This is a genomic window from Paractinoplanes toevensis (assembly GCF_018332695.1).
Taxonomy (GTDB): domain Bacteria; phylum Actinomycetota; class Actinomycetes; order Mycobacteriales; family Micromonosporaceae; genus Actinoplanes; species Actinoplanes toevensis.
On the sequence record NZ_BOQN01000038.1, the window covers coordinates 221,275 to 275,735 of the forward strand.

Sequence of the window (54,461 nt, forward strand, 5' to 3'; positions counted from 1 at the left end):
GGACAGCATCTACGTCGTCGACGGGCCGATCGCGACCAGCGCCGGTTCCTCCGCCGCCATCGACCTGTGCCTGCACCTGCTGCGCCGCGAGCACGGCGCCGATGTGGCCAACCGGGTCGCCCGGGAGATGGTCGTCCCGGCGCACCGCAGCGGCGGCCAGGCCCAGTTCTCCCGCACCCCGGTCCCGCCGCCGTACGGTGCCGGCCTCGCCGAGCTGCTCGACTGGATCGCCGACCACCTGACCGAGGACCTGTCGGTCTTCGCGCTGGCCGGCCGGGCCGCCATGTCGCCGCGCACGTTCATCCGGCACTTCACCGCGGCGACCGGCGATACCCCGGCGGCCTGGGTGCGCGGCCAGCGCGTACGCCACGCCGAACAACTGCTGGAACGCGCCGACGTGCCGATCACCGCGGTGGCCCGGCGCTGCGGTTTCGGCAGCGCCGACACCCTGCGGCGGCACTTCCGCCGGGTGCGTGGGGTAACGCCCGAAACGTACCGGGCGGCCTTTCGCCGCCTGGAATAACCGCCAACCCGCCGGGGTACGGGCGATCTCATGTCCACCGGAACGATCCGCACTGATGTCCCGGCCCGGCTCGATCGGCTGCCGTGGGCGCGCTGGCACTGGATGATCGTGATCGGCCTCGGCACGGTGTGGGTGCTCGACGGCCTCGAGGTCACGATCGTCGGCAACCTCTCCGGGCGACTGTCCGAACCGGGCAGCGGCCTGGACATCACGCAGAGTCAGGTCACCGGTCTCGGTGCCGCCATCTACGTGCTCGGCGCCTGCTGCGGCGCCCTGTTCTTCGGCTGGCTGACCGACCGGTTCGGCCGCAAGAAGCTGTTCATGGTGACCCTCGCGGTCTACCTGTTCGGCACCGCGATGACCGCGTTCTCGTTCGACGTGTGGTGGTTCTTCCTGTTCCGCTTCGTCACCGGCGCCGGCATCGGCGGCGAGTACGCGGCCATCAACTCGGCGATCGACGAACTCATCCCGGCCCGGCACCGCGGCCGGATCGACCTGGTCATCAACGGCACCTACTGGGCGGGCGCGGCGTTCGGCGCGCTGCTCACCGTGCCGATCCTCACCCAGCTGCCGGTCGGCTGGGGCTGGCGGGTGGCGTTCGGGCTGGGTGTCGTGCTCGGCCTGGTGATCCTGCTGGTGCGGCGGCACGTGCCGGAAAGTCCGCGCTGGCTGTTCATCCACGGCCGCGGCGACGAGGCGGAAGCCCTGGTCCGCGGCGTCGAGGAGGAGGTCGCCCGCGAGGACCGGGTCACGCTGGAACCGGTCGACAAGACCATCGAGATCCACCAGCGCAGAACGGTCGGCTTCGGCGTCATCGCGAAGACCCTGATCAAGCAGTACCCCAAGCGGGCCGGGCTGGGCTTCGCGCTGTTCATCGGTCAGGCGTTCCTCTACAACGCGATCACCTTCGGGTACGCGCAGATCCTGCAGACCTTCTTCCAGGTGCCGTCCGGCAGCACCGGCTACTACTTCGCGGTGATCGCGGTCGGCAACCTGCTCGGCCCGCTGCTGCTGGCGTCGCTGTTCGACTCGGTCGGCCGGAAAATCATGATCACCGGGACGTACGTACTCTCCGGGGTCCTGCTGTTGGGAACCGCCTGGCTGTTCTCGGCCGGGGTGCTCAACGCGGTGACCATGACCGCCTGCTGGTGTGTCGTGCTGTTCTTCGCGTCGGCCGGCGCGTCCTCGGCATACCTGACGGTCAGCGAGATCTTCCCGATGGAGACCCGGGCCATGGCGATCGCGTTCTTCTACGCGATCGGGACGGCGGCCGGCGGCATCGCCGGCCCACTGATCTTCGCCGAGCTGGTCGGCACCGGCAAGGTCGGCGACACCGTGCTGGCCTTCACCATCGGCGCCGCCGTGATGATCGCCGGCGGCCTGGTGGAGGCCGTGCTGGGCGTGAAAGCCGAGCGCAAGAGCCTGGAAGACATAGCCAAGCCGCTGACCGCCACCTGACCCATGCCACGCAGCTTCGGCCTGCGGCTTCGGCTTGCCGCCGATCTGGTGGAGTTCCCGTTGGGAGCGAGCCGGAACTCCACAAGATCTGGCCTCGGCTCGCTGGCGTATCCGGCAAAGGATATTTGTCGAGCGGGTGAGTCCACGAAGTGGACAGAAGAGCTGCGTTTTGGGAGAGCGCCCCACTATTCGCGAGGAGAGGCCGGGTGTGGGTGCCGTGAACCGACAGCTGGAACGACCGGGGGCCGGAGAGGATCCACCTAATGGGTGGGCGCGGTTCCCTGAGCTGTAGCCGTTTCCTGGATGGTGACGCCGTCTTGCGTGGTGGCTCCGTTTTGGGGCGTCGCGCCGTTCTGGGGCGTGGCGGGGGTCTGGGGCCTGGTGGAGGTCTGGGTGCGGCGTGGCTGCAAGACTCCGGCCAGGAGGATCACGAGGACGCCGGCGAAGGGGACCACGAGTAGGCCGGCGCGCAGGCTGGTGGCGTCGGCTACCGCGCCGACCACCGGTGGGGAGAGCAGGAAACCCAGGCGCATCAGCCAGGAGACCACTGTCAGGCCGGTGCCGGGGCGCAGGCCGGGCAGTTCGTCGGCCTCGTGCATCGCGGCCGGGACCAGGGTGGCGACGCCGAAGCCGGCCGCGGCGAAACCGAGGATCGTGCCGGGGACGGTGGGCACGGCCAGGGCCAGGCCCATGCCCGCCGCGACGATCACGCCGCCGGCCCGGGCGACCGTGCGCTGGCCGAAACGGTCTACCAGGCGGTCGCCGATGAGCCGGCCCGCGAACTGGGCGCCCACCAGGGCGATGTAACCCCACGCGGCGACCGCGGCGGCCGCGTTCAACGACCCGGACAGGTAGACCGCCGCCCAGGAGTTGCCGGCGTCCTCGACGAGGGTGCCGCCCATGGCGATCAGCACGAGCGCGCCGACGATCAGCCAGATCCGCGGGCCGGCCGCCGCGCGAACACCCGCCGCGAACCCCGGGCCAGCCGCTCCCGCGCTGGCGGCCTCGGGCCTGGCGGCTTCCGAGGCGACGGCTCCTGGGCTGACGGTTCCCGGGTTGGGGGCTTCTGGGCTGGCGGCTAGCGGGTTGGCGGCTCCTGGGCTGGTGGTTTCCGGGCCGGGTAGGCAGAAGCGGTGGGCGGCGAAGGCGATCAGCACGAACAGCGCGCCGGAGATCGACAGGTGCAGGCTGCGCGGCACGTCCAGGGCGATCGCCGCCGCGGCCATCGCTCCGCCGGTCACCGCGCCGATCGACCAGATCGCGTGGAACGAGTTGATGATCGAGCGGCGGTATTCGCGCTGGACCCGCAGGCCGTGTGCGTTCTGGGCCACGTCGGTGATCGCGTCCATCGCGCCGGCCAGGAACAGCACCGCGGCGAACAGTACGACCGACGGGGCCACGCCGGCCAGGAGCACGCCGGCCGCGGTCAGCAGCGTGCCGGCGGTGGCCACCGTGGCCGAGCCGAACCGGCGGACCAGCACCCCGGCGGCCAGCCCGGCGGCGATCGCGCCGGTCGGGAAGGCCGCCACGGACAGGCCGTATATCGCGTTGCTGAGCCCCAGGTCGGCCTTGATCTGCGGGTATCGCGGGATCAGGTTGGCGAACAGCGCCCCGTTCGTGAAGAACAGCGCGGCGACCGCGAATCGCGCCCGCCGGAGGCGGGCGGAGGCAGGGAGACTCATGCGTACGATCGTACACATGATGTGTACGATCGTACGCATCACTGAAGGATCTCGATGTACCCGTCGGTGCCGTGCACCCGGATCCGCCGGCCGTCCGGGATCAGCCGGGTGGCGTCGACCACGCCGACCACGGCCGGCAGGCCGTACTCCCGGGCGATCACCGCCCCGTGCGTCATCTGGCCGCCGACCTCGGTGACCAGGCCGGCGACGGTGACGAACACCGGTGTCCAGCTCGGGTCGGTGTGCGGCGTGACCAGGATGTCGCCCGGTTCGAGGTCGGCCTCGGCCATGTCCAGCACGACCCGGGCCCGGCCCTCGACGGTGCCGGCCGACACCGGCAGGCCGACCAGGGCACCGGCCGGCACCCCGTCGTGCGGGTACGACCCGGTGACGACCTCACCGTCCGAGGTGTAGACCCGGGGCGGGGTGAGTGCCTCGTACGCCCGGAATTCGTCCTTTCGCCGGTCGATCAGCTCGTGATCGGCGCGGCCGGTGCGGGTGACGTCGCCGAGCTCGGGCAGCGTGAGGTAGTAGATGTCGGTCCGCTCGCGGAGTACGCCGGCGTCCACCAGCCGGTCGGCCTCGTCCAGCAGGGCCAGCTTCCAGACGAAGTAGCGGCACATCATGAAGTACTTCGGGTATTCGCGATAGCCGGCGAAGGTGCGGAGCCGGTCGATCATCGCCGCCACCTCGGTGGCCTTCGCCTCGCCGTCCGGCAGTTCCCGCAGGCGGGCCAAAAAGTCCTCCTCCGCCGCCCGGGCCGCCGCGCGGCCTTCCTCGAAGAGCCGCCGGTGGGCGCCGGGCTCGAAATTGCGGATGTTGGCGAGGATCAGCGGCAGAAGGGTGTCCGGCTCTTCGCTCCAGCGCGGCCGGGTGATGTCGATCTCGCCGACGCAGCGCATGCCGTGCCGGTCGAGCCAGGAGCGCAGGGCCGGGTCATCGAGGGACGGGTTGTCCGACCGGCGGAAGGCATCGGCGACATCGAGCAGTTCGAGGCCCATCTCCGAGGTGATGTTGTGCGGGACCGACCGGGTGAGGACGTCGGCCGCGTTCTTCTCGCCCAGCCACTGTTCGAGGTGGTCGTTGAGCCACCAGGTGGCCTCCATGCTCGCCATGATCGCCTGGTGGTTCCGCGGATCGAACAGCAGCCGCTTCAGCTCCTGCATGTCGGCGAGGACGAAGTCCACCAGGTCCGCCCCGGACCGGCCCCGGATCGCGACCTTCAGCGCGGCGACCGAGGCCTCGCTGCTCGCGATCAGCTCGGCCGGGATGGCCGGATCGGTCGGCATCGGGGGCGGGGGAGAGGGCGGCCCGCCGGCCGACCCGTCGTCGGCCACCTCCGGGACGAAATTGCGGTCGGCGAGGGCCTGCAGCGCGCCCCCGACCAGCGGATCGGACTGCCACAGGCCGAGGAGGCCGGCGCGCCGCGCGGGCGAGGCGAGAATCGGGGCGACGTCGACGAACAGCCGCCCGCCCGCCTCGTAGGTCGACGGGGGCATGTTCAGCCGCCGCACCGACAGCCCGAGGGGCTTCATCGGCTCCGTCCACATCTGCTGGTGGCCGACCGAGACGTACACGTGCTTCCCCTGATCGCGAACCTCGGGGATCGGGAACAGGGTGGTGATCGGCCGGCTCTGCACGATCGCGAAGTCGTCGCCGGCCAGGCACCACTCGATGTCCTGCGGACGGCCGAAGTGCGCCTCGATCCGCCGGCCGAGCTCCACCAGCCGTACCGCCTGGGTGTCGGTCAGGGTGGGCCGCTCCCCGGCGATCGTCTTCGCGATGACCTCGCCGTCGCGCAGCGTGAAGAGGTCCGGGTTCACCCGGCCGGAGACGAGGTCCTCGCCGAGGCCGTGCACGGCCTCCACCGCGGCGACCTTGCGGTCGGCGGTGACCGGGTCGGCGGTGAACAGCACCCCGGCGGCTTCCGCCGGGACCATCCGCTGCACGATCACGGCCATCCGGACCGTACGGTCGTCGATGCCGTTACGCCGCCGGTAGGCCACGGCCCGATCGGTGAACAGCGAGGCCCAGCACCGGCTGATGTGCGAGAGGACCGCCGCCGCCCCCTCGATGTTCAGGTAGGAGTCCTGCTGCCCGGCGAACGAGGCCCCCGGCAGATCCTCGGCCGTCGCGCTGGACCGCACGGCGTACGCGCCCGGGCCGAGAGCGTCGCCGATCTCCGCCGCGAGATCGTCCGGGATCGCGATCTCCTCGATGGTCCGGCGCAGAGCCGCCAGGCCGTACGGGTCGAGCCGATCCCCGAGGTCCCCGAGCACCGGAACGACGACCCGGCGGTACGCGTCGGTGGTCACGCAGAAGCCGGGCGGGACGCTGACCCCGTCGATCCGGGTCAGTGCCCCCAGGTTGGCGCCCTTGCCGCCGACGAGCTCGAGCCGATCCTCGCCCAACGTCCTTACATACCGCACGCGTGCCCCGTTTCCGCAGGTAGTGGCCAACGGTCGACGATTCTGCGCCACCACCCGGGTCTTGCCGCAAGCCCCCCGCTCCGCTATACGTTAAAGATGGAGGGGCGGTCAGCGCTCCCGATCCAGCGCCGCGGGCTTGTGCACCGCATCCCGGCCGGTCTTGTCGCTCCGCACCCGGAACTGCGGATCGTCGGCCGAAGCGTCGACCGTGCGACCGGCCTCCTCGGTCCGCGTGGTGATCTTCTTCTCCACCTCGCCGTGCACGGTCTGCCCGTGGCTGCGCCAGGTGACTTTGTCACCCTTTTTCAAATTCCCGGCCATGCCGTACGGGTACCCAGCGGCCCCGCCGATACACCGTCGGTATCACTAAAGCTGACACGTACCGTGGAGGGATGCTCGCGGTGGCCCATCGGGCCGGTAACAGCGTCGCCGGTCTCCGGGCCGCCCTCGCGGCCGGCGTCGATCTCGTCGAGGCCGATGTCCATCTGCGCCGGGGGCTTCTGGAGGTACGCCATGGCCGGCGGCCGTGGTGGCGCCGGGTGGTGGTGCCCGAGTTGGACGAGATCCTCGCGGTCGCGGCCGGTGACCCGCGCCTGATGCTCGATCTCAAGGGCCGGTCGCTCGACGTGGCGTCGGCGGTCGCCGCGACGTTGCGGGAGCGGGCGACAGACGTACCCGTCGCGGTCTGCACCAAGGAGTGGGCCATGCTCGATGCGTTCGCGGGCGATCCCGGCGTGCGCCGCGTCTTCTCGGCGGCGAATGCCGCGCAGCTGGCCCGCCTGCGGGCGAGGATGCGGCGGGAGCGGGTGGACGGCGTCTCGATCCGGCTGCGGCTGCTCACCCCGGCCGTGGTGGCCGAGTTGCGGCGGGCCACCGACCTGGTGCTGGCCTGGTCGGTCGACACCGAGGCGGAGCTGGCCCGGGCCGTTCAAATCGGTGTCACCGGCGTGATCAGCAAGAACCTGCCGCTGTTGCGAGGTCTGCGAGATCAGCCGACGCCGTAGTAGCCGTAGAGGCTCTCGCAGAACTCGCCCATCCGGCTCCGGTCGACGTGCGGCGCGTCCGCGACCTGGGCGCTGCTGCGGCCGATCCGGATCCGGCCGCCGGCCACGCCGTGCACGGCCTCGACCGGGATGAGCGACGGCGTCGCGCCGAAACCGGCCACCCCGCCGTGCTCCACGCTGATCAGCCGGAACCGGCGCCCGTCCGCGTCGACCAGCAGGTCCTCGACCGTGCCGAGCACGTTGCCGTCCCGGTCGGTGACCGGGCACCCGAGGAGGCGGGCCGGCGGCGCGCTTCGGTGGGCGGACTGGGTGAGCCTGATCATCGTGACGGGCCGGCTGTCCATCGGGTCCTCCTCGTCGTTCCACATCGAGAACTACCCATCGGCCCGCCACGAAAACTCAGTGCTGGGCGCACGCGATGATCACCAGCAGGGGCACTACGCGTTCGGCCGGGACCGTGTAGCGCGCGCGGGCCTCGGTGCGCAGCCAGCCGGCGGCGACCAGCTGCCGCACGTGGTGGTAGAGCTGGCCGGTGCTCTCGATGCCGTCGAGCGCCTGCAGGTCGGCGGCCGACCGGGTGCCCAGCAGCACCTCGCGGAGGATCCGGACCCGCGCCGGATGGGCGAGCGCGGCCAGCGCCGGCGCCTGCATGGTCCAGTCCGATTCGAGAATGCCCTCGGCCGGCACCGTCTGCTGCCACTCGTAGTGCTCGCCGCCCGGCAGTCCGACCGCACCGGTGAACAGCACCGCGTCGTGCATCCGCCGCAGCGCCCAGAACGGATCGGAGTCGTCGACCTCGGCCGTTTCCCCGCCGCCCTCCAGTGCATCCAGGCGTTGCTCGATGCGGGCCAGCCGGTCGGCGAGATCGTCCGGTTGGGTCACGAGCTTTCCTCCGTTACTTTGGAAATACGTAATTACGAAATACTAGCGGAGGGATGTCGACATGGCCCGCCTGATCGCCCGTATCCGGGTGCCGCTGCTGGTGCTGGTCGCGCTGGTGCTGATCGGTCAACCGCTGCTCGACTACGACGTGCCGTTCTGGGTGACGGTCCCGGCGCTGATCGGGGCGTTCGCGCTCTACGCCTGGGTCGGCCGCGTGTGTTCCGAGCCGATCGCGGTGGAGTCGCCGGTCGAGGGGCCGTGGCGGGCGGTCAACAGCCCGGCCAGCCGGGTGCCCAGTCACGGGCTGCATGCGTACGGTCAGACGTACGCCATCGATCTGGTCTTCGATCCGCCTGGCCGTTCCCGGCCGGTGTCGCTCGCCCACCGGCCGGCCGATTTTCCGGGCTTCGGCCGGCCCGTTCGGGCCGCGGCGGCGGGCCGCGTCGTCCGGGTGCGGCAGGGCCAGCGTGACCACTGGAGCCGCACGTCGGTGCCGGGTCTTCTCTATCTGCTGGCCGAGGGCGCGATCCGGGAACTGCTGGGCGCCGGCCGGGTGATCGGCAATCACGTCGTGGTCGACCTGGGCGAGAACCGGTACGCGTTGTACGCGCACCTGCAGCGACACTCGGTCACGGTGCGGGCCGGCGATCACGTGGCGGCCGGGCAGCCGATCGCCAACTGCGGCAACTCCGGCAATTCCGCCGAGCCGCATCTGCACTTCCAGCTCATGGACCGGCCGTCGCCGACCTTCGCCGCCGGGCTGCCGTTCCGCTTCACCACCGGGACGCCCCGCAACGGCGAGCTTCTACGCTCGTGGCAGAACCAGGGCTCGCCGGGTATCGGGGACGGGGCCGCCTGATTACCGTGAGCCCATGGCGGACATCGCGCGACACCCCCGGCCACTGCTCCGCATCCTGGTCGGCGAGGTGCTGCGCCGCCATCGTCAGGAGCAGCGGCGCACCCTGGCCGAGGTGGCCCGGCAGGCCAACGTCTCGGTGCAATACCTCTCCGAGGTCGAGCGCGGCCGCAAGGAGCCGAGCTCCGAGATCCTGGCCTCGGTCTGCGACTCGCTGCGCATCGACCTGGCCGACCTGCTGGCCGAGGTGCGGCACGATCTCGAGCTCGACCGTGCCGCCACCCTGGCCCCCGTTCTCCGGCTGGCCACCACCCAGCTGCACCGCGCCGCGCCCCCGTCGGCGTCGTACGGCGGCAGCGGCGGCGGCAGCGTCATGCTCCTGGCCGCCTAGGACCGGCCCTATGCCGCGCTGTCCAGGCGATAGGCCCGCACCTCGGACCGGCGCGTGATCACCCGGTCGGCCAGGCCGTAAGCGACCGCCTCGGCCGCGGTCAGGGCCATGCTGCGGTCGGTGTCCGCCCGGATCTTCGCGACCGGATGCCCGGTGTGCTCGGCGAGGATCTCGTCCATCTCGGCCCGCACCTTGGCCACCTCCTTGGCCTCCACCGCGAGGTCGGGCAGCGTGCCCCGGGCCTGGCTGGACGGCTGGTGCAGGGTGACCTTCGCGTGCCGCAGCACCGAGCGCCGGCCGGGGGTGCCGGCCGCCAGCAGCGCCGCCGCCGCGGATGACGCCTGCCCCACGCAGATGGTGGCGATGTTGCAGCGGATGAAGTTCATCGTGTCGTAGATGGCGGTGAGCGCGCTGAACGAGCCGCCGGGCGAGTTGATGTAGAGACCGATCTCCTGCTCGCCGGCCGACTCCAGGTGCAGGAGCTGGGCGATCACCACGTTGGCGACGCCGTCGTCGATCTCCGTGCCGAGGAAGATGATGCGGTCGGACAGCAGCCGCGAGTAGATGTCGAAGGCCCGTTCGCCGTTCGGGGTCTTCTCGATGACGGTGGGGATCGTGTACTGGCCGGCCATCAGACACCCAATCCCATCGGCTGGCGGGTCATCGACGGGCGTACGTCGTCGACACTGTCCAGGACGTGGTCGATGAGGCCGTAGTCGAGCGCCTCGGTGGCGGTGAACCAGCGATCGCGCCGGCTGTCCACCTCGACCTTCTCCAGGGGCTGGCCGGTGTGCTCGGCGGTCAGCCGCAGCAGCAGCGTACCGATGCGTTCCAGCTGGTCGGCGTAGATCTCGACGTCGGCGGCGGTGCCGCCGAACCCGGCCGAGCCCTGGTGCATCAGGACCTGGGCGTGCGGCAGCGCGAACCGCTTGCCCGGCGTCCCCGCGGTGAGCAGGAACTGGCCCATGCTGCCGGCCAGTCCCAGCGCGAGCGTGCTCACGTCGTTGGGGATCAGCCGCATCGTGTCGTAGATGGCCAGGCCGGCGCTGACCGACCCGCCCGGCGAGTTGATGTAGAGGCTGATGTCGCCGCGCGGGTCTTCGGCCGACAGCAGGAGCAGCTGCCCGCACAGCCGGTTCGCGATCGGGTCGTCGACCTCGGACCCGAGAACGATGATGCGCTGATGGAGCAGCCGGGCGGCTACCTGATCGTCGATGGAGCTGAGTCCGGTCCCTGGTTGCATGGTGTCTCCCTCTGGCTGATGGAATCCACGATGGGTTCGGCGAGGGCCCGGGACCAAGCGGATCTGCCGTTAGCAGACGAGCAGGTCCCGGCGTACGTCCTCGGAGGTGACCGTCAGTTCGCAGCCGGCCTTTGTCCCGGTTTTGACGGCCCGCACGATGGTCGTCCCGCGGCCCGGCAGCGGGCAGGGCTGGCCGGCCGCCGGTGCCACCGAGGTGCCGGAGATGCCGGAACTGGCGCCGGTGATCCGCCAGCCGGTCACCGTGCCGTACCCGCCGGTGGCCTTGACGGTCAGCCAGTAACGCCCGAAGTCGCGGTGGTGCGTCACCGGGAAGGATCCGTTGCCGCAGCTGACCGTGTAGCTGTCGTCGGTCCAGAACTCCTGGTTGAAGACCAGGCCGGGGGCCCGGGTGGCCAGCGTCGCCGCGGTCCAGCCGAAGGCGTGCCGCACGTCGCGCTGACCGACGTAACCGGTCATGGTGTGGGGGTCGTAGGTCACCGGTGCGGCGAGAACCGCACCGGCGACGGCGAGCTGCAGGATCATGCCCTGCTAACGATCAAGTCGGTGCCCTCGACGTCCACCGCCGGCACCATCCGGTCGAGCCGCTTCGGCAGCCACCACGCGGCCCGTCCGAACAGCGAGATCACCGCCGGGACGAGCACCAGCCGCACCACGAAGGCATCGACGATGATGCCGGCCGCGAGGGCGAACGCGATCGGCCGGGTCACCGGGTCGCCGCCGGCCACCCCACCGCCGAACACCCCGATCATGATGAGCGCGGCGGCCACCACGACCTTGGCGCCGCGGGCGAAACCGCTGACGACCGGTTCGGCGGCGCCCCGCCGGTGCTCCTCGTGCATGCCGGAGACCAGGAACATCTCGTAGTCCATGGACAGACCGAAGAGGACACCGATCACGATGGTCGGCAGGAACGCCAGCAGCGGCCCGAACACCAGAACCGTGCAGCCGAGCGCCGCGCCGAGGCTGAGCAGGAAGCTGAGCACCGCCTTCGCGGCGATCAGCACCGACCGGAACACCACCAGGAGCAGCACGAACGCGAACCCGGCCACGAGCGCGAGGTAGAGCGGCAGGGCGGCGGCCAGGTGGTCGGAGATGTCGATGGCCACGGCGGTCTGCCCGGTCACGCTCACGTCGAGCTTCCGCAGCCGGGCGACCAGGGTCGCCGTCGCCGCATCATCCGGCCCGCTGGACGGTACGACCGTCAGCAGCGTGTCGTCGCCCTTGACGGCCGGTGGCAGCACCGTGGCGACGCCCGGCAACGCGGCGATCTGCTCGCTCGTCACCGCACCGTCGCGAACCAGCACCAGCAGGGGCCCGTTCACGCCCGGCCCGAAACCCGCGGCGATCAGGTCGTAGGCCCGCCGGTCGGTGGTGCTCGACGGATCGCTGCCGTCGTCGGGCAGCCCGAGCCGCATGCCGAGCACCGGCACGGCGAGGGCACCGAGCAGCAGCACCGACAGCACCGTGGCGACCCCGCGGTGCCGGACCACGAATCCGGCCCAGCGCGGTGCGGTCCGGGCGGCCCGCGGCTTCCGCCGGCCGACGACCCGGCGCCCGGCCAGGCTCAGCAGGGCCGGGGTGAGCGTCAGCGCCATCAGCATCGCCACGAGCACGGCTCCGGCCGCGGCCAGCCCCATCTGGGTGAGGAACCCGACCCGCGCCACCGCCAGCCCGGCCAGGGCCATGATCACGGTGAGGCCCGCGAAGAACACCGCCGATCCGGCGGTGCCGGTGGCCAGGGCGATCGATTCCCGTACGTCCGGGGCACCGTCGCGCAGCTGGCGGCGATGCCGGTCGATGAGGAACAGCGAGTAGTCGATGCCGACGGCCAGTCCGAGCAGGATGGCCAGGGTCGGCGCGATCGAGGTGACCGGCACCAGCGCGGTGAGCGCGTAGAGGCCGGCGAGCGACACCCCGAGCCCGAGCACCGCGGTCAACAGCGGCATGCCGGCCGCGCTGAGCGACCCGAACGTGATCAGCAGGATGACGAGCGCGATGAGCAGCCCGATGGCGGGCGAACTGCCCCCCTCCGGCGGCGGCGCCAGCTCGGACGACTCCTCGACCTGCAGCCCGGCACCGCGGGCCTGGTCGAGGGCGGCGGCCGGTGCCGACGCCACCGAGAAGTAGCCGATGCGGCCGCCGGGGGACAGAGTCGGCTGGGCGCCGAGCGCCGCGCCGAGGGCGGCCAGAGCCGGCCGGTACGCGGCGAGCGTATGCCCGGCCGGTGCGGCGAAGACCACCCGCCCCTCGTCGCCGCCGCTCCCGAACTCCGCGTTCACCTGGTCGAGCGTCCGCGTCGACGACAGCCCCGAGACGGTCAGCTCGGTGCCGAGCGGCTCGGCGAAACGGGCCGCCAGGCCCACCGCGAGCACCAGCACCATCAGCCAGGCGCCCAGCACCGGCCAGCGCCGCCGAGCACAGAACGCACCGACCCGAGCAAGCATCGCGGCCACGGCAAACCCCACTTCCCCGGCCGCGGCCCATCCGCGGCGTCACCGCCGATGCTCGGCGCGTCCGAGGAGAAGCAGCACCACCCACGGGTGGAACGGAGGATGGTCTTTCCGTCCACCCGCCGCCGTAGCCGGTCGGCGGGTGGACGATCTTTCCTGAACCGGTTCAGGCCGCCTCGTCGGCCTGCCAGTAGGTCTTGGCCGACGAGTGCCGGCCGGGGTGTCCGTCGAACAGTGCGCAATCGGTGTCGGCGCGGCTCTGCGCGGTGGGTGTCTGGCGGGCCGGGCACCAGGTGTACGGGTTGATCTCGGAGGCGCTCAGTGTCCACTGCAGCCACCACATCGTGGCATCCACCTGCTGGCCGAGCGCGGCGTGCGAGCCTTCGTGGCCCTGTTCGAGTTCGCAGCCCAGCTCGGACTGCAGGCTCGGTGCCGCGGTCGGGAGGCCGTCGAAAAAGGCCAGCTGTGCCGCGTCGAGCGTGATACGGGCGGGGCAGGTCGTCAGTTCTTCGGCATCAATCGACATGCGTCCATGCATTCCCCCATTGTGGCCACCACACACGTACGACCTGAACCGGTTTTGTTCGAGGTTTTCGGCCGTTGACGACTGACCGTCAGGTCAGCTCGCCGGCCAGCAGGTCCATCAGCAGGCCGTCGTGCCAGGTGCCGTCCGGGCCGCGCTCGTAGCGGCGCATGATCCCCACCGGACGGAAGCCGGCCTTCGCGTAGCACCGGATCGCGGCGTGATTGTCGGCGGCCGGGTCGATCACCAGGCGATGGTGGCCGAGGTCGTCGATCAGATGCCGGGCCACGGTGCGCACGGTGTCGGTGCCGAGCCCCCGGCCGTGCACCGCCGGGTCGAGGTAGATGTCGATGCCGGCGTGCCGGTAGTCGGGGTCGTCCTCCTCGCTCCACTGAACGGCGCCGACGACCCGCTCCTGGTAGAGGATGACCAGCACCTGCGTGCCGGGATCGGCGAGGTCGGCGGCCACGGTGCCGGCCAGGTCGTCGTCCCCGCCCCACCGCTGGTGGACCGAGGGTGTCGCCCGGATCGCGGCGAGCGCCGGAACGTCGGCCGGAACCGCCGCTCGCAGGCGCACCAGTGTCCCGGACAGGATGCCTGGTTCCATTCCCGAAACGTACGCCCGAGGTCGCTCAGAAGGACAGCCGGGCCGCCGTGCGGACCAGGCCGGCGACGGCGTGCGACCGGCTGTGCGCCGGCCAGGCCAGCACGGTGGTGACGTGCGGTGCGTCGGTCACCGGCACGGCGACGTGCGCGCTCCACAGCCAGGACCGGGACGAGGCGCAGATGACCGCCACCGTGTGGCCGAGAGCGATCAGCTGGGCGAGCTGCGACAGATCGTGGATCTCCGGGCCGGGGCCGGGCTGGTAGCTGCCGTCCTGGCCCGGCCAGCGGGCGACCGGCAGATCGGGGACGGCGCCGAGGTCGGCCATGGTCAGCGACGTCCGGGCGGCGAGCGGATGCCCGGCCGGCAGCACGGCGACCTGCTGCTCGGTGAGCAGGTCCTCGGTGTCGAAGCCGGCCAGGGCGTCGAACGGCCGCTGCATCAGCGCCACGTCGGCGCGCCCGTCGCGCAGCATCCGGGCCTGGTCGCCCATCCCGCACAGCAGCACCTCGATCTCGGCCGCGTCCGGTTCGGCGGCGTGCGCGTCGAGGAGCTTCCGCAGCAGTTCGTGGTTGGCGCCCGCCTTGGTGGCGAGGACCAGCCGGTTCGTGCCGGCGGCCGCGCGGCGGGTGCGGCGGGCGGCCGCGGCGGCGCCGTCGAGGATGGCGCGCGCCTCGTCGAGCAGCACCTGACCCGCGCCGGTGAGGGCGACGCCGCGGCGGTCGCGGTCCAGCAGGGTGACGCCGAGCCGCCGCTCCAGCTGCTGGATCGCCCGGGACAGCGGCGGCTGGGCGATGCCGAGGCGCTCGGCGGCCCGGCTGAAGTGCAACTCCTCGGCGACGGCGACGAAATACCTGAGCTCGCGGGTCTCCAGCGTGTCCACGGTCCGACGATAACGCGGTGATACCGGCCGGGTATGACAGCGAACCGGAACGGTGTAAGGACACCGCCGCCCGGCGAGTCAGCATCGGCGTCATGAGCGACACGAAGACCGCGCTGGTGACCGGCGCGAACAAGGGACTGGGGTACGAGATCGCGGCCGGCCTGGGCGCACGGGGCTACCGGGTGGCGGTGGGTGCCCGCGACCGGGCCCGCGGCGAGGCGGCCGTGAAGACGCTGCGGGCGGCCGGGGTGGACGCGTTCGCGGTCCCGCTGGACGTCACCGACGACCGCAGCGTCACCGCGGCCGCGTCACTGCTGGACCGCCTGGACGTCCTGGTCAACAACGCCGGCATCGCGGGACCGACCGGACCGGGGTGGGTGCAGGACCCGACCACGCTCGACCTCGACGTGGTCCGCGAGGTCGTGGACACCAACGTGTACGGCGTGATCCGGGTGACCAACGCGATGCTCCCGCTGCTGCGGCACGCCCCGTCGCCGCGGATCGTCAACATCTCCACCAGCATGGCCTCGCTCACCTGGCAGGCCGGCCCGATCATGGCGGCCTACGCCCCGACGAAGTCCTACCTCAACGCCATCACCGTGCAGTACGCCCGGCAGTTGGCCGGCACCGGAATCCTGGTCAACGCCGCCTGCCCCGGCCTGGTGGCGACCGACTTCACCGGCGGCCAGGGCCGCCCGGTCCAGGAGGCGGCGGCCACCGCGATCCGCCTGGCCACCCTCCCCGACGGCAGCCCGACCGGCCAGTTCGTCAACGACGACGGCGTCATCCCCTGGTGACCAGGCCCTAATCCGAGCGGCCCAGGGCGATGGCGGCGGCGTGGGCTCGGTCGCGGGCGCCGAGCTTTGCGAAGATCGAGTTGATGTAGCTCTTCACCGTGGCCACGCTCAGGAACAGGTCGGCGGCGATCCGGGCGTTGTTGTGGCCCACGGTGATCGCCTCCAGCACGTCGGCCTCGCGGGCGGTCAGGGCCGGGAACCGCTCGCGCAGGCCGGGCTGGGGCGCCGGCGCGGTGGTGAAGCCCAGCACCAGGCGGTCGGCGATCTCCTTGGCGAAGGTGGCCTGGCCGGAGGCGACCGAGCGGACCGCGGCGGCCAGCTCGGCCCGGCCGGCGTCCTTGGTCAGGTAACCGCGGGCGCCGGCCCGCAGCGCGCCGGCCAGCGATTCGTCGTCGGCGTAGGTGGTCAGCACCAGCACCGCCGTCCCCGGGGTCTCGGCCATGATCCGGGCGGTCGCGCCGGCGCCGTCCAGGTTCGGCATGCGCAGGTCCATCAGCACCACGTCAGGACGCAGCTCGGCGGTCAGCCGCACCGCCTCCACGCCGTCGGCCGCGGCCCCGACCACCTCGACGCCCTCGGTCAGGTCGAGCAAGGTGACCAGGCCGTCCCGCACGGTCGCCTGGTCGTCGGCGACGAGCACACGGATCATGACGACATCTTCCCGGGCAGCCGAAGAACAACGTCAAAGGCCGCCCCTTCCCGTACGTCCATGGAGCCGCCCGCCTCGCTGACCCGCTCCCGCATCCCCGCCAGACCGTGCCCACCGCCCGGCGAGATCCGCTCCTGTTCCCGGGCGCCGCCGGGGGTCGAGGCGGTGATCGTCAAGATGTCGTCGTCCCAGTCCAGGTCGAGCGTGGTGGGGGCGCCGGGGGCGTGCCGGCGGGCGTTGGTGAGCAGTTCCTGCACGGCGCGGCGGGCGGCCGTGCGGCCGGCGGCGGTCAGTGTGCCCCGGTCGGCGTTGCCGCGGACCGCGACCTGGCCGCCCAGCGTGCGGTGGGTGGTGGCCAGGGCGGCGACGATCGTGGAGAGCGGTTCGTCCGGTTCGCGCAGGGCGGTCACCGCCCGGCGGGCCTCGTCCAGGCCGGAGACCGCCAGCTTGCGGGCCGCCTGGACCCGGTCGCGGGCCTCGCCGGTGCGGTTCGACTCGAGCAGGGCGTCGACCGCCTCCAGCTGGATGACCAGGCCGCCCAGCGAGTGGGCGAGCACGTCGTGCAGGTCGCGGGCGATGCGGGAGCGCTCGGTCAGGGCGGCCACCTCGGCGCGTTCCTGTTCCACCGCCAGCCGTTCCTCCAGCAGGGCCAGGGACTGTGCCTCGGAGATGCGGTACTGCCGGCGGCTCAGGCCGCCGATCCCGGTCACGGCCACCAAGGAGAGGACACCGGTCAGGCTGCCGCGGTGCGGGGTGGAGATCAACGCGTCCGCCGCGATCAGGATCAGCGATCCGGCCGCGGCGACCCCGACCAGGCGCAGCGGGAACGCGGGGGTGCCGGCCAGCACGATCAGGGCCACGGCGGCGGGCACGAAGCCGACCACGTCGGTGGTGATCGCGGCCAGCGATCCGCCGGCGACCATACCGAGGTAGAGGGCGGCGCGCAGGCGGCCCCGGCGCTCCGGCACGAAGATCACCACCAGCCAGGCGGCCCAGGCCGCCCAGGCCGCGATCGCCACCGCGACGGGGGCGCCGTCCAGCGACCGCTGGGCCAGATCGACCGCCACCAAGACGATGCCGATCAGGTTCAGGACCGCGGCCCACGGACGCTGGATGGGGGTGAGGAGCACGTGTCTAGTTTCCGGCCATCGCGAAATCGCGGCGGGGCTGGCGCGCCGAGACGACCAGCGCGCTGGTGGCCCGGTTGAGCGCGAGGACCAGCAGGATGCTGCCGGTGGAGACGGCGAGGTCGGAGCCCATCCGGTGGCCGGCCACGTCGAGCACCACGCGGACCGCGATCAGGCCGATCCAGATGGCGATGCCGAGGGCGCCGGTGCGGGTCTCCACGACCCGCGGGTCGGCCGGGGACCGGCGGAACCGGGCGATCCGGCCCATCAGGGCGCCGGAGATCACCGCCAGCACCGCGGACAGGCCGAGGATGACCACGTCGACCGGGTGGATCGTGGCCGCCTCCTTCGAGAGCGACACCACGCCGACGACGCCGAGGATGAGCGGCAACTTGAACATCCGGGCCGGGTCGACGGGCCGCCAGGTGAGCTGCTTGGAGCAGATGTAGACGATCAGTGCGAGGCCGAGGAGCAGGTTGATCGAGGTCATGCCTACAGAGTCGGTTCCGCGGAGAAAAGATGGCACCAACCACGGGTGGTAATCAGACCAGGCTGCGTGCCACCTGCAGGTCGGTGATCAGCACGTTGACCCAGCCGCCGCGCAGGGCGGCCCGGATCGCGACGGTCTTGCGGGTGCCGCCGGCCACCGCGACGCGGCGGGGGACGGCCCGCAGGGTGTCGGGGGCGATGCCCAGCACCCGGGCGTCGAAGGCCGACTCGACGTGCGCGCCGGTCTCGTCGAAGAAGCGCATGCACACGTCGCCGACCGCGCCGCCGCCGCGCAGGGCGGGCAGCTCGCTCTCGGCGAACGCGTTGCCGCTCTCCCGCAGCAGCGGCGACGGCTCGATGCTGCCCACCCCGACCAGGGCCATCGTCAGACCCTGGTAGGCCTGCAGGACCGGCTCGATGTTGGGGTCGGAGACGAACATCTGCCGCATGTCGCCGGAGGCGAGCAACCCGGGCGCGGGCAGGTAGACGGCCTGGGCGCCGGTCAGCGCGGCCAGCCGGCCGACGATCCGGGTCGCCTGGGTCTGCGCGGTCACGTTGCCGACGCCGCCGAGCATCTGCACGACCTGGTCGGCGACCGGGGTGGGCCGCGGGTGCATGGCCTCGACGGTGGCCAGGATGGTGGAGCTCCACGAGGAGACGCCGATCCGCTCGTCGCCCATCAGCGTGGTCTCCAGGTAGACCGCGGCGGCGGCACCGAGCGCCCGCATGATGTGGGCCTCGTCGGCCTGGTCGTCGGTGTCGGCGACGATCACCTCGGTCAGGCCGTACGCCTGCTCGATCTGCTCCTCCAGCTCGGCGTAGACGCCGCGCGGGGCGATCACCGTGGTTCGCACGATGCCGAGGTCGACGGCCCGCTTGAGCAGCCGGGACACCCGCGGCTGGGAGATGTGCAGCTGCGCGGCGATCTGCGGCTGGCGCATGCCGCGCTCGTGGTACATCCGGGCGACCTTGGTGAGCAGCCGGATCTGATCGGTCGCCAACTCGGGCGTATAGCTGTCCACCACTGGAAGAATATCCATTCAACCTCGGATGGAGAGGGGCGGCCCGGTCGGACCACCCCTCCCGATCGGCTATTTCACCGTGACGATGACCCGCTGGTAGTGCTTGAGCGGGGGCGTGCCGTCGTGCAGGGTCACTTTCTGGCCCTTCCGGACCCGGAGATCCAATCCTTCGCGTACGGACGACCCCGGGTGGTGGTTGGCGTCGCGGTAACGCGGCGTGACACCCCAGTGGGCACGGGCCGCGAAGTCGTTCTGCAGGTCGGCCACCCCAGCGGGTCTGCGGGTAGGCCCGATCGGCGGCGCCGGTGGCCGGGTTGACGTCGGAGGTGTCCAGCCAGCCGTAGGACACCGGGGTGAATCGCCCACCCCACCCGCCGTAGGTCGGCGACTCCGAGGACCGCAGCCCGTTGAAGTCGAGCAGGTAGAGGAACGAGGGGGAGTCGCCCTCGGAGATGAAGTCGTGCAGCCCGTACGTCAGATTCTGATCAGGACGCCAGCGGTTGTTCTCGTCGTCGCCGGGGGTCGGCTTGCCGTCCCGATAGGTGCGGTACTCCGAGAGCAGCGGACCGTGCCCGGTCAGGAAGTTCTGCTCCATGTACGGGCCCCGGAGCGCGAACTGCTGATCGGCCGGCACCTGCCGGGTCCACAGGTAGGCGAAGCTCCAGAACTGGCTCTGGTTGTCGACGATCTTCAGATCCGGCCAGTTGGGTTTTATGTACCCATCGAGGGTCGCGTCCTGGTTGAGGATGTTGTAGATGACGACCTTCTGGCTGATCTTCCGCTGGAGGGCGGGCCACCGGTGAGTGCCCTGGTACTTCTCCTGAATGGACTTCAGCGCCCGCGCGGTGGTGTTGAGGCCACCCCAGGACTGGATGTAGAGCGGCCCCGGCTTGTCGTCCAGGATCACTTTTTCGATCCAGGACGAGCCCTGGGTGACCTTCTCCATCTCGCTGACGTTGTCGACGTTTCCGATTTTGTACAGCGAGCGCAGCTTGGCCGGCGAGGGATATCCGGAGGCGTGCCGGCGCAGGTTGGGGTAAATCTTCGAGTACCGGTCGATGTACTCGTCGAGCCAGGCCGTGCCGGTCCAGCGGTAGGGCGCCACGTCGGCGCCGTTCCCGGGAGCTGGAGTAGACGATGCCCGCGATGTCGAACTCGTTGGCGTAATACAGGAACCGGATGAACGAGTCCATGTCGTCCACCTCGCCGTCCTGCGACACGATGATGCGAGGTTGTCGGGCTTCCGGAAAGACGATGCCTGAGCGGAGTGACTGCGGCCAGCGGTAGCGCGAGAGCGAGAGCCGCGGCGATCAAGATTCGTCTGGCTGGCATACGCACGTCCCTTCGATGCATAGAAATTCAGCCCTGCATCGGTACCGGGTGCGAACGGTAATCATCTCGTCATCTGAGAGTCAAGACGTCACGCCCGTTGACAACGGCGACATCCAGCGTTCACAGTAAGCGCATGGCCAGTCGCCTATGAATGGATATTCAGCATGAAGGTGATCCCCCGGGTGGCCGCGCTCCTCCTCACGGCAGTGCTGGTCACCGCCTGCTCGAAGGTGCCGGGCGTTTATGTGTACGAGAAGGACGGTCAGGCCGCGGCCGGCTCGACGGCCACCGACCCCAAGACCTACGTCGCGGACAACTGGGCCGCGAAGATCGTGCCGACCGTGCACGACAAGGCGGTCGACGTGACCACCGTGGCGGCGGCGATCGCGAAGGACCCCGAGGCGGCCGGCCAGCAGTACGGCCACCGATCCGGCACCGGCAGCCCGTTCGCGTACATGGTCAAGGGCTCGGGCGTGGTCACCGAGGTCGACAAATCCTCGCCGACCGGGCCGATGACGGTGCAGGCCGGCGGCCTGAAGCTGACCATCGCCACCGGGCCGGTGATCGCCGGCACCGCGGTCCGCGACGCGGTCGGCTTCATCTCGTTCGGCGACTTCACCAACCAGATCGATTACGCCGACGTGGCCAACCAGATCAACAGCCGGGTCAAGACCGACGTGATCGCCAAGGTCGATCTCGCCGCCGTGAAGGGCAAGAAGATCGACTTCTACGGTGCCTTCTCCAGCCTCGCGCCCGGCACGATCTTCCTGGTCCCGACCGAGCTGACGGTGGCGCCATGAGCGCCGGGAAAACCAGCGCCGTTCTCGAGGCCAGGAACATCAGCAAGAGCTACGGCGGCGTACGCGCGCTCAAGGACGTCACCTTCACCGCCCACCAGGGCAAGGTCAACGTGCTGGTCGGCGAGAACGGCGCCGGCAAGTCGACGCTCATGAAGATCCTCTCCGGCTCGGAGCAGCCGACCAGCGGCGAGATCCTGCTCGACGGCGAGCCGGTCGTCCTGGCGAGTCCCCGCGAGGCGATGAAGAGGGGCATCGGGATCATCCACCAGGAGCTGAGCCTGTTCCCGAACCTGTCGATCGCCGAGAACATGTTCGCCGGTCGCGAGCTGCGACGCGGGGGTCGGTTCGTCGACTCGGGCGCGCAGCGACGCCGTACCCGTGAGGTCTTGAAAAGGCTCGGCCAGGACCGGCTCGACCCCGGCACGCTGGTCGGCGATCTCCCGATCGGCCAGCAGCAGCTCGTCGAGATCGGCCGGGCGCTGCTCGAGGACGTCCGCGTACTGATCATGGACGAGCCCACCTCGGCGCTGTCCAACCACGAGGTCGACGTGCTGTTCGGGGTGATGGCCGACCTGCGCGCGCAGGACGTGACGGTCATCTACATCTCGCACAAGCTCGACGAGTTCCGCCGGATCGGCGACTGGGTCACGGTCTTCCGCGACGGCAGCCTGGTCGCGCACGAGTCGATGGACTCCACCGACACCGGCTGGATCGTCCGGCAGATGGTCGGCCGCGACCCCGACTCGCTCTACGTCCGCAACAGCTCACCGGTCGGCGACCTGCTGCTGGAGGCACGGGGTCTGACCGCCCCGGGTTTCCACGATGTCTCGCTCGCCGTCCGGAAGGGCGAGGTGGTCGGCATCTACGGGCTGATGGGCGCCGGTCGCACCGAGCTGATGGAGTGCCTGATGGGCATGCGCCGGGCGTCGGCCGGCGAGGTGCTGCTGCGCGGGAAACCCGAGCCGAAGGGCACCGTGCAGGCCCGGATGGCCGGCGGCCTGGCGCTGGTGCCCGAGGACCGGCAGCGCGACGGCCTGGTGCAGACCATGTCGGTCCGGGACAACATCCTGCTCGCCACCGTGGCCCGGTTCACCCGCGCCGGGCTTCTCACCGGCGGTGCCGAGCAGCGCACGGCCGACGCCAAGGTGCGCGAACTGGCCATCAAGAGCCCCGGCCTCGCCGCCACGGTGACCGCGCTGTCCGGCGGCAACCAGCAGAAGGTGGTGCTCGCCCGGGCGCTGCTCACCGAGCCGGTCGTCCTCCTGCTCGACGAGCCCACCCGAGGCATCGACGTCGGCGCCAAGGCGCAGATCGCCGCGCTGATGGCCGACCTGGCCGCGCAGGGCTTCGGCGTCCTGTTCATCTCGTCCGAGCTGGCCGAGGTGATGGCGATGGCCGACCGGGTCCTGGTGATGGCCCGGGGCCGGATCACCGCCGAGTTCACCGCGCAGACCGTCACCGAGGAGGCCCTCGTCACCGCCTCCGCTTCCGAGAGTGTCCTGGAGGGCCAGCAATGACCGACACCCACGTCGCGGCGCCGGCGAAGACCGCGGCGCCACCGCCGGACGCACCCCGGAACCAGGCCCTCGCCCGGGCCGCGCTGTTGCTGCTCCGTGGCCGTACCCTCGTGGTCCTCGTCCTTCTGATCTTGATCTTCAGCGCCATCTCGTCGGAGTACCTGACGCAGAGCAACCTGATCCTGATGACCAAGCACGTGGCCATCAACGCGATCCTGGCCATCGGCGTCACGTTCGTCATCCTCACCGGCGGTATCGATCTGTCGGTCGGCTCGATCGCGGGGCTGGCCAGCATGGTCTCCGGCGGGCTGCTGTTCAAGGGGTTGAACGTGCCGGGCGGCACGGTCTTCTTCTCGGTGGCCGTCGTGATCCTGATCGGCATCGTGGTGGGTGCGCTGGTCGGCGCGGTCAACGGCGTGCTGATCACCCGGTTCAAGGTGGCGCCGTTCATCGCCACGCTCGGCATGCTGTACGTCGCTCGCGGCCTGGCCCAGCTGCACAGCAACGGCGGCACCTACCCCGATCTGGCCGGTTCCGCCGCGCGGGGGAACGAAGGCTTCCACTTCATCGGGGTGGACAGCCTGCTCGGCATCCCGGTCGCCGTCTGGATCATGGTGCTGGTCGCGGTCGCCGCCATCGTGGTCACCACCCGGACGCCCTTCGGGCGCCGGATCTTCGCGGTGGGCGGCAACGAACGCGCCGCGGTCCTCTCCGGCATCCGGGTCAACCGCATCAAGATCGCCGTGTACGTGATCTCGGGCGCCTGCGCCGCGCTCGCCGGTCTCCTGCTCACGTCGGAGTTGGGTGCCGCTTACCCGGACACCGCCACCACCTACGAGCTCAACGCGATCGCCGCCGCGGTCCTCGGCGGCACCGCCCTAGCCGGCGGCCGCGGCACCATCATCGGCACCGTCATGGGTGCCTTCGTCATCGGCTTCCTCAGCGACGGCCTGGTCCTGGTGGGGGTCTCCACCTTCTGGCAGTCGGTGGTCAAGGGCGCCGTCATCGTCTTCGCGGTCATCACCGAGCAGGCGCAGCAGCGCCTGCAGTCGGGTCTCACCAAAAGAACGGCCTGAAGGGATTCCCCCATGTTCAAAAAACTGCTGATTGTCGCTACCGCCGCCTCACTTCTCACTCTGACCGCCTGTGGCGGCGGCGACGACTCCTCGGATAATTCGGGCACCGCCGCCACTCCGGCCGCCTCGAAGCTGATCGTGATCATCACCCCGTCCCCGGACAACGTCTTCTTCAAGGCCGAGCAGGATGCCGCGTCCGCCCAGGCCAAGAAGCTCGGCTACGAGACCCTGGTGCTCAGCCACGACGACGACCCGACCAAGCAGAGCCAGGAGGTCGACACCGCCATCTCCCGAAAGGCCGCCGCGATCATCCTGGACAACGCGGGCGCGGACGCCTCGGTCACCGCGATCCAGCGGGCCAAGGACGCCGGCATCCCAACCTTCCTGGTCGACCGGGAGATCAACAAGACCGGTGTCGCGGTCGCCCAGATCGTCTCCAACAACGCCCAGGGCGCCGGCCTCGGCGGCCAAGAGTTCGCCAAGCTGATGGGCAACAAGGGCGAGTACGCCGAGCTGACCGGCAAGCCCACCGACACCAACGCCGGCGTCCGCTCGCAGGGCTACCACGGCGTACTCGATCAGTTCCCGGACCTGAAGATGGTCGCCCAGCAGAGCGCCAACTGGGATCAGGCCGAGGCGCTCAGCAAGACCCAGACGATCCTGCAGGCCCACCCGAACATCAAGGGCATCATCGCCGGCAACGACACCATGGCGCTCGGCGCCTGGGCCGCCGTGCAGGCCGCCAAGAAGGACATCGTCGTCGTCGGCTTCGACGGCAGCCCCGACGTGGTCGCGTCGATCCTCAAGGACGGCATCAAGGCCACCGTGCTCCAGCCGGCCAGCAAGATCTCGGAGATGGCCGTCGACCAGGCCGACGCGTACATCAAGGCCGGCGGCAAGACCGACCAGCCGGAGAAGCAGTCCGTCGACTGCGTGCTGGTGAACCCGGACAACGCGAAGTCGGTCACGGACTTCGCCGTCGCCTCCTGACCCCGCATCACGAAGCACCGAGGAGAGAACCCCATGCTGGTCGCCGACCCCCGTACCGCCGCTGCCTGGCGCCTGCTCCGGCAGGAGATCGCCGAGGCCGCGCCGGAGCGACGCCGCGAGCTGTTGCGGCAGCGGGCCAACCAGTCCCGCGCAGCCGACCTGCACATGATCGGCCGGGCCGGCCTGGGTCACGTGGGCGGTGACATGTCGGTCCTCGACATCCTCACCACGCTGTTCTTCGGGGTGCTCCGGGTCGACCCGGAGCACCCGGAGTGGGCCGACCGGGACCGGTTCGTGCTCAGCAAGGGCCACACCGCCGGCGCGCTCTACAGCACCCTCGCGGCGGCCGGCTTCTTCCCGCAGGAGGAGCTGGCGACGTTCGCCGCGCCGCTGTCCGCGCTCAACGGGCACCCCAACCGGGTCAAGGTGCCGGGTGTGGAGACCAACACCGGGCCGCTCGGCCACGGCCTGCCGGTCTCAGTCGGCATGGCGGTGGCCGGCCGGCTGGCCGGCTCCGAGCGGCACGTCTTCGTGGTGCTCGGCGACGGCGAGTTGCAGGAGGGCAGCAACTGGGAGGCGGCGATGACGGCCGGGCACCGCCGCCTGGCCAACCTCACCGCGATCGTCGACCGCAACCGCCTCCAGCAGGGTGCCCGCACCGAGGAGACCAGCGCGCTCGACCCGCTCGACGACAAGTTCCGGGCCTTCGGATGGGACGTGCACGTGGTCGACGGACATGATCATCTAGAGCTGCTGAATGTCTTCACCGCACCGCGAGGCGAGCGTCCGACCTGCGTCATCGCCAACACGATCAAGGGAAGGGGCGTCTCCTTCATGGAGGACCGCGTCGAGTGGCACCACAAGGTGCCCAGCTCCGAGCAGATCTCGCTGGCGACGGTGGAGCTGGCCCGGTGAGCGCTCCGGTGCAGGAAACTTTCGACTGCCGGGTCGCCTTTGCCGACGAGCTGATCGCGCTGGCCCGGCTGGACGAGCGGATCGTGGCGGTCTGCAACGACTCGGTCGGCTCCAGCAACCTCGTCGGGTTCGCCACCGAGTTCCCCGACCGGCTGATCAACGTGGGCATCGCCGAGCAGGACATGGTCGGCGTCGGCGCCGGTCTCGCACTCAGCGGCTACATCCCGTTCGTCTGCGGCGCCTCGCCGTTCCTGACCGGCCGGGCCCTCGAACAGATCAAGGCGGACGTCGCGTACAGCCAGTCGCCGGTCGTCCTGTGCGGGATGAGCCCCGGCATGGCCTACGGCGAACTCGGCCCCACCCACCACTCGATCGAGGACCTGTCCTGGCTGCGGGCGATCGCCGGACTCGGCATCGTGGTGCCGGCCGACCCGAGCGAGACCCGCGCCGCCGTGCGCTGGGCCGCGGCCGCCGCCACCCCGGTCTTCCTGCGGGTGGGCCGCTTCAAGGTGCCCGCCGTGACCGGGGACCTACCGTTCACCTTCGGCACCGCGAGCACGCTCCGGGACGGCACCGACGTCACCGTGGTGGCCACCGGCACGATGGTCTCGCGCGCGCTGCAGGCCGCCGAGGAGGCCGCCGGCCAGGGCGTTTCCATCCGGGTGCTGAACATGTCGACGATCGCCCCGCTCGACGAGGAGGCGATCCGGGCCGCCGTCCGGGAGACCCGGGGCATCGTGACCGCCGAGGAGGCCACCACGACCGGCGGGCTCGGCGCGGCGGTCGCCTCGGTGGTCGTCTCCTCGCCGGCACCGGTGCGGATGCGGATGCTCGGCGTGCACCGCGAGTTCGCCCCGACCGGCAACACCGAGTTCCTCCTCGAGCACTTCGGCCTGACCGCCGCCGACATCCGGGCGGCCGCCGTGGAGCTCGCCCATGGCTGACGGCCTCGTCCTCGCGATCGACCAGGGCACCAGTGCCACCAAGTGCCTGCTGGTCGACGCGGCCGGCGCGGTCGTGCGCCAGGCGAGCGCGCCGGTGCCGATCCGCTACCCGCAACCCGGGTGGGTCGAGCAGGACGCCGTCGAGATCCTGGACAGCGTCCTGGCCGCCGCCGCGAGGTGCCTCGACGGGGTGCCGCGCGGCGCGGTGCGGGCGGTCGGGCTCAGCACCCAGCGCGAATCGGCGGTGGTCTGGGACCGGCGCACCGGCCTTCCGGCCGGGCCGGTGCTGGGCTGGCAGGACCAGCGCGCGCTGGGCGTCTGCGACGGGCTGCGGAAGGACGCCGATCGGGTACGGGCGATCAGCGGTCTCCCGCTCGACCCGATGTTCAGCGCCGCGAAGTGGCGATGGTTGCTCGACCGCACCCCGTCGGCCGCGGTCGGCACGGTCGACTCCTGGCTGCTGTTCGCGCTGACCGGCAACCACCGGATCGAGGTCGGCAACGCCTCTCGCACGCAGCTGCTCGACGTGCGGGCCGGCCGGTGGAGCTCGGAGCTGCTCGACCTGTTCGGCATCCCGGCCGCCGTCCTCCCGGCGATCATCCCGTCGTCCGGCGAGCTCGGCACGATCGGTGAGCGCGGGGGAGTGCTGGCCGGCCTGCCGATCACCGCGGTGCTCGGCGACTCGCACGCGGCCCTCTACGCGCACGGCGCCGGCGAGGGCGACGTCAAGGCGACCTACGGCACCGGCTCGTCGATCATGCGGCTCGGGGAGGTCGCCGGCGACGCCGTCTGCCTCACCGTGGCCTGGAACGACCAGTTGGCCGCCGAGGGCAACATCCGCTCGTCCGGCGCGACCGTCGCCTGGCTGGCCGGCTTCCTCGGCGTCACCGCCGCGCGGATCGCCGACATGGCCTTGTCGGCGGCGAGCGACGGCGTTCATCTGGTGCCGGCCTTCGGCGGGCTCGCCGCACCCTGGTGGGACGACACCGCGATCGGCCTGATCAGCGGCCTCACTCTCGGCACCCGCCCGGAACAGCTGGCCCGCGCCGCCGTCGAGTCGATCGCCCACCAGGTGGCCGACGTCGTCGACGTCATGGGCGGCGCCGGCCGGCTGCTCGCCGACGGCGGTGCGAGCGAGAACGACCAGCTCATGCAGATCCAGGCCGATCTCACCGGCCGGCCGGTGCGCCGGGCGCGCACCGCCGGCCTCTCCGCGCTCGGCGCGGCCTTCCTGGCCGGTGGCATCGCCCGGCCGCTCGACTACGACGACTTCGAACCCCGTCCCAGCGACCCGGCCGTCCGCCACGCCTGGCGCGACGCGGTGGCCCGGGCCCGCACCCCCGCAGCAAGGAGCTGACATGACCGACTACCCCCGCTTCGGAGCCGGACTCTGGCACTTCGCCACCTATGTCGACCGGTACGCGACCGACGGCTACGGCCCGGCCCGCACCACCCTCGAGGCGATCGAGCTGGCCGGGCAGGTCGAGGACCTGTCGGTGGTCGACCTCAACTACCCGTTCACCCCCGGCGTCGGCCTGGACGAGGTCAAGGACGCGCTCGCCGCGCAGAACCTCACCGCCATCGGCATCACGCCCGAGATCTACCTGCGCAGGTTCAGCCGCGGCGCGTTCACCAACCCCGATCCGGGCGTACGCAAGGTGGCTCTTGATCTCATGCACGAAGCCGCCGGGATCGTCCGCGAGCTCGGCGCCGACTACGTGAAGATCTGGCCCGGCCAGGACGGCTGGGACTACCCGTTCCAGGTCGACCACCGCACGCTGTGGAAACTGGCCGTGGACGGCATGCGCGAGCTGGCCGGCGCCCACCCCGACCTGAAGTTCGCCATCGAGTACAAGCCGCGCGAACCCCGGGTGAAGATGACCTGGGACTCGGCCGCCCGCTCGCTGCTCGGCATCCAGGAGATCGGCCTGGACAACGTGGGCATCCTGCTGGACTTCGGGCACAGCCTCTACGGCGGCGAGTCGCCCGCCGACGCCGCCCAGCTGATCATCGACCACGGCCGCCTCTACGGCATGGACGTCAACGACAACCTGCGCGGCTGGGACGACGATCTGGTCGTCGGCACCGTGCACCTCACCGAGATCTTCGAGTTCTTCCACACCCTGCGCAAGAACAACTGGGACGGCGTGTGGCAGCTCGACCAGTTCCCGTTCCGCGAGGACTCGGTCGACGCCGCCCGTACCTCGATCGGGATCCTGAAGCGGATCTACCGCGCCCTCGACCGTCTCGACACGGCCGCCCTGGCCGAGGCGCAGGAGCGGCAGGACGCGATGGCCGCCCAGCGTCTCGTCCAGGCCGCGCTGTTCGGCGAGGTGGTCGAATGAGACTCTTCGTGGCCGGGGTCGCCGTGCTCGGCACCCTCCTCGCCGCCGCCCCGGCATCGGCGTCGGCGCACTCCGCCGCGCCGGTCAAGCCGCGCACCGTCGTCACCACCGACATGGAGCAGGACGATCTCGCCTCGCTGATCCGTTACCTGCTCTACACCAACGACGTCGAGACCCAGGGCATCGTCTACACCAGCAGCAAGTTCCACTGGGCCGGGGACGGTAAGGGCACCGAATTCTTCCTGCCCGATCGTGAATACACCACGCCGCAGACCTCCTGGCGGTGGACCGGGACCCGAACCATTCAAGATCAAGTGCTTCCGGCGTACGCCAAGGTCTATCCGAATTTGAAACGGCATGATCCGGCCTATCCGAGTCCGGCGAAGTTGCTGTCCACCGTGCGGGTCGGCAACATCGTCTTCGAGGGCGAGATGGCGGCCGACACCCCCGGCTCGAACCTCATCCGTGACCTGCTGCTCGACCACGATTCGCGGCCGCTCTACCTGCAGGCCTGGGGCGGCACCTCGACGATCGCCCGCGCGCTGAAATCCATCGAGGACCGCTATTCCGGCACCCGGCAGTGGTCCCGCGTCCAGCGGGCGGTCTCCGCCAAGGCGGTCATTCTGGCCAGCGGTTTCCAGGATCAGGCGTACGCCGACTACATCGCCGTGAAATGGCCCGCGATCCGGGTCGAGGAACTGTCGGCGGGATATGCCACCTGGGGCTACAACTGCAATTTCAGCGGAGCCGGCAACACCCGCGGCCCCTATTTCAGCGGCGACTGGATCAAGAACAACATCCAGATCGGACCGTACGGGTCGTTGTACCGCTCGTGGCTGGACGGGCAGGCGATGCCGGGTGACCCGCTCGACATCTTCGGCGACCCGGTCCTCGCGCCGGGTGGCTGGTGCCCACCGCTCGGTAAGTACGACTTCCTCTCCGAGGGTGACAACGTGGCGTTCAACCCGCTGCTGAACACCGGCATCCAGGCTCCGGACAACCCGGCGCTGGGCGGCTGGGGCGGCCAGGCCACCCAGGTCAGCACCTCCCCGAACCTGTGGAAGCTGGGCACCGCCGACTCGACCACCCGGTGGGCGGCGGCCGCCCAGAACGACTTCGCGGCCCGGATCCGGTGGACTCTGACCCCACGGGCGGAGGCCGGCGATCAACCGCCGTCGGTCCGGATCGTCGGCGCCGGATCGCTGCGGGCCCGCCCCGGCTCGACCGTGCGGCTGTCCGCGCGGACCTCCCGCGGCGTGACCACGAGCTGGTGGCAGTACCGCGAGGAGGGCACCTATCCCGGCGTCGTACCGGTCACCTCGCGCGGCACGGTCAGTGTGCCGGCCGACGCGAAACCCGGCCAGACCATCTCGATCATCCTGGCCGGGACCACCGGTGGGCGATTCCCGCTCACCCGCTACGACCGGGTGATCATCCGAGTGTCCTGACAATCTTCCGGTTCTGTTAACGCAACCGGGCCATCGTTAACCCGGGCGTCCGTCCACCATGTGTGGGTGAAACGGATCTCCGCCGGCTGGGCGGACGCCGGGGCCCTGGCCAGCTATGTGTTGCTGGCCGCCTGGATCGTGCGGGACCTCGTGCCCGACCCGGCCCGGCGGCTGCTCTACAACCAGGACGACAACGGTTTCTTCCTGGCGATGATGGCGCACGGCGAGCGGGTGGTCTTTCACGGCGACTCGCCGCTGTTCACCACCCGGCTGAACTTCCCCGACGGCGTGAACCTGATGGCCAACACCTCCATGCTGGCCGTCAGCATCCCGCTCGCCCCGGTCACCCACCTCTACGGTCCCGGGCTCACCCTGGTGCTGCTGATCGTGCTGGGCCTGGCCGGGACCGCGGCCGCCTGGTGGTGGCTGCTGTCCCGGCACCTGGTCGACAGCCGGCCCGCCGCCTGGATCGGCGGGCTGTGGGCCGGGTTCGCCCCCGGCTTCGTGGCGCACGCCAACGGCCAGCCCAACTTCACCGCCGGATTCGTGGTGCCGTTCATCGTGTGGCAGGTGATCCGGCTGCGCGAACCGGGCCGGACGTGGCGCGGCGGCGCGCTGCTCGGCATACTCATCGCCGTCCAGGTCTTCGTCAACGAGGAGTTCCTGCTCCTGCTGGCGATCGCGCTCGCCCTGGTCGCGGTCGGCTTCGTGTTCTCCTGGCGGCAGTGCCTGCCCGGCCTGCTGGTCGCGGCCGGCGTCGCCGTGGTCCTGCTGGCCTATCCGCTCCACTTCCAGTTCTTCGGCCGGGGCCACTACAGCGGGGTGCCGTTCCGGGTCGACCAGTACGCCACCCCGCTCGGCTCGATCGCCGCCTACCCCCGGCGATCACTGGCCGGCAGCGAGGCCCTGGCCCGGCAGGTGACCGGGGGCAGCCTCACCGAGGACGCCATGTTCTGGGGGCCGGGCATCTGCCTCATGGTCATCGTGTCCGTCGCGCTGCTGTGGCGGTCGATGGCCGCCCGGGCCCTCGCCTTCGCCGGCTTCGTGCTGCTGGTCATGTCGTTCGGCTCCGAACTGCGGGCCACCCGGACGCGCACGCTCGGGCCGGCCCCGCTCGGCTGGACCGAGCACGTCCCGCTGCTGGACCTGGTGACCACACCCCGGTTCGCACTCGCCACCACCACGATCGCCGGGGTGCTACTCGCGCTGGCCGCCGACCGCGCCCGGCAGCTTCCCCGCCCGGGCCGCGGCGCCTTCTGGGCCGGGATGGCCCTGGCGCTGGTGCCGATGTTCCCGCAGCCGCTGCCCACCTCGATGACCCGCCCGGTGCCGGCGTTCTTCGCGCAGCAGATGTGGCGGCCCTACCTGAAGGAGGGCCAGAGCGTCGTCATGGTCCCGCTGCCGGCAATGATCACCGGCCGGGACAGCATGCGCATCGCGGCGGTCGGCAACCTGGCCTTCCCGACCCCGCGCGGCTACTTCCTCGGCCCGGTCGACCCACCTCGGGACAACACCGGCACCTGGTTCGGCGAGCCGCGCTACACGGTCACCCTGATCGAGCAGATCCGCACCACCGGCGTCGCACCCATTCTGGGCGCCGACGAGCACCGGGCGATCCGGGCCGACCTGAACTACTGGCGGGCCGGGATCGTCGTCCTGCTGCCCCGATGGAACAAGCGCACCCAGGTGCGCAGCGTGCTGACCGAGGTGCTCGGCCCGCCGATCCAGGTCGGCGACGTCGAGGTGTGGCCGCTGAACACCTGACGGATTCCCGTCCCCGTCTTGGCACTCCGGAAGCACACCGAGGATCTCCACGCCGTTGTAACTTCCGTCTATGTACAGCGTCGAAATCCATTGGGCGAGATCGAGTTACTGCGCGAACAATTCATGTCTGGAAGTCGCTCGCGCCGGGGACGGCATCCTCGTCCGTGATTCCAAGAACCCCGATGCCGGCCCGCTCGCGGTGACCGGCGTCGCGTGGACCAGTTTCGTCCGCGGTGTCAAAGCCGGGGAGTTCGACGGCCGGTAAACCCGCCGCCGGTGTGGCCCAGCCAACGCCCCGGGAGGGCGTGCGGGTCACGCGTCCGGCCGGCGCGGAAGATGCCGGGCATGGCGAGCGACACCACCTTCCGGCTGAGGTCGGTGGCCGTCTCGGCGTACGGTCCGTCCCTGCTCTCCGGGTTTTCCCAGGGTGTCATCGCGCCGGTGATCGTGATCAGCGCGATCGAGCGCGGCGCCACGATCGCCGCGGCCGGCCTGATCGTCGCGCTGATGGGCGTCGGCTCGATCGTGTCGAACATCCCGGCCGGCATCCTGACCACCCGCTTCGGCGAGCGCCGCGCCATGGTCGCCGCCGCCGCACTGAGCGTCGCCGCGATCGCCCTGTGCCTGTTCGACCTCGGGTTGTGGACCTTCGCCGCCGCGGTGTTCACGATGGGGACGGCCTCCGCCGTGTTCCAGCTGGCCCGGCAGTCCTATCTCACCGACGTGGTGCCACCCGGTATGCGGGCGCGGGCCATGTCCACCCTCGGCGGCGTAGCCCGGATCGGGGCTTTCCTCGGCCCGTTCGCCGGCGCCGGGGTGATCGCCCTGACCGGCCTGGACGGCGCGTACACGATGTCGCTGGTGGCCATCGCCGGCGCCGGGGCCATCGCCTACACCGTGCCCGACCTGGTTTCGCAGGCCGCCGCCTCGTCCAAGATCTCCACCTGGACCATCGCCCGCGACCACCGGCGCACGCTGCTCACCCTCGGCGTCGGGGTGCTGCTGCTGTCCGCCATCCGGCAGACCCGGCAGGTGGTGGTGCCGCTCTGGGCACACCACCTGGGCCTGGACGCCAGCACCTCGTCCATCCTGTTCGGCGTCTCCGGAGCCGTCGAGACGCTGGTCTTCTACCCGGCCGGCCTGGTGATGGACCGCTGGGGCCGCCGCGCCGTGGCCGTGCCCTGCACGCTGGTCATGGGCCTGTCATTCCTGGCCCTGCCACTCACCCACGGGGTGCTCACGCTCGGCGCGGTAGCGATGGTGATCGGCCTGGGCAACGGCATCGGCTCGGGCATCGTGAACACCCTCGGCGCGGACGCCGCCCCCACGCTGGGCCGCCCCACCTTCCTCGGCGTATGGCGGGAACTGGCCGACGGGGGCGCGGCACTCGGCCCGGTGCTGCTCTCCGCGGTAACCGGGGTGGCCGGCCTGGCCTGGGGCGTCAGCGTCTCCGGCCTGGTGGGCCTGGCCGCGGCGGCGACCCTGTTCCGCTTCGTGCCCCGCCGCCGCTGAGGGTGTTACTTGACGGAGGTGGCCGACTGTCCTGTATATTGGCGGCTCAAGCAAAGGTCCCCGCCAATTGGCCGGGACTTCTTTGCTTTTGGAGACTCTTTCGATATCACCTGCAGGGCTCGAGCAGGTCGACCACGGTCAGGCCCGTCTCACCCCCGACCAGCTTCAGCCCGACCTCGGCTCGGGCCGCGAGGTCGAGAGGGGCGAGACCTTCGACCAGCGCGGCATTGGTGATTCGGTCGAGTCCGGCACCTATCAGCGGGGCGGCAATGCGTAGGCTCGCCTTGAGTGCCACGCCCTGCGTGGAGCCACCGTGCAACACGATATTCCTGGCTCGGTACAGGCGCCTCATCGCGATCCGGAAGACGGTAACCGCTTGCGCCAGCTCTCCTCCGGGGTTCATGGCAACCCGGCGCATCCGATGCACCGCCGCGATGTCGGCGTCACGCCGGAAGCGGTCGGGCAGTTCCAGCGTGCTGCCGGCCGTCAAGGACTCCGCCACCGCGGACGCCCGTTCCCGGTTGGACGTGCACGCTGCCAGTCTCTCGAATAGAGCATCGGGTCTCAACGGTCGATGCTGGTGGGCCAGAGCGGTCAGTTCTGCGCGAGGCCACGAACAGGCGATGATCGCGGCCAAGCGGTCGGCAGCGACGGCCTTGCCCGATCGCTCCTCCTCGGCGGGATGGTCCGGATGTGAGAGCAGCGATTCGATCGCGGCCCACGCCCCCGCGATCGCTGGGCCGAGCGCACCGCGATTCACCGGCGCTGCCAGCTCCAAGGCGTCGTCGATCAGATTGCGTTGGCCATCGACCTGGTAAAGGTGACCTTCGTTCACCAGCGACAGCACGTGTGCGCCTCTGGCCGGCGTGGCGAAGGGGATTGGCGCGGGGTGCTCGTCCACCCAGAGCTTCGAGGCGAACCTGATCTCGTTCCTGTTGCCACGCCCAAAGGAGGATCGCGCCACCACGCGCTCGACCAGCTCGCGGACCTGACTGGCCGCGCTCAACGGATCTCGCGCCGTCACTCGACGGTGAACTCCCGCGGCGTGGCCGCGTCAAGCGCAACTGCGCCCTGCAGCACCTCGTCGACGCCGACCCGCTGGTGGGCAAGCTGCCCGATCCATGCCGCCAGGTGGCTCGCGTCGTAGCCGAGATCGAGCAGATGTGCCGCGACCACGCGAGCGAGCCGTTCCGGCTGTGGCCGCTGTCCCTCCGGCTGGGCGGCCGCGGCCGCCCAGCGGCTCAGATACCCGCCGCGGGCATGATCGATGACCTCTCTTAGTCGGCTGTGAGCCGGGCTGCGGTATGGCAGCGGCTTGCTCAGTAATGAGGTCAGTCCTCCAGGGCGAGCAGGGAACCGACGTCCCACAGTCGCCGAGGCCACGGCAGGCCTTCGAGGGTGAAGAAGTCGATCATTCGAGCTCGGACATGCCTGTCGTACGTGTTCATCGATTCTTCGGCAGTCATCAGGGCATCGTAGAGCGACTAGTTGTCTTACGCCTACTAGGCATGGAGGGCTCACCGCTCGGCGTGCACGTCGAGCGGTAGCCCCGGGTCTCATGCTTGCTTCAGGAGCGCGGCGATCCGCTCTTCGGCGTCCGCGGTCATTGCGGTCAGTGCGAACGACACCGGCCACATCGCGCCGTCGTCGAGGCTCGCCTGGTCGCTGAAGGTCAGGGTGGCGAATCGGGTCTTGAACTTCGCGGCCGGCTGGAAGTGGCAGAGCACCTTGCCGTTGCGGGTGTAGGCGGGCATGCCGTACCAGAGCTTCGGGGTGATGTCCGGGGCGCCCGCCTTGATCAGCTCGTGCACCCGCTCCGCCAGCACCCGGTCCGCGTCCGTCATGTCGGCGATCTTCGCGAGTACGTCGGCCTCGGTGTCCGGCCCCTTCTTCAGTTCCTTGGCGCGCTCCCGCATCGCGGCGCGTTCCTCGTCGGTGAACTTCTTCGCAGCCATGATTGATTTCTCCTCTACCTGCCCGCCTGGCGGCGGGTCGACGTGTCCATCCGGTTCTCGGCGTTGGTGATCGCGACGGCCAGCAGCAGCGCGGCCAGTTCCTTCTGGTCGAAATGGGTGGCGGCGACGTCCCACACCCGGTCCGGTACCTCGGCCCCGGTCACCGCCTCGGTCAGGGCCAGCGCGGCCCGCTCCTCCTCGGAGAACCATCGGGTGTCCCGCCAGACGGCCACCTGCTCCGGCGCGGTGACCAACCGGGCGGCCCGTTCGACGCCCGCGGCGCAGCCGTTGAGCTGGCCGGCTCGCAGCCGGCACAGCGCGAGCAGCCGGCCGTCCAACCCGGCCTGCGTGACCGCGTTGTTCAGAGTGGCCAGGGCCTCGGCCGCGCCCGGAACCAGCGTCACCGGATCCGGCATCCGTTCGGTCCGCATCGCGCCTCCTTCCTCCTCCGGACGGCTTCCTTGCTCCGACGGGAATCATCCGACCACCGGGCGGTGCCGGGCCGCGCGGGCCGTGGGACGCTGTGGGACACTCGGCAACGCCCTGAGCTGGGAAAACTCGACGGTGATCCATCGCCGCGGGGCGGGACAAGTACGGTGTTGCACGTGTCCAGCCCGCCGGAGCGCCTGGTCGCTCAGCTCGCCGGGATCAAGGAGCTGAGCGGGCTCAGCCTGCGCGCTCTGGCCCGCGAAGCCGGGCTGAGCAGCTCGTCGCTGTCGCGCTACCTGACCGGCCGGCTCGTGCCGCCGTGGGAGGCCGTCGTCGCCCTCTGCCGGGTCGTGCGCCGCGACCCCAGGCCGCTGCGGGCGATCTGGACCGAGGCCACCCAGGCCGGCCCGGCTCCCGCCCCGCGCCGCAACGACCTGCCCGCCGACCTGTTCGACTTCACCGGCCGCGAGGAGGAGTCCGCGCAGGTCGAGGAGCTACTGCGGACGGTCGGCGCGGTCGCCGTCGACGGCATGGCGGGCGTCGGCAAGACCAGCCTGGCCCTGCACGTGGCCCACCGGCTGGCCCCGTCGTTCCCGGACGGCGGCCTCTACCTCGACCTGCAGGGCTTCACCCCCGGCCAGGAACCGCTCGAACCGCAGGCCGCGCTGGCCCGGTTGCTGGCCGGCCTGGACGTCACGCACCTGCCGGCCGGCACCGCCGAGCGGGCCGCGCTGTGGCGATCGGAGCTGTCCCGCCGCCGCGCGCTGGTGCTGTTGGACAACGCGGCCGACGCCGACCAGGCGCGCCCGCTGCTGCCCGGCGCCGGTCCGTCCGCCGTCCTGATCACCAGCCGCAACCGCCTGGTCAGCCTGGACGGGGTGCCGCCGGTGACCCTCACGCCGCTCGGCGACGACGACGCAGCCCGGCTGTTCGGGCGCGCGGCCGGCCTCGCGCCCGCCCCCGCAGGGAGGGACGCGGACGCTGAGGGAGCGGCCGTCGAGCAGGTGCTGCGGCTGTGCGGCGGGCTGCCGCTCGCGTTGCGGATGGCCGGTGCTCGGCTGCGTCACCGACCCGGCTGGACCGTCGCGGTGCTGGCCGAGCGGCTGCGTGACAGTGCCGGCCGGTTCGACGCCGTGTTCGGGATGTCGTTGCAGCAGCTCGATCCGGCCCAGCGGCGCCTGTTCCGGCTGCTGGGCGTGCTCCCCGGCGCCGACTTCGACGCCGGTGTGGCTGCCGCGCTGGACGACCAGCCGGTCGACGATCTTCTGGACGAGTTGGTCGACGCCCACCTGCTCCAGGAGACCGCACCGGGCCGTTACCGGATGCACGACCTGATCCGCCGCTACGCCGCCGACCTGGCCGCCGAGGAGGAGCCGAAGGCCGGCGACGCCCTGCGCCGGGTTGTCACCCACTACCTCGCGCGGGCCGTCGACCACGACCGGATCCTGCCCGCACCGGGCCGCGACCGCCCGGAGAGCGGCGATCCCGCGGCGGCGATGGCGTGGTTCGACCTCGAATACGTCAACCTGGTCGCCGCCTTCGACGCCGCCGTCCGGCTCGGCGCCGACGAGGTGGTGGCCGGTCTGCCGCAGACCATGCGGGTCTGGTTCTTCCGTCACCGGGGCACCGACGACCAGTCCCGCATGCTCACGGCCGCCGCCGACGCCTGCCGGCGCCTGGGCCGCCACCGCGAGCGCTCAGCGCTGCTGGCCGACCTCGGCTTCGCCTACGCCGCAGCGGGCCGCCTAATCGAGGCACTGAAGGCCTACGAAAAGGCCGGCGCCACCGACCCGCCCGGCGACACCGGCCGCGCCGGGCCAGCCGGCGGCGCCGCGTCGGGGGATGAGTTGGCGGCGGCTCTGGCTTTGCGGATCGGGTTTGTGTATCGGGATCTGGGTGATTCGGTTTCGGCGCGACGGCACCTCCGGCGGGCCCGTCAGCTGTTCGAGCAGGGTGGGCAACGCGGCGGTCAAGCCCAGGCCCTGGCCGCCGAGGGCTGGGTGACCCTGCAGCTCGGGGATCGGGACGAGGCCGCCGCGCTGGCTCGGGCCTCGGTCGCCCTGGCCGACGGGCCGGGCCGGATCACCGGGCTGGTCACTCTGGGCGTGGCCCTGGCCGCAGATGAGCCGGCCGAGTCGCGGCGGGTTCTCGGGGAGGCGCTGAGCCTCGCCGAGGAGCATCATCTGCCGCACAACCAGGCTCTCTGCCACAACGCCGCCGGGATCGCCCTGCGCACCGCCGGCGCGTTCGCCGAGGCCCTCGACCGGCACCGGCTGGCCCTGCGGCTGTTGCGGCCGCTCAACGAGGTGCAGCTGGAGATCGATTGCCTGCAGGCCTACGCCGAGACGTGCCGGGCGGCGGGGCGCCCGGAGGAGGCGCGCCCGCTGCTGGATCGGATCATCGGCCTGGCGCGGGAGCTGGGCCGGCCGTACGACGAGGAGCGGGCGCGGCGGGGGTGAGCCCACCGCCCGCACCTCATCGCAGGAAGCCTTTTGCCAGGTCTCGCGCCTGGGCGTGGGCCAGGCTCCGGGCCTGGTCGGCGTCGGCGGTGACCAGGTTGGGGCGGAAGTGGATGGTGCGGATGTCCTCGACGCCGGCCCAGCGCAGCCAGTCCTCCAGGTAGGGCGCTTGGAAGTCGGCACCGAAGGCCGGGCCGCGGTCCGGCCCGTACACCGCGCTGGTGTAGATGACCGCGGCGCGCTTGCCGCGCAGCAGGCCGCGGTAACCGGTGGCCGGGTCGAAGCCGAAGACCAGGCCGGGCTGGCTCACCACGTCGATGAACTGCTTGAGGATGTACGGGATGCCGGCGTTCCACATCGGCACGCTGAACACGTACCGGTCGGCGGCGTCGAAGCGGCGGAAAGTGGCGATCGCCGCGTCCCAGGCCGCGCTGGTCGGCTGCTCGCCGGCGAAGACGGCCATCTTGGCGGCGGCCGCCTCGGGACCGAACGGCGGCAGGGTGCCGTCCCACAGGTCGTACTCCTCGAAGGGAGCCTCCAGTGAGGACAGGAAGGTGGCGGCGATGGCCCGCGATTCGGAGGCGGTGCCGCGGGGCGAGGCGGCGAGGTGCAGGACCGAGTTCATGGTGACTCCCGACGATGGCGAAGATGCGTGCGCACGCACATTATTAAGTCAATGCGTGCGCACGCACAATAGTTGGGTACTCTCGGGTGATGAGCGACACCGATCCGGCCGCCTGGGCGGCGCTGCTGCGGGTGCACGCGGCGCTCGTCCCGCTGATCGACCGCGAGCTGCAGACCACCTGTCGACTGCCGCTGACCTGGTATGACGTACTCCTGGAAGTTAATTCGGCGCCCGGGCGCCGGCTCAGCATGGGGGAGCTGGGCCAGGCCGCCGTGGTCAGCCGCACCCGGGCCAGCCGGGTGGTCGACCAGCTCGAGGCGGCCGGCCTGGTGAGCCGGGAGAGCAACCCGGACGACCGCCGTTCCGCCTACGCCGCGATCACCGAGGCCGGCCGGCAGCGGCTGCGCGACGCTGCCCCGGTCTACCTCGACGCGATCCGGCGGCACTTCACGTCGCGGATGACCGCGGCCGAGTCGCGCGCCGTCGCATCGGCGCTCGGAAAGGTGCTGCGGGCCGGTTAGGTCATCCGACAGATTCGGTGGTGGCTGCTTTCCGACCATTGTCCGGGGATGACGAACACCCCCGTCCTGTTCATCCACGGTCTCTGGCTGCACGCCTCCTCCTGGCAGCCGTGGATCGACCTCTTCGCCGCCCGCGGTTTCGCCCCGATCGCCCCGGGCTGGCCGGGCGAGCCGGGCACCGTCGAGGCCGCCCGCCGCGCCCCGCAGGCCGTCGCCGGGCACGGCATCGACGACGTCACCGACCACTACGCCGCGATCATCGCGACCCTGCCCGCCGCGCCGGTCATCATCGGCCACTCGTTCGGCGGGCTGATCACCCAGAAGCTGCTCGGCCGGGGCCTCGGCCGGGCCGGCGTCGCCATCGACCCGGCGCAGATCAAAGGCGTCAAACCACTGCCGTTCGCGCAGCTGCGCTCCGGCTTCCCGGTCCTCGGCAACCCGGCGAACCGGCGCCGGGCCGTTTCCCTCACTCCCGCACAATTCCGGTACGGGTTCGGCAACGCGATCGACGAGCGCGAGTCCGGCGAGCTGTACGACCGGTGGACCGTCCCGTCGCCGGGGCGGCCGTTGTTCGAGGCCGCGTTGGCCAACTTCACCAAGGACTCGCCGGCCGCCGTCGACATCGGCAACACCACCCGCGGCCCGCTGCTGTTCATCTCCGGCCAGCGGGACCACACCGTGCCGGACGCCGTCACCCGGGCCGCCTACAAGCTGTACGGGGATTCCACCGCCACCACCGAGCTCAAGCAGTTCCCGGACCGCGGCCACTCGCTCACCGTGGACTCGGGCTGGCGCACGATCGCCGACTTCACCCTTGGGTGGCTGGCTCCCTGAGATCGGTGATCAGGCCGGTACGGGTGAGCGCGCGCCCCTCCCGGTGCTGGATGGCGAACAGCGCCAGCGCCGAGAGCAGGTAGATGCCGGACAGGGCGAGCATGAAGATCCGGTTGGCCGCGTCGTCGAGCAGGATGCTCGCGGCGAACTGGACCGTGAACAGCGACAGCAGCGTCGCCGCGCCCCACAGGCTCAGCCGCAGGTTGACCAGCAGGCTCACCGCGAACAGCGACTGCGCGGCGGTGAGCAGCAGCTCGTAGCGCTGGTGCTCGTCCAGCGGCAGGCCGTGCAGGCTGGCTGAGGAGACCGCGAACACGATCGGGATGGTGCCGACCAGCAGCGTCCACTGGTTGACCTTGCTGGACAGCAGTGTGCCGAGCGCGTGCGAGGCGCGCAGCCGCCAGGCGTAGAGGCAGGCCACGATCAGCTCGGGGGCCTCGCTGGCGACCGGCGCGGCCCACTGCACCAGCAGGAACTCGTCGATGTGCAGGCGCTCGCCGCTCTGCACGATGCCGTCGGCGAAGTGTTCCGCGGTGAGCACGATGATGCCGGCCGCCACCAGGAACAGGCCGAGGATCCAGGCCCGGCTCCGGTCCGCCACCCAGGCCGCGGTGCCGCCCAGCTTGGGCTCCTCGACCGGCGCCTTGGTCAGCCGCCAGGCGTACAGGCCGAAGATGGTGAGCAGGACGGCCGCGTCCAGCAGGGTCAGGGTGTGCCGCAGCGGCAGGGTGAGCGAGTAGATCGTGGCGACGGCCAGGAACACCACCTCGATCGACATCGGCTTGTCGAGCTTGACGTGACCCGGGGCGGGCACGCTCGGCTCGTCCTCGGCCCGCTTCGGGTGCCGCCGGGCGACCAGCGCGGCCAGCAGCACCACGAGCGGCCAGCCGATGCCGACCAGCACCCGGTTGGCGCCGGTCATGTTGGCCAGGGCCAGCGCGCACGAGTCGCCGCACTCGCCCTGCTCGGCGACGGCCTGCCCGGCCCGCATGGTGAAGACGAAGTCCACGCCGTACTCCGGAAGCACCGCGAGGAAGGCCAGGAAGGCCAGCGCGACCCCGGCGCTCACGTGCACCTCGGCCGCCTCCGCCGCCCAGGACAGCAGGAACGCGGCCCCGATGATGGCCGCGCCGAAGACGAGGGCGGCCAGGAACGGCGACAGCTCGACGGTGGGCAGTCCGGCGTAGTCGGCCAGCCCGGCGTAGGCGCCGGGAACGGCGACCGCGGCGGCGAGGGGGAGCGGCCAGGGCCGTCGCTTCTGGGGCATGGGCGCACCCATACCCGCCTTACGCCCTCGTCACTCTCCGGCGCCGAACCACTTCGGCAGGTGGGTGACCAGCTCCGGCTGATCGTCGCCGGCCCAGGCCACGTGGCCGTCCGGGCGCAGCAGCACCGCGGGCGCCGCCAGTTCCTCGCTGACGTCGACCACGTGGTCGACGCGGCCGGCCCAGCCCGCCACCGACAGCCGTCCGGTCTGGTCGAGCAGCAGTCCCCGGCCGGTGCGCATCAGCTCGTACAGCCGGCTCTGTTTCAGCCGTACGTCCCGGAGCCGCCGGCCGACCAGGTCCGTCTCCGCGCCGAAGTCGTAGCGAACCGCGACAGCGGTGAGTTTCTCGATCAGGTAGCGGTTCACGTTCTCGAACTCGGCCAGCTCGGCCATCAACCGGCGCACCGCCCGCGCGTCCGGATCGGGCGACACCAGCACCGTCATGGCGCGGGTGTTGTCGAGCACGTCGGCCGCCACCGGCCGCCGCTCCGCCCCGTAGCTGTCCAGGAGCCCGGCCGGAGCCCAGCCGGCCACCGCGGCGGCCAGCTTCCAGCCCAGGTTGAACGCGTCCTGCAGGCCCAGATTGAGCCCCTGCCCGCCCAGCGGCGGGTGGATGTGTGCGGCGTCGCCGGCCAGGAACACCCGGCCGGCCCGGTAGTGGTCGACCAGTCGGGTGGCGTCCCCGAAGCGGGACAGCCAGCGCGGCGAGTGCACGCCGAAATCGGTGCCGCCGAACGCTCGCAGCTGCTGCCGGAACTCGTCCAGGGTGGGCGGGACCGTGCGGTCCTCGGCCACCCCGGCGGCCGGCACGATCACCCGGTACAGCCCCGGGCCGTCACCGACCGGCCCGGCGCCGAACCGGTGCTGGGTCTTGCGGACCTCGGCCGTCACCGCGGCCACCTCGGCCGGTGGCGCGGTCAGCTCCATGACGCCCAGCAGCGTCTCGTTACGGGACGGCTCGCCCGGGAAGCCGACGCCGAGCAGCCGGCGCACCGTGCTCCGCCCGCCGTCGCAGCCGACCAGGTAGTGCGAGCGCAGCTCGGCGCCGTCGGCCAGCCGGACGGTCACGCCGTCCGGGTCCTGGCTCAGGCCGGTCACCTCGCTGCCCCGCCGGACCTCGGCGCCGGCCTCGACGGCGTGCTCGGTCAGCAGCCGGTCGGTGACGGTCTGCGGGATGCCGAGGACGTAGCCGTGGGCGGTGTCCATCCGCTCCGGCCACGTCGTGCCGAGGCCGGCGAAGAAACCACCGACCCGGTGCTGCGTGCCGTGCGCCAGGAACCGCTCCAGCAGGCCGCGCTGGTCCATGATCTCGATGCTGCGCACGTGCAGGCCGAGCGAGCGGACGATCTTCGTCGGCTCCGGGTCGCGCTCCAGCACCAGCACGTCCACGTCGTGCAAGCGCAGCTCGGCGGCGAGCATCATCCCGGTCGGGCCGCCGCCGGCAATGATTACGTCGAACATTCGAATCCCCCCATTTCGGTCGGATTCTGCAGCACGACCGGGGTCTTGCCGCAAGCCCCCCGCCCGGCGATATGGTGAGGACGGAGGGCCGGTCAGGCCAGTGCGTCCAGCGCCGCCGTGGCCTCCTGGTCCAGCTCGATCCGGGCGACCGCGACGTTCTCCGCCAGGTGTCCGAGGTCGCGGGTGCCGGGGATCAGCAGTGTGGTGGGGCTGTGCCCGAGCAGCCAGGCCAGCCCGGCCTGGGCCGGGGTGATGCCGAGGCGCTCGGCCTGCGCGACGACCACCGGGTGGCCGGCGACGCTGGGGAAACCGTCGAAGGCCGACCCGAGCGGGAAGAACGGCACCCAGGCGATGCCCTGCGCGGCGCACTCGGCCAGCACGTCCTCGTGGTCGCGGGTGAGCACGTTGTAGAGGTTCTGCACGCAGACGATGCCGGCCGGCCGGGCCTGTCGCAGCTGGGCGAGGCTGACGTGGCTCAGGCCGATGCCGCCGATCTTGCCGGCGTCGCGCAGGGCGATCAGCTCGGCCAGCTGGCTGTCCAGGTCGACGGCCTGGTCGCCGGTGGCGGTGATGCCCGGTGGCTGGTCGGCCCGGCGGAGGTTGACCACCGCCAGGTGATCGGTGCCGAGGGCGGTCAGGTTCGCCTCGACCTGCGCGCGCAACTCGGCCGGCTTCTGGGCGGCCACCAACCGCTCGGTCGGATGCGTGACGGCGCCGACCTTGGTGACGATGCGCAGGCTTTCGGCGTACGGATGCAATGCGGTCTTGATCAGGTCGTTGACCGTGCCCGGTCCGTAGAACTGGGCGGTGTCCAGGTGGTCGACGCCGAGCTCGACCGCCCGGTGCAGGACCTTGACGGCGTCGGCGGGGTCGCCGTGTTCGAGTTGCATGGCGCCGAAGCCGACCCGCAGGACGTCGTGCTCGCCGAGCTTCCCGTGCGTGGTCATGGGTGTGGCCCTCCCGATACGATGAGGGTAAGCGGAACCGATTCCGCTTGACTCGTTGCGAGGCTAGCAGAAGCGGAGGCGATTCCGGTTTCCGAGTTGGAGCGGCGGCCCGGTGCGCGCAAGGACGCCCGGCGCAACCGGCAGCGCATCATCGACGCCGCCACCCGCGTCCTCACCGCGGCCGGGCCCGACCCCGTCAAGATCGAGGACATCGCACACGAGGCCGGGGTGGGCGTCGGCACGCTCTACCGCAACTTCCCGTCCCGTGAGGCCCTGGTCGAGGAGGTCTACCGCAGCGAGTTGGACCGGCTGTGCGCCCTGGCCGAGCAACTGGTGGCCAACCTTGCGCCGGCCGACGCCATGCGCGAATGGATGCGCCGTTACCAGGACTTCGTCGCCACCAAGCACGGCATGGCCGAGGCCCTGCGCGCGGTGATCGCCAGCGGTGCAATCAGTTCCGGCCAGACCCGCGCCCACCTCGACGGCGCCATCGCCACCATCCTCGACGCCGGCCACGCCGACGGCAGCCTGCGGGCCGACGTGCAGCCGGCCGACGTGTCGGCCAGCATGGCCGGCATCATGCTGGCCGCCGCCGACATCGGCCAGGCCACCCGGATGCTGCAGTTACTCGTCGACGGCCTGCTCGCCCGGGGTCAGCCGGAAGATCCGCAGCTGCCGGTGTGACGCGCGGGTCCGGTAGGCCTGATAGCCCGGCCATTGGTCGGTGATCAGCTGCCAGAGGTGGTCGCGGTCGGCGCCCTGCGTCTCGTGCGCGGTCACCGCCACGTCGCTGCCGTCCAGCAGCACCCGGGCGCGCGGGTCGGCGCGCAGGTTCCAGGCCCAGCCGGGGTCGTTCGGCCCGCCCCAGTTGGAGGCGATCACGATGAGGTCGTCACCGTCGCGGACGTATTGCAGAGGGCTGCTCCGGAGCTGCCCGGAGCGGCGGCCGGTGGTGGTCAGCAGGAGCGACGGGGCCATCCCCAGCGCCACCACGCGACCGCGGGTGATCCGGCCGAGCCACCGGTCGACGCCGACCAGGCTGCGGGCCACCGGGGTGAAGCCCGGCCACGCGCCGACGGCCCGCCACATCCTCTTCCACACGGTCATAGTTCCTTTTCTATCAATGCGTCGATGAAATTCGAACCAAGGAACTTCACAGGAAGTTTCTCGATCTGGTCCCGTAACCTGCCGGGGTGAAATCCTGGTTTCGCCCCCGCGACCACAACATCTTTGCCAATTCGGCGAGCCTGCTCATCTGCGGGCTGCTGACCGGAGTTGTGGCCGCGGCCGCGGCCTTTCCCGCCGCGGCGCTGTCCGGCCTCACCGTCAAGGCGGGCGAGAGCGCGTACGAGGCGCTGCCCAGCGAGTTGTCCGACTTCAGCTCGCCGCAGATCACCCGCATCTACGCCTCCGACGGCAAGACCCAGATAGCGGTCATGTACGACGAGTTCCGCAGCGACGTACCGTTGTCGCAGATTTCGGTCAACGTGCAGAACGCGATCGTCGCCGCCGAGGACCGCGATTTCTACCACCACAACGGCGTCGACCTCAAAGGCACGGTCCGCGCTCTGGTGAGTGACTCTAGCGGCGGCAGCAAACAGGGCGCGTCCACCCTCACCATGCAGTACGTCCGGCTGTCGCTGGAATACTCGGCGACCGACCCGAAAGACGTCGTCGCCGCGTCCCAGGACACCCCGAAACGCAAGATCACCGAGATGAAGTACGCGCTGCAGCTCGAGAAGGAGCTGAGCAAGAAGCAGATCCTCGAGCGTTACCTGAACATCGCGCCGTTCGGCAACGGCGCCTACGGCATCTACGCGGCCAGCCAGATCTACTTCAACAAGAGCCCGAAGGACCTGGACGTGGCGCAGGCGGCACTGCTGGCCGGTCTGGTGAAGGCGCCGACCAGCTTCAACCCGGCCACCACCAGCGGCTACCCGCAGGCCGTCGCCCGCCGGCAGTACGTTCTCGACGGCATGGTCACCACCGGCGCGATCACCCCGGCGCAGGAGAAGGCCGCCGTCGCGGAGAAGGTCCCGCAGAAGGTCAAGAAGGTCGGCAACGGCTGCGTCTCGGTCAGCAAGAACCAGTGGGGCTTCTTCTGCGACTACTTCACCCGGTGGTGGCTGCAGCAGGAGGCGTTCGGCTCCACGACGTACGACCGTCAGCGCCGGCTCAACGACGGCGGCTACCGCATCGTCACGAGCATGGACCTCGACGCCACCGCGGCCGCGTTCAAACGGATCGACCAGCAGATCTCGAAGAAGAACAAGGACGCGCTGATGCTGGCCGCGGTGCAACCTGGCACCGGCAGGGTGCTGGCCCTGGCGGCGAACCGCACCTACAGCCTGGACGAATCCCGGAACCACATCTCGTCCGACCCGAAGAAGGCCGCCAAGAAGCTCAAGGGCACCTACCCCAACACCACCAACCCGATCATCAGCGGTGGCGGCGACGTCGACGGCTACCAGGCCGGCTCCACCTTCAAGATGTTCACCATGGTGACCGCCCTGAAGCAGGGCATCCCGCTGACCAAGACGATCAAGGCGGAGAAGGTGGCGAAGACGCACTACATCGTGGCGCCGAGCAGCCCGGCCGCCTGCCCCGGCACGCACTTCTACTGCCCGGGCAACGCGGGCGAGAGCGAGGCCGGCACCTACAACATGTGGGCGGCGTTCGGGCATTCGGTGAACACGTACTTCGTGCCGCTGGAGGAGGAGGTCGGCGCGCAGAACGTGGTGCGGACCGCCGAGGACTTCGGCATCAAGTTCCGCGCCTCGAACGACGCGTTGCTGGCCGAGCCGGGCAACGCCGAGCAGTGGGGAGCGTTCACCCTGGGCGTCTCCGAGTCCACCCCGCTCGACCTGGCCAACGCGTACGCCACCCTGGCCGCCGACGGCAACTACTGCTCGCCGACGCCGGTCACCCAGATCCTCGACCAGGACGGCGCGAAGATCGACGTCGGCGCGCCGAGCTGCCGCCCGGTGGTGTCGGCCGACGTCGCCCGCAAGGCCGTCGACGCGGCCCGCTGCCCGGTCGGCGACTCGGCCCAGACCGGCAATTGCGGCGGCTCCGGCACCGCGCCCCAGGCGCACGGCGTCGTCGGCCACCCGGTCTTCGGCAAGACCGGCACCACCGACAGCTCCAAGACCGCCGCCCTCATCCTGGGCACCACGTCGATCGTGGTGGCCGGCTACCTGGCCGACACCGACTGGCCGCAGACCACGCAACACATGGATCACGGCACGGTCAACCCGGCGGTCTGGAACACGGTGGGCGACTACATGCGCGACAAACCCAGCGTGCAGTTCCTCAAGCCCTGACGGCGGTCCAACTGGCGAGCAGGTTCAGCGCTTCCTCGGACGGCGAGCCCGGCTCGGTGCTGTAGGCGGTCAGCGTCAGGCCCGGGTCGGCCGGCAGCGGCATGGAGTCGAACGTGACGTCGATCAGGCCGACCAGCGGGTGCCGGAAGTGTTTGCTGCCGTGCTGGTGCAGCGTGACGTTGTGGGAGGCCCATTCGGTGCGGAAGACGTCGCTGCGGGTGGCGAGCTCGCCGACCAGATCGGTCAGTTCCCGGTCATGAGGATCACGGCCGGCTGCGGCGCGCAGCACGGCGACGGTGGAGCGAGCGACGTCCGCCCAGCCGGGATAGAAGATCTGCGACGCCGGGTCGAGGAAGCAGAACCGGGCCATGTTCGCCGGCCGGGCCGGATCTTCGAAGATCGGCGAGTAGAGCGCACGGCCGAGCGTATTGATGGCCAGGACGTCCAGGCGCCCGTTGCGAACGAAGGCCGGGGTGCTCATCGAGTCGATGACCCGTCGCACGCTCGGGTGCAGCCCGGGCGGGTTCCGCCGGGTCCGGTTGGCTCGCTGCGGCTTCGCGGCGCGGGCCAGGTTGAACAGGTGCAGCCGTTCGGCGTCGTCGAGGCGCAGGGCGCGGGCGACCGCGTCGAGCACGTCGTCGGAGACCCCGTCGATGTGCCCCTTCTCCAGCCGGACATACCAGTCGGTCGAGACACCGGCCAGGACGGCGACCTCTTCGCGGCGGAGGCCGGGCACCCGGCGGGTTCCCCCGCCCGGGGGCAGGCCCACCTGCTCTGGCGTGATCTTCGCGCGCCTCGTGGTGAGGAACTCCCGGATCTCGGCTCGGTTGTCCATGTCATGACGCTACGACACGCCCCGAGCGGAAAGGGGGTGGAGATTGTCCCCCCGATAAACCCGCCCTCCCGCGCCGGTGCACGCCGGGGTTGCATGGTTCCGTGAAGACCTCCGTAACGATCCCGGCCAGCAGATCGGCCCCGCACGCACGTACCGTCCTGGCGGTCGGGTCGCTCGGGTTCTTCCTGATCACCCTCGACATCTCGATCGTCAACGTCGCGCTGCCGAACATCACCCGGGAGCTGGGCGGCGGCACCGCCGGGCAGCAGTGGACGATCGACGGGTACACCCTGGTGTTCGCCTCGCTGCTGCTGTTCGCCGGCAATCTGGCCGACCGGGTCGGCGCCAAGAAGGCCCTCGTCCTGGGCATCGTCGCGTTCACCCTGGCCTCCGCCGCCTGCGCGGCCGCACCGAGCATCGGGATGCTCGTCGCCGCCCGCTGCGTGCAGGGGGCCGGGGCTGCGGTGATGTTGCCGGCGTCGATGGCCCTGATCCGGGAGGCGTTCCCGGACACCGGGCGCCGGACCCGGGCGCTGGGGGTCTGGGCCGTGGGTGGCGCGGTCGCCGCGCTCGTGGGTCAGCCGCTCGGTGGGCTGCTCACCACCGTGGACTGGCGGCTGGTGTTCATCGTCAACCTGCCGGTCGGGGCCGGCATGGTGCTGTTCCTGCTCGCGGCCGCGCCGTCGCCGACCCGGCCGGCCCGCTTCGACTGGGCCGGGCAGGTGCTGGCGATCGTCGCGCTGTCCGGGCTGGTCTACGGCCTCATCGAGGGCGGCCACCTGGGGTTCACCTCGCCCGTCGTGGTCACCACCCTGGTGGTCGCCGCGGTCGCGATGGTGGCGTTCGTGGTCGTCCAGGCGCGCGGGGATCACCCGATGATGCCGCTGGCGCTGTTCGGGTCGAAAGGCTTCCGGATCGCGCTGTCGGCCGGGTTCGCCTTCATGGTCGGCAACTACGGCAACGTCTTCGCCACCAGCCTCTTCCTGCAGCAGTACCTGGGCCTGTCCGCACTGCACGCCGGGCTGGTCTACATCCCGTCGGCGGTCTTCGCCATCGCCGGCAACCTCGCCAGCGGGCCGGTCACCAACCGGTTCGGGCCGCGGCTGCCGGTCGTCGCGGGTCAGCTGGCCATGGTGGCCGGGCTGGTCGCCCTGGTCGCCACCGTCCACCTGCGGTCGGTCCCGCTGGTCGCGGTGTGCCTCATCCCGATCGGCGCGGGCGGCTCGCTGGCCATGCCCGCGGTCACCGGCGTGGTGCTCAGCGGCGTCGCCCCGGGTCTGGCCGGCACCGCCAGCGCGGTGTTCAACACGTTCCGGCAGGTCGGCGGGGCGGTCGCGATCGCCGTCTTCGGGTCGCTGATGGCCGGCTCGGCGACCTTCCTGCCCGGCATGCGGACCAGTCTGGCGGTCGCCGCGGGTCTGCTGTTCGGCACCGCCCTGATCGGGCTGCGGGTACAAACAACGAGGGAAGAGGTGATGACGTGAAGTTCACGCGACTGGGGCGTACGGGTCTGAAAGTGAGCCGGATCGGGCTGGGGTGCATGAGTTACGGCGACGCCGCCGCCGGCATGCACGCCTGGACGCTGGGCGAGGACGAGGCGGCGGCCTTCTTCCGGCAGGCCGTCGAGCTGGGCGTCACGTTCTGGGACACCGCGAACGTCTACCAGGGCGGCACCTCGGAGGAGTTCGTCGGCCGGGCGATCAACCGGTTCTCCCGGCGGGAGGACATCGTGCTCGCCACGAAGGTGAGCGGCCGGATGCACGACGGGCCCGGCGGCAGCGGCCTGTCCCGCAAGGCGATCCTCGAGCAGGTCGACGCGTCCCTGCGCCGGCTGGGCACCGACTATCTCGACGTCTACTACGTCCACCGGTTCGACGCCGAGACACCGGTCGAGGAGACCATGGCGGTGCTGGACGACGTGGTGCGCGCGGGCAAGGTGCGCTACCTGGGTGCCTCGTCGATGTGGGCGTGGCAGTTCGCGAAGATGCAGCACGCCGCGGTGGCCGGCGGCGGGACGACGTTCGCGGCCATGCAGGACCAGTACAACGTGCTCAAGCGGGAGGAGGAGCGGGACATGATCCCGATGTGCCTCGATCAGGGCGTCGGCCTCACCCCGTACTCTCCGCTCGCGAAAGGCCGGGCGGCCCGGCCCTGGGGGCGGCCGACGGCCCGGTCCGACGCGGACGCCGTGGCCAAGGCCTTCGATCGGGAGGCCGACCGGCCGGTGGTGGACGCGGTGCAGAAGGTCGCCGAGGCCCGTGGCGTTCCGATGGCGCAGGTCGCGCTGGCCTGGGTGCTGTCCAAGCCGGTCGTCTCCTGCCCGATCGTCGGCGCCACCAAGCCGAACCACCTGCCCGACGCCGTCGCCGCCCTGGACCTCGAACTCACCGGCGACGAGATCGCCGAGCTGGAGCGGAGCTACACACCGCAGGACAACTACTGGTGGTGAAAAACTTTCTGGCCGGGTGTCGAACGGGCCGGTCGCCAACCGACGCGTAGGTGAAAGAGCACCCTGACCGGAGGAGACAGCAATGCGATTCTTGGTGATCACGAAGGCCACCGCGGACAGCGAGGCCGGTGTGCAGCCCGCCACCGAGGAGTTCGAGACGGCCGGCAAGTTCATCGAGGAGATGGTCGACGCCGGTGTGCTGCTGGCCGCCGAGGGCATCACGCCCAGCGCCCAGGGCGTGCGGATCTACTTCGACGGCGACGCCAAGACCGTGGTGGACGGGCCGTTCACCGAGACCAAAGAGCTCATCGCCGGCTTCTTCCTGGTCGAGATGAAGTCGATCGAGGAGTGCGTCGAGTGGTTCAAGCGCTACCCGGCCCCGCGGCTGAGCAACGGGGACTCGACCAACCTCGAGATCCGCCGGGTCTACGGCGCCGAGGACTTCGGCGACAACATGACCGCCGAGCAGCAGCAGGCCGTCAAGGAGCGGGACGCCAAGGGCATCTGGTAAACCGGGGGCCGTGGCCACTGACACCCACCGCGCGATCGAGGCCGTCTGGCGGATCGAGGCGCCGCGGCTCATCGCCGGACTGAGCAGGCTCGTGCGCGACGTCGGCGTGGCCGAGGAGTTGGCTCAGGACGCGCTGGTCGCGGCGCTGGAGCAGTGGCCGGACGGCGGCGTGCCGAGCAATCCGGGTGCGTGGTTGATGACCGTCGCGAAGCGCCGGGCCGTCGACCAGATCCGGCGCGACGAGACCTTCCGGCGCAAGGTCGAGGAGGTCGGCCGGGACCTGGCGGAATCCACCCCGGACATCGCCGCGTCGGTGGCCGAGGACGACGGCATCGGCGACGACCGGCTGCGGCTGGTGTTCGTGGCCTGCCATCCGGTGCTGTCCACCGAGGCCCGCACCGCGCTGACCCTGCGACTCCTCGGTGGCCTGACCACCGGGGAGATCGCCCGGGCCTTCCTGGTGCCGGAAACGACCGTGGCGCAGCGGATCGTGCGGGCCAAGAAGACACTGGCCGGCGCCGGGGTGCCGTTCGAGGTGCCGCAGGGCGCGGAGCTGGCGGCCCGGCTCGCGTCGGTGCTCGAGGTCGTCTACCTGATCTTCAACGAGGGCTATTCGGCCACCGCCGGCGACGACTGGATGCGGCCGGCGCTGTGCGAGGACGCCCTGCGGCTGGGCCGGGTCCTGGCCCGGCTGGCCCCGCGCGAACCCGAGGTGCACGGCCTGGTGGCGCTGATGGAGATCCAGGCCTCCCGGGCGGCCGCGCGCACCGGCCCGGCCGGCGAGCCGATCCTGCTGGCCGACCAGAACCGGGCCCACTGGGACCAGCTGCTGATCCGCCGCGGCCTGGCCGCGCTGGAGTGGGCCGAGGCCCTGAACGGCCAGCCCGGCCCGTACGTGCTGCAGGCAGCCATCGCCGCCTGCCACGCCCGGGCCCGCCGCTTCACCGACACCGACTGGGAGCGCATCGCCCGGCTCTACGAGCGGCTGGCCGAGGCGATGCCGTCCCCGGTGGTCGAGCTGAACCGTGCGGTGGCGCTGTCCATGGCGTTCGGGCCGGCGACCGGGCTGGCGCTGCTGGACCAGCTGATGGCCGTCCCGGCCCTGCGGAGCTATCACCTGCTGCCCAGCGTGCGCGGCGACTTCCTGGTCCGGCTGGGCCGGCCCGCCGAGGCGCGGGTGGAGTTCGAGCGGGCGGCGTCGCTGACCCGCAACGAGCGGGAGCGCACCCTGCTGCTGGACCGCGCCGCCGCCCTTTAACGGACGAAGCGCTCCCGGCGGACCGTGGGGCGCCGGCCCCGGATGGTGCTGCGCTGCATCGCCGCGATGACCATGTCGGCGGCCGGCTCCGGCACCTCGACCAGGGAGAACCGGTCGGTGATCTGGATGGCGCCGATGTCCCGGGCGCTGAGCCCGGACTCGCCGGCGATCGCGCCGACCAGGTCCTGCGGGCGCAGCCCGGCCCGCCGGCCGATACCGAAGAACAGCCGGGCCACGCTCGAGTCGGACGGCCGGTCCCGCCGGCCACCACCCTGCCGCGGCTCCCGGCGGTCGCCGGCCGACGGGGCAGGCGACGGGATCTCTTCCTCCTCGACGTCGCCGCCGGCCGCCTCGTGCAGCAGCTTCACGGCGGCGAGGGCGATGTTCTCCACGTCGAACTCGTCGGTCAGCGAGTCGAGGACGACCCGGAACCGCTCGAGGTCGTCGGTTTCCAGGCTGGCCTGCAACGCCGTACGCGTCAATTCCAGCCGCCGGGCGCGCAGGTCGGTGACCGTCGGCAGTTTTTCCAGGGTGATGCGCTGGCCGGTGAGCCGCTCGATGGCCTTGAGCATCCGCTGCTCGCGCGGTTCGGCGAGGGTGATCGCGGAGCCCTCGCGGCCGGCCCGGCCGACCCGGCCGATCCGGTGCACGTACGCCTCGGGGGCGGCCGGCACGTTGAAGTTGATCACGTGGGTCAGCTGTTCGACGTCCAGGCCGCGAGCCGCCACGTCGGTCGCGACCAGCAGCTCGGTGGTGCCGGCGCGCAGCCGGCCCATCACCCGGTCGCGCTGGTCCTGGCTCATCCCGCCGTGCAGGGCCTCGGCCCGGTAACCACGGCCGTTCAGCGTCTCGGTGACCTGGTCGACCTCTTCCCGGGTGCGGCAGAAGACGATCGCCGAGGTCGGCGCCTCCACGTCGAGGATCCGGCCGAGGGCGGCCGTCTTGTGGGCGCGGGCGACGATGTAGGCGCTCTGCCGGACCAGCGGCAGCTCGCCCGGTTCGACACCCTTGCGGCCCATCGTGATTCGGACCGGGTCGCGCAGGTGGCGGCGGGCGATGCCGTCGATGCGGGGCGGCATCGTGGCCGAGAAGAGGACGGTCTGCCGGCTCTCCGGCGTCTCGGCCAGGATCGCCTCGATGTCCTCGGCGAAGCCCATGTCCAGCATCTCGTCGGCCTCGTCGAGCACGACGGTGCGTACGTCGCCCAGCTTCAGGGTGGCCCGCTCGATGTGGTCGAGCACCCGGCCCGGCGTGCCGACGACGACGTCCACGCCGCGGGCCAGCGCCTGCAGCTGGCGTCCGATCGGCTGCCCGCCGTACACCGGCAGCACGCGAACGCCCAGCTCACGGCCGTACCGATGGACGGCCTGGGACACCTGCTCGGCCAGTTCGCGGGTCGGCACGAGCACCAGCGCCCCCGGGCCGGCGTCCCGCCGGCCGGCGGTCAGCGACTGCAGCACGGGCAGCGCGAACGCGGCGGTCTTGCCGGTGCCGGTCGCCGCCTGGCCCACCAGGTCGTGGCCGGCCACCAGCGGCGGGATCGCCTCCTGCTGGATCGGGGTCGGTTCTTCGTAGCCGAGGCTGGTCAGTGCACGGAGCAGTTCCGCCCGCAACCCCAGTGCGGCGAAGCCCGCCACGGACTCGAACGGATCATTTTCCATGGTGACAACCATAGGAGTAGTTGGTTCTCGCTCGGATTCGGGTATTCCGGCGGTATGGAGCGTGGCTTTGTCGTCCAGCGGCACCGGGCCAGCCGGCTGCACTACGACTTCCGGCTGGAACTCGACGGTGTGCTGGTCAGCTGGGCCGTGCCGAAAGGTCCGACGCTCGATCCGGCGGTGCGTCGCGGTGCCTACCGGGTCGAGGACCACGCGCTGAGCCACGCCGACTTCGAGGGCGTGATCGGCGCCG

At 71.1% G+C, this 54,461-nt stretch carries 57 protein-coding genes and 2 pseudogenes (2 of these 59 only partly in view); 28 read left to right on the forward strand and 31 right to left on the reverse strand.

Translation table 11 applies throughout. The features are described 5' to 3' along the window. Together Ato02nite_RS13815 and Ato02nite_RS13820 are read left to right on the forward strand one after the other, a co-directional pair. Window positions 1–523: the 3' portion of a GlxA family transcriptional regulator gene (locus Ato02nite_RS13815; RefSeq protein WP_213006872.1), read on the forward strand. Its footprint begins 431 nt before the window's first position; only the last 523 of its 954 coding nucleotides appear in the window; the start codon falls outside the window, past its left edge; it ends in the stop codon at window positions 521–523. A gap of 30 nt (window positions 524–553) precedes the next feature. Further along, a complete protein-coding gene (locus Ato02nite_RS13820) occupies window positions 554–1,981 on the forward strand; it encodes an MFS transporter (protein ID WP_213006873.1) in 1,428 nt (475 codons plus the stop codon). 260 nt (window positions 1,982–2,241) lie between these two features. Here the strand turns inward: Ato02nite_RS13820 and Ato02nite_RS13825 are convergent, their stop codons facing one another. The 3 genes from Ato02nite_RS13825 to Ato02nite_RS13835 form a co-directional block, all read right to left on the reverse strand. Beyond that, window positions 2,242–3,663, reverse strand: coding sequence for an MFS transporter (locus tag Ato02nite_RS13825; RefSeq protein WP_213006874.1), 1,422 nt, complete (start codon window positions 3,661–3,663; stop codon window positions 2,242–2,244). Window positions 3,664–3,701: 38 nt separating this feature from the next. Next, complete coding sequence (locus Ato02nite_RS13830; RefSeq protein ID WP_246606871.1) at window positions 3,702–6,074, reverse strand: phosphoenolpyruvate synthase; 2,373 nt, start codon at window positions 6,072–6,074, stop codon at window positions 3,702–3,704. Between the two features lie 126 nt (window positions 6,075–6,200). Beyond that, complete coding sequence (locus Ato02nite_RS13835; RefSeq protein WP_213006876.1) at window positions 6,201–6,413, reverse strand: hypervirulence associated TUDOR domain-containing protein; 213 nt, start codon at window positions 6,411–6,413, stop codon at window positions 6,201–6,203. Between the two features lie 71 nt (window positions 6,414–6,484). On the opposite strand from Ato02nite_RS13835, the gene Ato02nite_RS13840 reads away from it, so the two are divergent. Beyond that, on the forward strand, window positions 6,485–7,096 hold the full coding sequence (locus Ato02nite_RS13840; protein WP_213006877.1) for a glycerophosphodiester phosphodiesterase: 612 nt from the start codon (window positions 6,485–6,487) through the stop codon (window positions 7,094–7,096). Here the strand turns inward: Ato02nite_RS13840 and Ato02nite_RS13845 are convergent. Together Ato02nite_RS13845 and Ato02nite_RS13850 are read right to left on the reverse strand one after the other, a co-directional pair. Next, window positions 7,081–7,440 (reverse strand): PRC-barrel domain-containing protein, encoded by a 360-nt coding sequence (locus Ato02nite_RS13845; RefSeq protein ID WP_213006878.1) that lies wholly within the window; start codon window positions 7,438–7,440, stop codon window positions 7,081–7,083. The genes Ato02nite_RS13840 and Ato02nite_RS13845 overlap by 16 nt on opposite strands. Before the next feature lie 55 nt (window positions 7,441–7,495). Beyond that, window positions 7,496–7,978 (reverse strand): helix-turn-helix domain-containing protein, encoded by a 483-nt coding sequence (locus Ato02nite_RS13850; protein ID WP_213006879.1) that lies wholly within the window; start codon window positions 7,976–7,978, stop codon window positions 7,496–7,498. A gap of 61 nt (window positions 7,979–8,039) precedes the next feature. Here Ato02nite_RS13850 and Ato02nite_RS13855 point away from each other — a divergent pair, with 61 nt between their 5' ends. Both Ato02nite_RS13855 and Ato02nite_RS53255 read left to right on the forward strand, forming a co-directional pair. Next, on the forward strand, window positions 8,040–8,837 hold the full coding sequence (locus Ato02nite_RS13855) for a M23 family metallopeptidase (RefSeq protein WP_213006880.1): 798 nt from the start codon (window positions 8,040–8,042) through the stop codon (window positions 8,835–8,837). 13 nt (window positions 8,838–8,850) lie between these two features. Continuing rightward, entirely contained in the window at window positions 8,851–9,225 is a 375-nt protein-coding gene (locus tag Ato02nite_RS53255; RefSeq protein WP_213006881.1) for a helix-turn-helix domain-containing protein, read from the forward strand. A gap of 8 nt (window positions 9,226–9,233) precedes the next feature. Here Ato02nite_RS53255 and Ato02nite_RS13865 read toward each other — a convergent pair whose 3' ends face one another. The 7 genes from Ato02nite_RS13865 to Ato02nite_RS13895 form a co-directional block, all read right to left on the reverse strand. Continuing rightward, window positions 9,234–9,857 carry a ClpP family protease gene (locus Ato02nite_RS13865; RefSeq protein ID WP_213006882.1) on the reverse strand — a complete coding sequence of 208 codons (624 nt, stop codon included), beginning with the start codon at window positions 9,855–9,857 and terminating at the stop codon, window positions 9,234–9,236. Then, window positions 9,857–10,468, reverse strand: coding sequence for a ClpP family protease (locus tag Ato02nite_RS13870; RefSeq protein WP_213006883.1), 612 nt, complete (start codon window positions 10,466–10,468; stop codon window positions 9,857–9,859). The genes Ato02nite_RS13865 and Ato02nite_RS13870 overlap by 1 nt, the downstream gene beginning before the upstream one ends. Window positions 10,469–10,537: 69 nt before the next feature. Beyond that, window positions 10,538–11,011, reverse strand: a complete 474-nt coding sequence (locus Ato02nite_RS13875) for a hypothetical protein (RefSeq protein ID WP_213006884.1) — start codon at window positions 11,009–11,011, stop codon at window positions 10,538–10,540. Continuing rightward, window positions 11,008–12,933 (reverse strand): MMPL family transporter, encoded by a 1,926-nt coding sequence (locus tag Ato02nite_RS13880; protein ID WP_246606872.1) that lies wholly within the window; start codon window positions 12,931–12,933, stop codon window positions 11,008–11,010. The genes Ato02nite_RS13875 and Ato02nite_RS13880 overlap by 4 nt, the downstream gene beginning before the upstream one ends. Window positions 12,934–13,105: 172 nt before the next feature. Further along, the gene (locus Ato02nite_RS13885) at window positions 13,106–13,465 is read right to left on the reverse strand and encodes a hypothetical protein (protein WP_213006886.1); all 360 of its coding nucleotides are present in this window, start codon (window positions 13,463–13,465) and stop codon (window positions 13,106–13,108) included. An 88-nt stretch (window positions 13,466–13,553) separates the two neighbouring features. Further along, window positions 13,554–14,069 (reverse strand): GNAT family N-acetyltransferase, encoded by a 516-nt coding sequence (locus Ato02nite_RS13890; RefSeq protein ID WP_213006887.1) that lies wholly within the window; start codon window positions 14,067–14,069, stop codon window positions 13,554–13,556. A gap of 25 nt (window positions 14,070–14,094) precedes the next feature. Further along, window positions 14,095–14,940: a LysR family transcriptional regulator gene (locus tag Ato02nite_RS13895; RefSeq protein WP_213006948.1), complete on the reverse strand. Its 846-nt coding sequence runs from the start codon at window positions 14,938–14,940 to the stop codon at window positions 14,095–14,097. Window positions 14,941–15,041: 101 nt separating this feature from the next. On the opposite strand from Ato02nite_RS13895, the gene Ato02nite_RS13900 reads away from it, so the two are divergent. Then, window positions 15,042–15,746 carry an SDR family oxidoreductase gene (locus Ato02nite_RS13900; RefSeq protein WP_213006888.1) on the forward strand — a complete coding sequence of 235 codons (705 nt, stop codon included), beginning with the start codon at window positions 15,042–15,044 and terminating at the stop codon, window positions 15,744–15,746. 7 nt (window positions 15,747–15,753) lie between these two features. Here the strand turns inward: Ato02nite_RS13900 and Ato02nite_RS13905 are convergent, their stop codons facing one another. The 7 genes and pseudogenes from Ato02nite_RS13905 to Ato02nite_RS52975 all read right to left on the reverse strand — a co-directional run. Beyond that, window positions 15,754–16,395 carry a response regulator transcription factor gene (locus Ato02nite_RS13905; RefSeq protein ID WP_213006889.1) on the reverse strand — a complete coding sequence of 214 codons (642 nt, stop codon included), beginning with the start codon at window positions 16,393–16,395 and terminating at the stop codon, window positions 15,754–15,756. Continuing rightward, window positions 16,392–17,525, reverse strand: coding sequence for a sensor histidine kinase (locus Ato02nite_RS13910; protein ID WP_213006890.1), 1,134 nt, complete (start codon window positions 17,523–17,525; stop codon window positions 16,392–16,394). Before Ato02nite_RS13910 ends, Ato02nite_RS13905 begins: the two co-directional genes overlap by 4 nt. Before the next feature lie 4 nt (window positions 17,526–17,529). Continuing rightward, window positions 17,530–18,012 (reverse strand): hypothetical protein, encoded by a 483-nt coding sequence (locus Ato02nite_RS13915; protein ID WP_213006891.1) that lies wholly within the window; start codon window positions 18,010–18,012, stop codon window positions 17,530–17,532. 52 nt (window positions 18,013–18,064) lie between these two features. Beyond that, window positions 18,065–19,051, reverse strand: coding sequence for a sugar-binding transcriptional regulator (locus Ato02nite_RS13920; protein ID WP_246606873.1), 987 nt, complete (start codon window positions 19,049–19,051; stop codon window positions 18,065–18,067). 51 nt (window positions 19,052–19,102) lie between these two features. Further along, entirely contained in the window at window positions 19,103–19,300 is a 198-nt protein-coding gene (locus Ato02nite_RS13925) for a hypothetical protein (RefSeq protein ID WP_213006892.1), read from the reverse strand. Window positions 19,301–19,400: 100 nt separating this feature from the next. Further along, window positions 19,401–20,138, reverse strand: a pseudogene (locus tag Ato02nite_RS52970) (DUF1593 domain-containing protein); the annotation flags it as partial. Between the two features lie 13 nt (window positions 20,139–20,151). Continuing rightward, window positions 20,152–20,253 (reverse strand): annotated as a pseudogene (locus tag Ato02nite_RS52975) (nucleoside hydrolase-like domain-containing protein); the annotation flags it as partial. A gap of 276 nt (window positions 20,254–20,529) precedes the next feature. Between Ato02nite_RS52975 and Ato02nite_RS13935 the strand changes: the two are divergent. The 12 genes from Ato02nite_RS13935 to Ato02nite_RS13990 all read left to right on the forward strand — a co-directional run bounded on the left by Ato02nite_RS13935 (window position 20,530) and on the right by Ato02nite_RS13990 (window position 33,676). Further along, on the forward strand, window positions 20,530–21,165 hold the full coding sequence (locus Ato02nite_RS13935) for a DUF2291 family protein (protein WP_213006893.1): 636 nt from the start codon (window positions 20,530–20,532) through the stop codon (window positions 21,163–21,165). Then, entirely contained in the window at window positions 21,162–22,682 is a 1,521-nt protein-coding gene (locus tag Ato02nite_RS13940; protein WP_213006894.1) for a sugar ABC transporter ATP-binding protein, read from the forward strand. The genes Ato02nite_RS13935 and Ato02nite_RS13940 overlap by 4 nt, the downstream gene beginning before the upstream one ends. Next, window positions 22,679–23,758: an ABC transporter permease gene (locus Ato02nite_RS13945; protein WP_213006895.1), complete on the forward strand. Its 1,080-nt coding sequence runs from the start codon at window positions 22,679–22,681 to the stop codon at window positions 23,756–23,758. Before Ato02nite_RS13940 ends, Ato02nite_RS13945 begins: the two co-directional genes overlap by 4 nt. A 12-nt stretch (window positions 23,759–23,770) precedes the next feature. Next, window positions 23,771–24,748, forward strand: coding sequence for a D-ribose ABC transporter substrate-binding protein (locus Ato02nite_RS13950; protein WP_213006896.1), 978 nt, complete (start codon window positions 23,771–23,773; stop codon window positions 24,746–24,748). Window positions 24,749–24,781: 33 nt separating this feature from the next. Then, window positions 24,782–25,663 carry a transketolase gene (locus tag Ato02nite_RS13955; RefSeq protein WP_213006897.1) on the forward strand — a complete coding sequence of 294 codons (882 nt, stop codon included), beginning with the start codon at window positions 24,782–24,784 and terminating at the stop codon, window positions 25,661–25,663. Further along, window positions 25,660–26,607: a transketolase family protein gene (locus Ato02nite_RS13960; RefSeq protein WP_246606874.1), complete on the forward strand. Its 948-nt coding sequence runs from the start codon at window positions 25,660–25,662 to the stop codon at window positions 26,605–26,607. Before Ato02nite_RS13955 ends, Ato02nite_RS13960 begins: the two co-directional genes overlap by 4 nt. Further along, window positions 26,600–27,964, forward strand: a complete 1,365-nt coding sequence (locus Ato02nite_RS13965; RefSeq protein ID WP_213006898.1) for an FGGY family carbohydrate kinase — start codon at window positions 26,600–26,602, stop codon at window positions 27,962–27,964. The genes Ato02nite_RS13960 and Ato02nite_RS13965 overlap by 8 nt, the downstream gene beginning before the upstream one ends. Before the next feature lies 1 nt (window position 27,965). After that, window positions 27,966–28,952: a sugar phosphate isomerase/epimerase family protein gene (locus Ato02nite_RS13970; protein ID WP_213006899.1), complete on the forward strand. Its 987-nt coding sequence runs from the start codon at window positions 27,966–27,968 to the stop codon at window positions 28,950–28,952. Beyond that, entirely contained in the window at window positions 28,949–30,400 is a 1,452-nt protein-coding gene (locus Ato02nite_RS13975) for a DUF1593 domain-containing protein (protein WP_213006900.1), read from the forward strand. Before Ato02nite_RS13970 ends, Ato02nite_RS13975 begins: the two co-directional genes overlap by 4 nt. A 66-nt stretch (window positions 30,401–30,466) precedes the next feature. After that, a complete protein-coding gene (locus Ato02nite_RS13980; protein WP_246606875.1) occupies window positions 30,467–32,164 on the forward strand; it encodes a DUF6311 domain-containing protein in 1,698 nt (565 codons plus the stop codon). A gap of 70 nt (window positions 32,165–32,234) precedes the next feature. After that, entirely contained in the window at window positions 32,235–32,429 is a 195-nt protein-coding gene (locus Ato02nite_RS13985) for a DUF397 domain-containing protein (RefSeq protein ID WP_213006902.1), read from the forward strand. A gap of 80 nt (window positions 32,430–32,509) precedes the next feature. Next, window positions 32,510–33,676 carry an MFS transporter gene (locus tag Ato02nite_RS13990; protein WP_213006903.1) on the forward strand — a complete coding sequence of 389 codons (1,167 nt, stop codon included), beginning with the start codon at window positions 32,510–32,512 and terminating at the stop codon, window positions 33,674–33,676. Window positions 33,677–33,782: 106 nt separating this feature from the next. On the opposite strand, the gene Ato02nite_RS13995 is transcribed toward Ato02nite_RS13990, so the two are convergent. From Ato02nite_RS13995 to Ato02nite_RS14010, 5 genes are all read right to left on the reverse strand, one after another. After that, a complete protein-coding gene (locus tag Ato02nite_RS13995) occupies window positions 33,783–34,700 on the reverse strand; it encodes a hypothetical protein (RefSeq protein ID WP_213006904.1) in 918 nt (305 codons plus the stop codon). Next, window positions 34,697–34,852: a hypothetical protein gene (locus tag Ato02nite_RS14000; RefSeq protein ID WP_213006905.1), complete on the reverse strand. Its 156-nt coding sequence runs from the start codon at window positions 34,850–34,852 to the stop codon at window positions 34,697–34,699. Before Ato02nite_RS14000 ends, Ato02nite_RS13995 begins: the two co-directional genes overlap by 4 nt. A gap of 155 nt (window positions 34,853–35,007) precedes the next feature. Beyond that, window positions 35,008–35,142, reverse strand: coding sequence for a hypothetical protein (locus tag Ato02nite_RS52500; protein ID WP_281419738.1), 135 nt, complete (start codon window positions 35,140–35,142; stop codon window positions 35,008–35,010). 90 nt (window positions 35,143–35,232) lie between these two features. Next, entirely contained in the window at window positions 35,233–35,631 is a 399-nt protein-coding gene (locus Ato02nite_RS14005) for an iron chaperone (protein ID WP_213006906.1), read from the reverse strand. A gap of 14 nt (window positions 35,632–35,645) precedes the next feature. Beyond that, on the reverse strand, window positions 35,646–36,062 hold the full coding sequence (locus tag Ato02nite_RS14010) for a carboxymuconolactone decarboxylase family protein (RefSeq protein ID WP_213006907.1): 417 nt from the start codon (window positions 36,060–36,062) through the stop codon (window positions 35,646–35,648). Between the two features lie 174 nt (window positions 36,063–36,236). On the opposite strand from Ato02nite_RS14010, the gene Ato02nite_RS14015 reads away from it, so the two are divergent. Then, the gene (locus Ato02nite_RS14015) at window positions 36,237–38,519 is read left to right on the forward strand and encodes an ATP-binding protein (protein WP_246606876.1); all 2,283 of its coding nucleotides are present in this window, start codon (window positions 36,237–36,239) and stop codon (window positions 38,517–38,519) included. A gap of 16 nt (window positions 38,520–38,535) precedes the next feature. Here the strand turns inward: Ato02nite_RS14015 and Ato02nite_RS14020 are convergent, their stop codons facing one another. Continuing rightward, on the reverse strand, window positions 38,536–39,144 hold the full coding sequence (locus Ato02nite_RS14020; RefSeq protein ID WP_213006909.1) for an FMN-dependent NADH-azoreductase: 609 nt from the start codon (window positions 39,142–39,144) through the stop codon (window positions 38,536–38,538). Window positions 39,145–39,233: 89 nt separating this feature from the next. Between Ato02nite_RS14020 and Ato02nite_RS14025 the strand changes: the two genes are divergently transcribed. Both Ato02nite_RS14025 and Ato02nite_RS14030 read left to right on the forward strand, forming a co-directional pair. After that, complete coding sequence (locus tag Ato02nite_RS14025) at window positions 39,234–39,665, forward strand: MarR family winged helix-turn-helix transcriptional regulator (RefSeq protein WP_213006910.1); 432 nt, start codon at window positions 39,234–39,236, stop codon at window positions 39,663–39,665. Window positions 39,666–39,713: 48 nt separating this feature from the next. Continuing rightward, window positions 39,714–40,499 (forward strand): alpha/beta hydrolase, encoded by a 786-nt coding sequence (locus Ato02nite_RS14030; RefSeq protein WP_213006911.1) that lies wholly within the window; start codon window positions 39,714–39,716, stop codon window positions 40,497–40,499. Here the strand turns inward: Ato02nite_RS14030 and Ato02nite_RS14035 are convergent. From Ato02nite_RS14035 to Ato02nite_RS14045, 3 genes are all read right to left on the reverse strand, one after another. Then, complete coding sequence (locus Ato02nite_RS14035) at window positions 40,474–41,766, reverse strand: calcium:cation antiporter family protein (protein WP_213006912.1); 1,293 nt, start codon at window positions 41,764–41,766, stop codon at window positions 40,474–40,476. The two genes, Ato02nite_RS14030 and Ato02nite_RS14035, sit on opposite strands and share 26 nt — an antisense overlap. Window positions 41,767–41,796: 30 nt before the next feature. Then, window positions 41,797–43,227 (reverse strand): rifampin monooxygenase, encoded by a 1,431-nt coding sequence (rox, locus tag Ato02nite_RS14040; RefSeq protein WP_213006913.1) that lies wholly within the window; start codon window positions 43,225–43,227, stop codon window positions 41,797–41,799. 92 nt (window positions 43,228–43,319) lie between these two features. Continuing rightward, window positions 43,320–44,174 carry an aldo/keto reductase gene (locus Ato02nite_RS14045; protein ID WP_213006914.1) on the reverse strand — a complete coding sequence of 285 codons (855 nt, stop codon included), beginning with the start codon at window positions 44,172–44,174 and terminating at the stop codon, window positions 43,320–43,322. 96 nt (window positions 44,175–44,270) lie between these two features. Here Ato02nite_RS14045 and Ato02nite_RS14050 point away from each other — a divergent pair, with 96 nt between their 5' ends. Then, a complete protein-coding gene (locus Ato02nite_RS14050; protein WP_246606877.1) occupies window positions 44,271–44,858 on the forward strand; it encodes a TetR/AcrR family transcriptional regulator in 588 nt (195 codons plus the stop codon). Here Ato02nite_RS14050 and Ato02nite_RS14055 read toward each other — a convergent pair. Next, window positions 44,799–45,281 carry a nitroreductase/quinone reductase family protein gene (locus Ato02nite_RS14055; RefSeq protein ID WP_246606878.1) on the reverse strand — a complete coding sequence of 161 codons (483 nt, stop codon included), beginning with the start codon at window positions 45,279–45,281 and terminating at the stop codon, window positions 44,799–44,801. The two genes, Ato02nite_RS14050 and Ato02nite_RS14055, sit on opposite strands and share 60 nt — an antisense overlap. Before the next feature lie 86 nt (window positions 45,282–45,367). Between Ato02nite_RS14055 and Ato02nite_RS14060 the strand changes: the two genes are divergently transcribed. Further along, entirely contained in the window at window positions 45,368–47,497 is a 2,130-nt protein-coding gene (locus tag Ato02nite_RS14060) for a transglycosylase domain-containing protein (RefSeq protein ID WP_213006915.1), read from the forward strand. On the opposite strand, the gene Ato02nite_RS14065 is transcribed toward Ato02nite_RS14060, so the two are convergent. Then, window positions 47,487–48,332 carry a helix-turn-helix transcriptional regulator gene (locus tag Ato02nite_RS14065; protein WP_213006916.1) on the reverse strand — a complete coding sequence of 282 codons (846 nt, stop codon included), beginning with the start codon at window positions 48,330–48,332 and terminating at the stop codon, window positions 47,487–47,489. The two genes, Ato02nite_RS14060 and Ato02nite_RS14065, sit on opposite strands and share 11 nt — an antisense overlap. Window positions 48,333–48,433: 101 nt before the next feature. Here Ato02nite_RS14065 and Ato02nite_RS14070 point away from each other — a divergent pair, with 101 nt between their 5' ends. The 4 genes from Ato02nite_RS14070 to Ato02nite_RS14085 all read left to right on the forward strand — a co-directional run bounded on the left by Ato02nite_RS14070 (window position 48,434) and on the right by Ato02nite_RS14085 (window position 52,550). Further along, the gene (locus Ato02nite_RS14070; protein WP_213006917.1) at window positions 48,434–49,816 is read left to right on the forward strand and encodes an MFS transporter; all 1,383 of its coding nucleotides are present in this window, start codon (window positions 48,434–48,436) and stop codon (window positions 49,814–49,816) included. Continuing rightward, window positions 49,813–50,781, forward strand: coding sequence for an aldo/keto reductase (locus Ato02nite_RS14075; RefSeq protein ID WP_213006918.1), 969 nt, complete (start codon window positions 49,813–49,815; stop codon window positions 50,779–50,781). The genes Ato02nite_RS14070 and Ato02nite_RS14075 overlap by 4 nt, the downstream gene beginning before the upstream one ends. 82 nt (window positions 50,782–50,863) lie before the next feature. Beyond that, window positions 50,864–51,292, forward strand: a complete 429-nt coding sequence (locus Ato02nite_RS14080) for a YciI family protein (protein ID WP_213006919.1) — start codon at window positions 50,864–50,866, stop codon at window positions 51,290–51,292. 10 nt (window positions 51,293–51,302) lie between these two features. After that, window positions 51,303–52,550, forward strand: coding sequence for an RNA polymerase sigma factor (locus tag Ato02nite_RS14085; protein WP_213006920.1), 1,248 nt, complete (start codon window positions 51,303–51,305; stop codon window positions 52,548–52,550). Here Ato02nite_RS14085 and Ato02nite_RS14090 read toward each other — a convergent pair. Beyond that, the gene (locus tag Ato02nite_RS14090; protein WP_213006921.1) at window positions 52,547–54,211 is read right to left on the reverse strand and encodes a DEAD/DEAH box helicase; all 1,665 of its coding nucleotides are present in this window, start codon (window positions 54,209–54,211) and stop codon (window positions 52,547–52,549) included. The genes Ato02nite_RS14085 and Ato02nite_RS14090 overlap by 4 nt on opposite strands. A gap of 54 nt (window positions 54,212–54,265) precedes the next feature. On the opposite strand from Ato02nite_RS14090, the gene Ato02nite_RS14095 reads away from it, so the two are divergent. Then, window positions 54,266–54,461, forward strand: partial view of a DNA polymerase ligase N-terminal domain-containing protein gene (locus Ato02nite_RS14095; RefSeq protein ID WP_213006922.1) — the 5' end (the start) only. It continues 275 nt past the right edge of the window; 196 of the gene's 471 nt are visible here — the first part of the coding sequence; its start codon is at window positions 54,266–54,268; its stop codon lies off the right edge, out of view.

Bases quoted from the DNA above. Each gene is read 5' to 3' on its own strand.
- Ato02nite_RS13820 (WP_213006873.1), top strand. From the start codon at position 554: ATGTCCACCGGAACGATCCGCACTGATGTCCCGGCCCGGCTCGATCGG.
- Ato02nite_RS13825 (WP_213006874.1), bottom strand. From the start codon at position 3,663: ATGAGTCTCCCTGCCTCCGCCCGCCTCCGGCGGGCGCGATTCGCGGTC.
- Ato02nite_RS13835 (WP_213006876.1), bottom strand. From the start codon at position 6,413: ATGGCCGGGAATTTGAAAAAGGGTGACAAAGTCACCTGGCGCAGCCAC.
- Ato02nite_RS13840 (WP_213006877.1), top strand. From the start codon at position 6,485: ATGCTCGCGGTGGCCCATCGGGCCGGTAACAGCGTCGCCGGTCTCCGG.
- Ato02nite_RS13845 (WP_213006878.1), bottom strand. From the start codon at position 7,440: ATGGACAGCCGGCCCGTCACGATGATCAGGCTCACCCAGTCCGCCCAC.
- Ato02nite_RS13855 (WP_213006880.1), top strand. From the start codon at position 8,040: ATGGCCCGCCTGATCGCCCGTATCCGGGTGCCGCTGCTGGTGCTGGTC.
- Ato02nite_RS53255 (WP_213006881.1), top strand. From the start codon at position 8,851: ATGGCGGACATCGCGCGACACCCCCGGCCACTGCTCCGCATCCTGGTC.
- Ato02nite_RS13865 (WP_213006882.1), bottom strand. From the start codon at position 9,857: ATGGCCGGCCAGTACACGATCCCCACCGTCATCGAGAAGACCCCGAAC.
- Ato02nite_RS13870 (WP_213006883.1), bottom strand. From the start codon at position 10,468: ATGCAACCAGGGACCGGACTCAGCTCCATCGACGATCAGGTAGCCGCC.
- Ato02nite_RS13875 (WP_213006884.1), bottom strand. From the start codon at position 11,011: ATGATCCTGCAGCTCGCCGTCGCCGGTGCGGTTCTCGCCGCACCGGTG.
- Ato02nite_RS13880 (WP_246606872.1), bottom strand. From the start codon at position 12,933: ATGCTTGCTCGGGTCGGTGCGTTCTGTGCTCGGCGGCGCTGGCCGGTG.
- Ato02nite_RS13885 (WP_213006886.1), bottom strand. From the start codon at position 13,465: ATGTCGATTGATGCCGAAGAACTGACGACCTGCCCCGCCCGTATCACG.
- Ato02nite_RS13890 (WP_213006887.1), bottom strand. From the start codon at position 14,069: ATGGAACCAGGCATCCTGTCCGGGACACTGGTGCGCCTGCGAGCGGCG.
- Ato02nite_RS13900 (WP_213006888.1), top strand. From the start codon at position 15,042: ATGAGCGACACGAAGACCGCGCTGGTGACCGGCGCGAACAAGGGACTG.
- Ato02nite_RS13905 (WP_213006889.1), bottom strand. From the start codon at position 16,395: ATGATCCGTGTGCTCGTCGCCGACGACCAGGCGACCGTGCGGGACGGC.
- Ato02nite_RS13915 (WP_213006891.1), bottom strand. From the start codon at position 18,012: ATGACCTCGATCAACCTGCTCCTCGGCCTCGCACTGATCGTCTACATC.
- Ato02nite_RS13920 (WP_246606873.1), bottom strand. From the start codon at position 19,051: ATGGATATTCTTCCAGTGGTGGACAGCTATACGCCCGAGTTGGCGACC.
- Ato02nite_RS13935 (WP_213006893.1), top strand. From the start codon at position 20,530: ATGAAGGTGATCCCCCGGGTGGCCGCGCTCCTCCTCACGGCAGTGCTG.
- Ato02nite_RS13940 (WP_213006894.1), top strand. From the start codon at position 21,162: ATGAGCGCCGGGAAAACCAGCGCCGTTCTCGAGGCCAGGAACATCAGC.
- Ato02nite_RS13945 (WP_213006895.1), top strand. From the start codon at position 22,679: ATGACCGACACCCACGTCGCGGCGCCGGCGAAGACCGCGGCGCCACCG.
- Ato02nite_RS13950 (WP_213006896.1), top strand. From the start codon at position 23,771: ATGTTCAAAAAACTGCTGATTGTCGCTACCGCCGCCTCACTTCTCACT.
- Ato02nite_RS13955 (WP_213006897.1), top strand. From the start codon at position 24,782: ATGCTGGTCGCCGACCCCCGTACCGCCGCTGCCTGGCGCCTGCTCCGG.
- Ato02nite_RS13965 (WP_213006898.1), top strand. From the start codon at position 26,600: ATGGCTGACGGCCTCGTCCTCGCGATCGACCAGGGCACCAGTGCCACC.
- Ato02nite_RS13970 (WP_213006899.1), top strand. From the start codon at position 27,966: ATGACCGACTACCCCCGCTTCGGAGCCGGACTCTGGCACTTCGCCACC.
- Ato02nite_RS13975 (WP_213006900.1), top strand. From the start codon at position 28,949: ATGAGACTCTTCGTGGCCGGGGTCGCCGTGCTCGGCACCCTCCTCGCC.
- Ato02nite_RS13985 (WP_213006902.1), top strand. From the start codon at position 32,235: ATGTACAGCGTCGAAATCCATTGGGCGAGATCGAGTTACTGCGCGAAC.
- Ato02nite_RS13990 (WP_213006903.1), top strand. From the start codon at position 32,510: ATGGCGAGCGACACCACCTTCCGGCTGAGGTCGGTGGCCGTCTCGGCG.
- Ato02nite_RS52500 (WP_281419738.1), bottom strand. From the start codon at position 35,142: ATGACTGCCGAAGAATCGATGAACACGTACGACAGGCATGTCCGAGCT.
- Ato02nite_RS14005 (WP_213006906.1), bottom strand. From the start codon at position 35,631: ATGGCTGCGAAGAAGTTCACCGACGAGGAACGCGCCGCGATGCGGGAG.
- Ato02nite_RS14010 (WP_213006907.1), bottom strand. From the start codon at position 36,062: ATGCGGACCGAACGGATGCCGGATCCGGTGACGCTGGTTCCGGGCGCG.
- Ato02nite_RS14020 (WP_213006909.1), bottom strand. From the start codon at position 39,144: ATGAACTCGGTCCTGCACCTCGCCGCCTCGCCCCGCGGCACCGCCTCC.
- Ato02nite_RS14025 (WP_213006910.1), top strand. From the start codon at position 39,234: ATGAGCGACACCGATCCGGCCGCCTGGGCGGCGCTGCTGCGGGTGCAC.
- Ato02nite_RS14030 (WP_213006911.1), top strand. From the start codon at position 39,714: ATGACGAACACCCCCGTCCTGTTCATCCACGGTCTCTGGCTGCACGCC.
- Ato02nite_RS14035 (WP_213006912.1), bottom strand. From the start codon at position 41,766: ATGCCCCAGAAGCGACGGCCCTGGCCGCTCCCCCTCGCCGCCGCGGTC.
- rox (WP_213006913.1), bottom strand. From the start codon at position 43,227: ATGTTCGACGTAATCATTGCCGGCGGCGGCCCGACCGGGATGATGCTC.
- Ato02nite_RS14045 (WP_213006914.1), bottom strand. From the start codon at position 44,174: ATGACCACGCACGGGAAGCTCGGCGAGCACGACGTCCTGCGGGTCGGC.
- Ato02nite_RS14055 (WP_246606878.1), bottom strand. From the start codon at position 45,281: ATGACCGTGTGGAAGAGGATGTGGCGGGCCGTCGGCGCGTGGCCGGGC.
- Ato02nite_RS14065 (WP_213006916.1), bottom strand. From the start codon at position 48,332: ATGGACAACCGAGCCGAGATCCGGGAGTTCCTCACCACGAGGCGCGCG.
- Ato02nite_RS14080 (WP_213006919.1), top strand. From the start codon at position 50,864: ATGCGATTCTTGGTGATCACGAAGGCCACCGCGGACAGCGAGGCCGGT.
- Ato02nite_RS14090 (WP_213006921.1), bottom strand. From the start codon at position 54,211: ATGGAAAATGATCCGTTCGAGTCCGTGGCGGGCTTCGCCGCACTGGGG.